Below are 55,864 nucleotides of genomic sequence, written 5' to 3' on the forward strand. Positions count from 1 at the left end.
CGCCGCACCTACGGCACCTACTGGAACCGCATGGCCGCCGTCCTAGGCCATCTGCGGCTGGACGAGGTGACCGCCAGCGACATCGAAGCCCTCATGCGGCAGGTCACCGCCACCGCCCGGTCCCGACGCACCGGCCGGCAGGGCCGTCATGCCGGGGAGCACGTCATCGCGGCCGCCCGCGCCGTATACCGCCGGGCCATCGCCGACGGCTACCTCACCCCTGGGGACAGCCCAGCCCACCGGGTCGCCAAACCACGCCGGCTGCCCAACCCCCGCCGCGCCCTCAGGCCCGAGGAACTGCAGGACATCAACGTGGTCGCACGTACCAGCGGCAACGACGTCATCCTCGACGCCCTTCTCCTGCGCCTACACACCGAAACCGCCTGCCGCCGCGGCGGCGCCCTCGCCCTCCGACTGGTCGACCTCGACACCGCCCACGCCCTGGTCCGCCTCACCGAGAAGGGCGGCACCCTGCGCTGGCAACCCATCACCCCCACCCTCGCCGAACGCCTCCTCGAGCACGCCCAGGCAAGGGGCGGGGTCCTGCCCACCGACCGGCTGCTGCGCTACCGCAACGGCCAGCCGATCAGCAGCCGCCGCTACGACCACCTCTGGAGACGCATCGGCGAACGCCTACCCTGGGTCGCCGCCCAAGGCATCTCCACTCACTGGCTGCGGCACACCACCCTCACCTGGGTCGAGCGCCACTTCGGCTACGGAGTAGCCCGCGCCTACGCCGGCCACACCGACCGCCGCGGACCCGCCACCACCACCTACATCAAAGCCGACCTCCACGCCGTCGCCACCGCCCTCGCCGCCATGACCGGCCAGCCCCACGCCCTCGCCGATGCGCAACCGCAGCCGAAGCCGCCCACCCGATGTCTTGAACCGGCCCCCGACAAGCGTGTCGACGGGCCGCCAGGTGATGACACCTGATGTGTCTCGTCCATGCGCAGGGCGGCGTAGCGGCCGGAGGCGGCGTTAAGGCGGCGACGACTCGATGGCGGCGCGGATACCGGCGAGGTTGGCGACGGCTCCGAAGACTGGAGACCGGCGGCGAAGCCGCTATCCCGTTACATGCGGTAGACGCCGAGCGCGCGCGGGCGCGTCAGGCCGGATGAACGCCGTCGCCGACGGCGGTCAGCAGGGTGGGTATACCGCGGCGATGCCCAGCCCGAGGAACACGGCGGCGGCCAGGCGAGCGACCAGCATGGTGGCGACGGGTCCGCGAAGGAGCCGACAAGCCTGCAAGATGTCGGAGGTCGGCAGCGCCGCGACAAGGGTCGCCACTGGACGTGGCTTCGTTGGGTCTGTCAGAAGGTGAGGACCTGGTCGGCCTCGACGGTCCAGGCGGCGAGTTCATCCATCGAGGAGCGGGGTGCCTCGGGGATGAGGTGCTCCTTGGTCAGGCCGCGGGCGTCGAGGCAGGTTCCGCAGCAGGCGATGCGTCCGCCGTGGCGGGTGAAGGATTTCAGCATACGGTCCAGGGCGTAGTAGCCGTCCGGGGTTTTCTGTCAGCGATGGCACAGGTGACCGCGTCACCCATGAGGAAGATGCGGGGCTCGGTGTCTTGGCGCTTTGCCAGGGCTTTGGCGAGCCTTATCGCGTTGAATGTCTCGTCGGAGCCGTAGGCCGAGCCGTTGATGATGAGCAGTACCTTCATGGCCGTAAGTAGACATCGCTGGTGTTGGACGGAATAGGGCAAAGGGCCCCTAATGCAGGTCTTTCACCGGCCCGTTGGGAGCGGGTGGAGTTCCGCGGTCGCGGCTGTGTCGGTCGGCATGTCGGCGCCCGTCGTGGCGAGCGTGCCGAACAGGTGGTCGGGTTCAGGCGGCCCTGGCCTGGACGGGCAGGCCGGCCGCGCGCCAATCCAGGACGCCGTCGGTGGCGCGTCGTGCCCGGCGGCCGTGGGCGGTGAGCAGCCGGACGGCGTCGTGGGCCAGGGCGCTCATCGCGGTCGCTCCGCTGCCTGACGGACGCGTGCTGGTCGCCCCCAGAGGAGCACACCGCTGTCGAGGAACGCGCGGCCGTACCCGTCGGCAGGGCCTGTCGGCTTACCTGTCCCTGGGGCGGTCGAACGCGGTCAGCGCGGCGAGCCCGATCCGGCCCCGGCCTGTTTCGCGGCAGGCCGAGGTGACGCCCGGCCGCTGCCGGGAGAGCCCCGCGACCAGCGCCGTCGTCACCACGCCGACCGGAACGTTGACCAGCAGCACCGACCGCCGAGACAGAAACTCAGTCAGCAGGCCGCCGAGCAGGTTGCGCGTCAGCTCTCGACGTCGTGAATACGCACGTCAGGCGGCTCGGTCCGCGATTTGGTTGATCACCTGATGGAGCTCTGACAGCCGTACGGTGACGGTCTTGTCTTGTTCGGCGGTGCGCTTGGCGTCGGCGACAAGCTCGCGCAGGGCTGCTGACGGGTTGATGCCGCGGGGGGTGCTTCGTCCTCAAGCCAGGTGGCGAGGTCGTCAGGCAGGCGGGTGGAGTACACCATCGTGGCCTTCCTGGCGGTGGTGTCGACGGTTGCGTCGGTCCAGTCGATTGGCTGCTTTGCGGCTTCGATTGCGTCGTCGCGGTTCATGGTCTGCCCCTGTTCAGTATCGCCTCGGCGTGCGTGACTTCTTCGCCGATTAGGTGCGGTGCGGTCACTACCAGGTAGTGATCGTCGGCCGCTGCCAGCTCCGCAGGACCTCGCTCTGTCGGCTGAAGCGCCAGCGTCGACGCGATGAGACCGCGACCCATCACAGGCGGCGGCAGCGCTTCCTGCTGGCCGTCGCCTCGTGGCCTGACTGGCTTTGGCGGGAGGTGTCGTGGTCCGGGCGCTTGCGAGGGGCGCGGCGCGGTTGCACGGTCATGACACCTTCTCGATCGAACGGCGAACAGCTCGTCCGTCCGCTCGTTCCCAGAACCCTGCCGGCTTGCCCACGCCCCTGTCCGGCACCGATGCCAGTACTGCCCGCCCGGCCCTCACTTCCGGCGTCCCTCAACGCTCCTGATCTGCTGTTGGGAATGGCTCTCCCGTCCCCGTGCGGCCGCATTACAGACCAGCAGATTCTGCACGCATTGGGTTGGCAGCCGGGACACGGTCTCGACATCCAACCGCATCAGCGGATGCTCGTCATCGGCATGGCTGAGAACGGCCGGTACAGGGTGGGTAGTCGAGGCGCGCTGCCCCTACCGTCGTCGGCGCGGCGAATGTGCGGCATCGAGCCCGGTGAGCCGGTGCTGCTCGCCGCGCTCATTGCCCAGGGCCTGCTCGTCGTTCATCCCGTCAGCACGGTCGCCCGGCTCGTCGCCGATCTACACACCCAGTTGGCGGGAGGCGGCCGTGTCCGCTGACCCGACCGCGATCGCCGCCGCCCGGCAGGTACTGGCTCACCTCGGCGTCACCCTGACCGACCTCCAATCCCACACCAGCGGCCCAGCCACACTGCCGACCGTCGCCGAGTACCTGCCCCGCGTCATCGCCGCAGCCGGCCCCGGCGCCCGACGCACCTACGGCACCTACTGGCAGCGCATGGCCGCAGCCTGGGGCGACCGGCCGTTGAACGCGGTCGCCGCCACCGACGTCGAGGCCATGAAGCAACAGATGACCGCCACGGCTCGGTCGCGGCGCAACAGCCGCAACGGCCGACACGCCGGCGAGCACGTGATCGCCGCGGCCCGCGCCTTCTACTCCCGGGCCATCGCCGACGGCCTGATCGACGTCTCGGCCAGTCCCGCTCACCGCGTCGCCAAACCCCGCCGCCTCCCCAGCACACGCCGCGCCCTGACCCCGCAGGGGTTGGAGGAGATCAACGCGGTGGCGCGCACGAGCGGCAACGACGTCTTTCTCGATGCCCTCCTGCTACGCCTGCACACCGAGACCGCCTGCCGGCGCGGCGGCGCTCTCGCCCTACGCCTCGTCGACCTGGATCGCACCAACGGGCTCGTGCGCCTGACCGAGAAGAACGGCACCGTACGGTGGCAGCCGATCACCCTCGACCTCGCCGAACACCTCTACGAACACGCCAACACGCGCGGCGCTGTGCAGCCCACCGACCGGCTGCTGCGCTACCGCAACGGGCAGCCCATCAGCAGCCGCCGCTACGACCACCTGTGGAAACGCATCGGCGAGCGCATGCCCTGGGTCGCCGCCCAGGGCATCTCCACCCACTGGCTGCGGCACACCACCCTCACCTGGGTGGAACGCCACTTCGGCTACGGCATCGCGCGTGCCTACGCCGGCCACACCGACAGCCCCGGATCCTCCACCACCACCTACATCAAAGCCGACCTCAACGATGTGGCCGCCGCGCTGTCGGCGATGACCGGACAGCCGCACCCACTCGCGGTGACCCGCGAGACCTCCGCCGCCCCGGCGACGCGTATACCTGCTTCGCCCTGATCTATCGACGCGGCCTGCTCCTGGCCCACCTCGGCCGACCTCGCCGCCCACCCCGACCCGTCGCGGCGCATACCGAAGCTCGCTGACTACCTCCAGCGCGTCGCGGCCGCGGCCAGTCCGGGCACCCGCCGCACCTACGGCACCTACGGCACCTACTGGAACCGCATGGCGGCCACGCTCGGCCATCTGCGGCTGGACGAGGTGACCGCCAGCGACATCGAAGCCCTCATGCGGCAGGTCACCGCCACCGCCCGCACCCGACGCACCGGTCGGCAGGGCGCCGCCACGCCGGCGAGCACGTCAGCCCGCCCGCCCGTCCTGGACGTGGTGGAACGCATGATCGAGGAGGGTGTGGCGGCCCGGGCCGTCCGCACCGACATCCCGCCGGCGCTGATCACCGCCACATCGCGCGGACCTTGGAGGCCGCCATGCGCGATTGGGCCGAGGGCCGGGCGGCGGAGGTCGGTCGCACCTGACGCTCCTGCTCGACTTGGCGTTCAGGGCGTCGAGGCGGCGCCGTAGCGAATGGCTGTTCCATTCCGGCGAGGCGGAATTCCTGCTCGGCGAGCAGGGGTGGGACGGTGCGTTCGAGCCGAGCAGTCCACCCCGAAAACATCAGGCCGCGAACCATGGGTTGTCTGGGTGATCCCTGAAGGCTCGCCTCACTGCGGGGCTTCGCTGCGGCGCAGGGTGATCCTCCACAGGCGGCGGGGCAGGCCACCCTCCTCGAACTCGGTCACATCGAGCAGGGTGCAGCCCGGAGTGAGACGGTCGACCAGGGCGCGATCGAAAAAGTGAACGATGAAGCCGCCGTTCTCGTGCATGTCGTCACCGTGGGCGGTCCCGGCACCATAGTGCGCGTCGCCGGTGTGCCGGACGGTGTACACGTGCAGCCCGCCGGGGCGCAGCACGCGCGCCACCTCGGCGGCGAGGTGATCGAGCTCTGACATGGTCAGCGCCATGTTGAACAGCATGTGACTGTAGACCCCGTCAACGCTGGCGTCCGGCAACGGCAACGGCTGGTGGACGTCGTGCGCGACGGCCGTCAGCTGCGCCCGGTGACCCGACGCCTTCGCGGCGCGCTCCAATCCGGCCAGGGCGTCGGAGGCGTAGTCCAGCGCGGTGACGTTGAGTCCAGCCCGCAGGAAGGCGAGGGTGTCTCGTCCCTGCCCCGCGCCGAGTTCGAGCACGTCGGTCATTCCTTCGCGCCTGAAGAGGTCCCTCGCGTAGGCACCAGGCTCGCTGGGATCCGGGCCGTACATCTCCGGGTTGGCGACGAAGGTGCGCTGCCAGTGCTCCAGTTGCCCGTCCAGCAGGTCCTTGTCGGTGGTCATGTGAGCTCCTCTCCTCGAGGCTTCCTTCGTCCAGCGGCGGCAGGTAGTAGGAGCGCTTCGGCGAGCGCCTTTGGGCTGCTGCCCCCGACGGCGAAGCCACCCCCTCGGTTGTCAGCAGTCCCGGCAGGGTCCGGAAGCGGAGGCCGGTCAGGCGCCGCGGGGCGGGTGACCGCCGGGCCCGAGCCCGTGGTCACCCGCCGCGGCGATTCCCGCCGCTTGTCTCAGGCGGCGGCGGGGTCGAGTATGGTCTGCCAGGCGCCGTACCCGCCGAGCAGGTCGGAGACGTCCGGCCGTCCGGCGTTGCGGAGCAGGCTGGCCGCGACGGAGGAGCGGTACCCGCCGGCGCAGTGCACGACGACCGGCCGGTCGGTCGGCACCTCGTCGAGGCGCCGGGTCAGCTCGGCGAGCGGGATGTGCAGCGAGCCGTCGACGGCGCCCTGCTCGCGCTCACCGGCGTTGCGGACGTCCAGCACCAGCGGCACCTCGGCCCCGTTCAGCGCCTCGCGCAGTTCGGTGGCGGTGACCCGGCTGGCCCGGGTCATGTCGGCGACCATCTCCAGGAAGGCCCCTTCCGGCTCGCGCAGGTACCCGACCACCTGGTCGAAGCCGATCCGGGCGAGGCGTACGACGATCTCCTCCTCCCGGTCCTGCGGGGCCACCACGAGCACCTTGCGGTCTGGGGCGACCACGCTGCCGGCGGTCTCGGCGAACCGGCCGTCGGCGGGGATGTTGATCGCACCCAGCAGGTGACCGGCGGCGAACTCCTGTGGGTCGCGGGCGTCGATCACGACCGCGCCCTCGGTACGGGCCTGGGCGAACTCGGCGACGTCCAGCGGGCGCGGCGCCTTGCTGTGGTCGAACAGCTCGCGGGCCTTGCGGTTGAGCACGGCGTCGAAGGCGAAGTAGCCGGGCGCCGACGGCTGGCCGCCGGTGACCAGGGCGACGAACTGCTCCTGGCTCATCGGGGCGCAGGCGTAGTTGGTGCGGCGCTGCTCACCGATGGTGGACTGCCGCTCGGTGGAGAGGTTCTTGCCGCAGGCCGAGCCGGCGCCGTGGGCGGGGAAGACCCGGACCTCGTCGGGCAGACCCATGAGCTTGCGCTGCACGCTGTCGTAGAGCATCTGGCCCAGATCGTCGGCCGTGACGCCGAGCGAGGCGAGCAGGTCGGGGCGGCCCACGTCACCGATGAAGAGGGCGTCGCCGGTCATCACCCCGTACGGCACCGCGTCGTCGGCGTGCTCGTAGACCAGGATGCTGATGGATTCCGGGGTGTGGCCCGGCGTCTCCATGATCTCCAGGGTCACGTCACCGAGGCTGATCCGCTCCCCGTCGTGGAGCTTGCGGCTCGGGTACTCGGTCTCGGCGCGGTGGCCGTAGCCGATCCACGCGCCGGTCGCCGCGGCCACCTCGAGGTGACCGGCGAGGAAGTCGGCGTGGAAGTGGGTGTTGATCACCCCTTCGATGGTCAGGCCGTGGGCCTGCGCGTCGGTAAGATACTCGTCGATGTCGCGGCGCGGGTCGACGAGCACCGCCCGTCCGGTGGCCTCGTCGGCGACGAGGTACGAGGCCTGGGACAGGCAGTCCAGGTAGTACTGGGTGAACAACATCGTGCTGAACTCCTTCGCAGTGATGACCAGCGATGTACCCACGATAGCGTATACCCCCGGGGGTATATTCCGGGCCGAAGGTCCCGTCCTCCGGTGACCCTCGGCAGGGGTCATGGCCGGGTCAGATCAACCGACCCGGCCGGCCGCCCTTCGCCTGCAGCGCCAACCCGGCGTCGACCCAGGCACGCATGCCGCCGGCCAGGTTGTGGACCTGGTCCCGCTCGCGGGCCAGCAGCGCGGCGGCCTGCCGCGAACGTGCTCCCGAGCGGCACACCGTGACCACCGGCCGGTCCGCCGGCAACTCACCGATCCGCTCCGCCAACTGGCCGAGCGGGATGTGCCGCGCCCGGGGCGCGTGACCGGCCCGCCATTCGGCCGGCTCCCGCACGTCCAGCAGCAACCCTCCGCCAGCCACCAGGGCGGCCGCCTGTTCGGGCCCGACGGAGGCATACGGTTTTCCGAAGATCTTCTTCAGCATCCCGCCGAGCGTCATGCGTCCGGCCCCGTCACGACGGGACGACCGCTGCGGGCCCACCCGCCGGTGCCGCCGCTGACCGAGCGGGCGTCGACGCCGGCGCGGGCCAGGAACTGCGCGGCGGCGAGGCTGCGGTTACCGCTGGCGCAGATGACGTACACCGGGCGGTTACGGGGAAGGTCCCCCAGCACCGTGGGCAGTTGAGCCAGCGGCACCAGACGCGCGCCGGGCACGTGGCCCTCGACGTACTCGAACGGCTCCCGGACATCGACCACCGCGGCACCATCGGCGTGCGCGGCGGCGAAGTCCGCCAAATTCACCTCTCGCATCTCTCCTCCTCAGGCTCCGTCATACCCCGGGGGGTATGGACGTCGACCCTCACCTGCCGCAGGCACGTCCGTATTCCCCAGGGCGGGCGGGGTGGGGGAACCACCGGGAACAGATACCCCCACGGGTATGTTGTTGCGGGGGTGGACCGTCAACACACGGAGGTGGAACATGGCGAGCGTGGCGCTGACCGCGACCAACTTCGAGCAGGCCGTCACCCGCGACGGCATCGTTCTGGTCGACTTCTGGGCCAGCTGGTGCGGCCCCTGCCGCAGTTTCGCGCCGATCTTCGAGAAGGGCAGCGAGACGCACCCGGACATCGTGTTCGGCAAGGTCGACACCGAAGCGGAGCAGGCGCTGGCCGCCGCGGCTCAGATCCGGTCCATCCCGACGCTGATGGCCTTCCGCGACGGCATCCTGGTCTTCTCCCAGCCCGGCGCGCTGCCGGCCGCCGCCCTGGAGCAGGTGATCCAGGGCGTCCGCGACCTCGACATGGACGAGGTACGGGCGAAGCTGGCCGGGAGCACGGCCGGCCGCTGACGCGACCGGCGCAGGGGTGCGGGCAGATCCCGCACCCCTGCCGGGCTGGCCGAGTTCATCCCGGCCGGGTTCCTGCTCACCGGGCTGGCCATCATGATGCTGGCCACCGCGATCGCGATGATCCGTGGCCGCCGGAACGCCGAGGGGAAGCCGGTGCCGCACGAGCTGCCAGTGTTCCGGGTGATCATCGACGGCATCGTCGTCGGGCTCGTCACCGGTCTGGTCGGCGCGGGCGGCGGCTTCCTGGTGGTGCCGGCGTTGGCGCTGCTCGGCGGCCTGCCGATGCCGGTACAGAGCGAGCCGGTCGGCCGGGAGCCGATCGGGTCCTCGTCTTGCCACTGAGCTCCTGGCACACGAGGGGCGCCCGGTAGATCCGGGCGCCCCTCGCCTGCTCTACTAGCAGACCTAGTACTAAGGTGGATAGTACTAAGGCAGATAGTAGATCCGATGACAGCTGGAGGAGACATGCAACGCCCGACGAAGCCGACGCGCAAGAGCGCCAGGCGTACGCCCCCGATCCGTCGGGCGGCTGGCTGGCTGGGCCCGGTTGTCGTTATCGCGATCGTCGCCGTCCTGGCGATCCTCGCCCGGCCCGCCGACAAGCCGGCGGAGCCGGCCGCCGGGACCGCCGCTGGAGGAGCGGCCGGTGGCCAGACAGAGAATCCCTTTGCCAGCCTGGCCCGGCGGGCGGCCAACGACCCGCTCGCGCTCGGGAAGCCCGAGGCGCCTGTCGTGATCATCGAGTACGCCGATTTCCAGTGTCCCTTCTGCGGGCGGCACGCCCGTGAGACCGAGCCGAAGCTGGTCCAGGAGTACGTCGACAAGGGGCTGGTTCGCATCGAATGGCGTGATCTGCCCTACCTCGGTGCCGAGTCGGACGACGCGGCGGCCGCGGGGCGGGCCGCCGCCGCTCAGGGGAAGTTTTGGGAGTTCCACAACGCCGTGTACGCGAAGGAGCGCCGGGTGAACAGCGGTTCCCTGGACGAGGGCGCGCTGCGCGACATCGCCAAGAGCATCGGGCTGGACCTCGCCAGGTTCGACACCGACCGCGCCTCCGCCGCTACTGAGGCGGCCGTCCTGCGCGATCAGCAGGAGGCGACCTCGATGGGCATCACCGGCACCCCGGCGTTCCTGGTGGGAGACACGCCGATCATCGGCGCGCAGCCGTACAAGGCGTTCAAGCAGGCCATCGACAAGCAGCTGGATGCGAAGTGAGTGAGATCGGCTACCTCGCCGCCCTGCTCGGGGGGGTTCTCGCCCTGCTCAGCCCGTGCAGCGCGATGTTGCTGCCCGCCTTCTTCGCGTATGCCTTCCAGAACCCGCGCCAGTTGCTTGCCCGCACTGCCGTCTTCTACCTCGGCCTCGCCGCCGTCCTGGTACCGCTCGGTGCCGGGTCCTCGGTCGTGGCCGGTGCATTCTTTCAGCACCGCGACACGCTGATCCTGGTCGCGGGCTGGTCGATCATCGCGCTGGGCGTCATGCAGCTGGCCGGCAAGGGGTTCGCCTTCGGGCCGGCGCAACGGTTGATGGGGCGGATCACCGGGGACTCCCCGCTATCGGTGTTCGCCCTCGGCGCGGTCTACGGGCTGGCCGGCTTCTGCTCCGGTCCGATCCTGGGCGGGATCCTGACGGTCGCCGCGACCTCCGAGCAGCCGGCGGCCGGTGGTGCCCTGCTGGCTGTCTACGCCCTGGGCATGACGGTGCCCCTGCTGCTGCTCGCCCTGGTCTGGGACCGGTGGCGCATCGGCGAGCGTCGGTGGCTGCGGGGCCGACAGTTCTCTGTGGGTCGGCTGCACCTGCACACCACGTCAACCGTCTCCGGCCTGCTCTTCGTCGCCCTAGGCGTGCTCTTCCTGGTCTTCGACGGCACGGCAGGCCTAGCCGGCGGCTTCGGCCTGACCGACGTCGAGGGCGCCGCGCAGGAGTGGGTGACGGGAACGCTTGGCGACGTACCGGACGAACTGGTCCTCCTCGTCGCGGGGTTGGCCGCGGTCACCGTCCTGGTGCTGCGCTGGCGTCGTTCCGCGACCCCGGAAACGGCTGGCGCCCCGCTGCCGTCCGCCACGGACGTGGCCGGAGTGAACCTCACGACCGGCCCCTCGGAGTGGCCGGCTCGGCGGTGGATGGCGGCGGTCGCCGGCGCCGTGGGAACCACGGTGGTGATCGCGGTTCCCACCGACCTGATCGACACCCCCTACTTCAGCCGCGACATGGCCGTCACCTGGTGGGCGTGGCCGGTGCTGGTGGTGACCGCGGCGCTGTCCGGACTGCTCCTGGCGACCTACGTCGCGCCCGTCGCCGGAACCGGCGACAAGGCGGCGGGCCGCAGCGAGTCGCGGACCGGCGTGACCGGGGCGACCCTGTCCCTGTTCGCCGTCGGTTGCCCCGTCTGCAACAAGATCGTCCTGATCGCGCTCGGCTACAGCGGCGCGATGAGCTGGTTCGCTCCGGCGCAGCCCGTACTCGCCGCGGGCTCGATCGTCCTGCTCGCCTGGGCACTGCGGCGTCGGCTCGCCGGCGAACGGGCCTGTCCGGCTCCGGCCGCGTCGGAACCGCTCACCGCCGACGGTACGGTCCACCGGTGAGCCGACTCCGAAGGAAGGACCCCGGCAACGACCGCCCGCTGGGTCCGCTGGAATCCGCGGTGATGAACGCGTTGTGGGAAGCGGCCGGGCCGCTCACGGTGCGGCAGATGGTCGACGCGATGGCGGACCGCGACCTCGCCTACACCACGGTGATGACGGTCCTGGACAACCTGCATCGCAAGGGCTGGGCGGAGCGCGACCTCGCCGGCCGGGCGTACCGGTACCGCCCGAAGGCCAGCCGGGAGGAGCACGTCGGACAGCTCATGGCCGAGGCGCTCTCCTCGGCCGCCGACCAGCATGCGGCACTGGCCCGGTTCGTCGACGCCATGGCTCCCGAGGAGGCGGCGGCGCTGCGCGAGCTACTGGACCAGCGCGGAAAGTCGAGCCCGTGACCAGCCTGGTACTGCTGGCCTGGGCGGCCGCGGTGGCGGTCCTCGCCCGTCCTGCCCTGACCGGACGATGGACGACCTCCCTGCCGCGGCTCACGGTTGGGCTGTGGCTCGGCGCGGAACTGTCCGTCACCGTCGCCGTCCTCACCGCCGGGCTGCTCGTCGCCGTACCGCCGGCTGCCCTCGCCGCTGGTCTGGAGGGCATCGTGGCGGCGTGCACCCGTGCGTTGGCGGGCCTGGGAGCCCCGAACGAGACTCTCGCCGTCATCGGACTGCTGGCCACTGCGGCCCTCGTCGCCCGCCTCCTGATCAGTCTGATCGTGACGTTCATCCGTGCGCGCCGCTGGCGTCGTCGCCACCTCGCCGCGCTGCTGCCGCTGGCCCGGCAGGACGCCGGCGACGAGTGGACCCTCGTGGACCATGCCACCGCCGCGGTCTACTGCCTGCCCGGCCGCCCGGGCAATGTCATCGTCACCAGCGCCGCGATCGACACCCTCACCGCCGACGAGCTCGCAGCCGTACTGGGGCACGAGCGGGCACACCTCCGAGGCCGGCACCACCTCCTCGTCGCCCTCGCCGTCGCGTTCCACCGCGCTCTGCCCGGACTGCCCATGGCCGCCGCGGCCGAGACGGAGATCAGACGGCTGGTGGAGCACCTGGCCGACGACCGGGCCAGCAAGCGCCACGGGCGGCAGGCTGTCGCCACCGCCATCGTCCGGCTCGCCGACCGCACTCCCCAGCACGCTCTCGGCGCCGCGGCAGGCGCCGTCGACCGGGTACGCCGGATGCTCGCACCACCGGCCCGACCCCGCATCCTGCATCGCCTCGTCGCCGTCAGCGCCATCGGACTGCTCATGACCGGACCACCCGCCGTCGCGGTGGCATCCGCGGGCCTGCTCGTCCAGGGTGCCAGCTGCTCCGCTGGTTCCCCACCTTCGGCAGCGGGTCCGGCCGCCGCCCGTCCGGCCGGCGGGTGACGAATCCGAGCCCAACCGACCCCCACCAGCCGGGAACCGGCGCGAGGATGAGGGCGCCGGGAACCATCGTTCGCATCCTGTGGAGAGGAGCACGACCGTGGACAGCAGAGCCTGGGACGAGCGGTACGCGAGCGCCCCGGAACTCGTGTGGACCGCCGAACCGAACCGCTTCGTCGTGGAGGAGGTCGCCGGTCTGTCCCCCGGCAGAGCCATCGACCTCGCCGCCGGCGAGGGACGCAACGCGGTGTGGCTGGCCCAGCAGGGTTGGGAGGTCACGGCGGTCGACTTTTCCCCGGTGGCCATCGAGCGGGGCCGGGAACTGGCCCGCCAGCGAAACGTCACCGTCGACTGGCACGTCGCCGACGTCACCACGTACACGCCGCCGGCCGACGGTTTCGATCTGGTGCTGATCGCATACCTGCACCTGCCCGCCGCCGAGATCGCAGTCGTGCTGTCCCATGCCCGGGACGCCGTGCGAGCCGGCGGCATTGTCCTCGTGGTCGGCCACGACCTCGCCAACCTCTCCGGCGGCACGGGCGGGCCGCAGGACCCCGACGTCCTGCTCACCCGTGAGTCGGTGGCGAAAGAGCTGCAAGGGCTGCGGATCCGCCGGGCCCAGACCGCTCACCGACCGGTGACTGTGCAGGGCCGGACCGTCGACGCGCTGGACACGGTGGTGGTCGCCGAACGCTCCTGACGACAGCTGCGGGGGAAGCGGCGAGGGCATATGTCGCATACCTGGGGGGGTATAGTAGTCCGTGAGGAAGTGACTGCTATGACTCTCCCGATCACCCATACCCAGCCGACACTCCCGTGGCAGGTCACCGGCGTGTTGGCTGTGGTCGCCCACCCCGACGACGAGTCCTTCGGCCTCGGTGCCGTATTGGCGGAGCTGATCTCCCAGGGCGCCCGGGCGAGCGTCCTCTGCTTCACCCACGGCGAGGCCTCCACCCTGCACGGCCGCCCAGGGGAGCTGGCAGTGGTCCGGTCCCAGGAGCTGACGGAAGCGGGGGCGGCACTCGGCCTGTCCCGGGTCGAGCTGCACGACTACCCCGACGGCAACCTGGCCGGCGTACCCGTCGATGAGCTGGCCGCGCACGTCCTGCGACTCATCGGCGAGGAGCGCCCCAGCCACCTGCTGGCATTCGACCTCGGCGGGGTTACCGGCCACCCTGACCACCACCACGCCACCCGGGCCGCCCTGCTCGCCGCTGGCACGGCCGGACTGCCGGTGCTGGCCTGGGCCCTGCCCCGATCGACCACGGAGCAGCTCAACGCCGAACTCGGTACGGCCTTTGTCGGACGCGACCCGGCCGAACTGGACGCGACGCTCTTCGTTAGCCGTGAGCTCCAGGCGGTCGCCATCGCCCGCCACCGCAGCCAGTCGGCCGACAATCCCGTGCTCCGCCGACGGTTGGAACTGCTCGGCGACCGTGAGTACCTGCGATCGATCCACCCGTCGGGACGGACGCCCACGACACGGGGCAGGGAATCCGGACACGTCCGACCGCCGGTCGTCACCCCATAGACCCGGTCAGCCTCGATACCGGTCGTGCGGGCCGGGCCTCGCCCGGACGGGTCAGAGGGCCCGTCGAATACCGGCGCGGACGGCGTCGAGCGCGCCTTCGGGGAAGTCCACCGCACCGCCGAGCTCGGTGGCCTCGAGTTCGGCGCGGGCCGCCTCTTCCAGCGCCTCGACGAGATGGGCGGCGTCCATCGGACGGACGCCGAAGGCGAGCAGGCCGTGGTTGGCGAGGATCACTGCCGAGGTAAGGGGGTGCGACTGCAGGGTCCGCACGATGCCTTCCACCGATTCGGCGGTGCCCCGGGGAGCCCAGGGGACGACCGGGACGTCCTCGGCCTGCCCGAATCTGAGCCGGGCTTCGTATCGGCACGGCAGGGGTCGGCTGGCCAGCGCGAAGCCGGTGACCGCCGGGGAGTGCGTATGGATGATCGCTCCGATGTCACCACGGGTCTGGTAGACCCGCGTGTGCATGGACACGATCTCCATGTTCTCGGGCGTGATGTCGCCCTCGACCACCTCGCCGTCAAGCCGGACGATGGCGAACTGGTCGGCCCCCAGCTGGCGGACGCGTCCCGTGTTGCTGATGACCATCGTGTCGACGTCGGCTCGCGCACTGACGTTGGCGTGGCCGGAGTGGGACATCACCCCGGCTGTGAACAGTTCGCGCACCGCATCGACCAGCTGCGTGCGCAGTTCGTCGGGCGAGGCAGTGGCCACGTCATCCCCCGTCCATCGGGCTGAGATCGGCCGGCGAGATACCCGTCCCGGCACTTTTCACACCCTGCAACCGCAGGTGCGCGGGCACTCAACCTCCGGCTTGCCTACCGCGGATGCGGACCAGGCAGGTCGCTCAAAAGGCCGGGAGCCGGCGCCAGCGTCGAGCTGGTACGCCCGTGCCGACGACGGTCCCGGCCTTCACAGGTCGGCGACGAACTGGGTTCACCAGCCGGCGGGCAGCATGGCGACCGGCATCAGGGCGACCTGGTAGAGGTAGCCGCCATCCTGGGTGCCGGTGGCCCACAGGGCCGTGACCATGTAGATCACCTTGACGGTGTTGTCCTGCGACACCTCGGTCACGTAGACGATGCGGTCGGCCATGATGCCGATCTGCTCTTCGGTCCAGAGAATTCGATCGGCCATGCTGCCGATCTGGTCCTCCGTGTAGAGGACGCCGTTGAGGGTCTGCTCGTACGTGCTCGCTCCGAGCTGGCCCACGTAGACGACCACATCTGTGCCGGCCGGGGCTGCCGATGCGACACTTGGGCGCGCCACACCCACCGCGAGCGCCACCAGGGTCGCAGCCAGCAGAACCATCATCTTCTTGATCATTCGGAAAACCTCCTGTCGGATACCCCCGGGGGTATGTTCCAACCGTAGCCGGGGCGGGCCGACATAGGGGATCTCGGTTAGGCAACTCACAGAGGTTGAGAGACATCGATCAGTTGCTCCGCCGCCAAGCACGTCGGACGGGACATCGCCTCGGTCCGCGAACCTGCAGATCGTCGCCGCGCGCGGCGTTCACAGGGTGCGGCGTGGTCGGCCGGGCCGGTCGTTACGGTCGGCCGCTGTTCGCCCGGACCCGGTCGACCGGCCCGAGACATGCCGGGGGCAGGTGGAACCAGCGCAGCGCCTCGAAGTCGTCCGGTAGGCCGGTCACTCCCTCATCAAGACTATCTTTGCGGGTGCGGAAGATGTCCCGTGCCTCGCGCAGGTAGCCGGTCAGGGCGTCCTCGCCGGCCCTCTCTATCCGGCCCGGGCGCGTCGGCCCGCCGCCGAACAGGTAGTTCAGGTCGGCTAGGCGCAGCGGCGGTCGAGGAGGACCTTCGTAGTGGCGCCACAGCCCGGTGCGGGGGTCGAAGCGGTAGTCGCTCAGCAGCCGGTGCCCGTACCGGGCGACGAGGTCGACTGCGTCGATGAGGTAGTCGGCAACCGTGTCCGAGATGAAGTAGTTGAAGTTGATCCGGGTCCAGCCGGGCTTGATCCCCTCGCAGCCGAGGCCGATCTCGTCACGGAAGGCGTGCGAGCGCTCAGTGTCGATTGCCAGGAGACGATGTCCGTACGGTCCCGCGCAGGAGCAGCCACCGCGGGTCTGGATACCGAACAGGTCGTTGAGCAGCGCGACGACGAAGTTGTGGTGCAGGTAGCGGGCTCCGTGGCGGAGCCGAAGTGACACGATGGACAGGCGACGGGCCTCGGGGTTCCCCAGCACCTCGATCGCCGGGTTGTCGGACCAGCGGTGCAGCGCCCTCGACCACAACCGCTCCTCGCGGGCCTGGATGACATCGGTGCTGACGGCCTGCTTGAGGGCGAACACCAGTCCGGCTCGGATCGATTCGACGATCGCCGGGGTGCCGCCCTCCTCTCGCGCGACCGGGTCGTCGAGATAGCGGTGACTGACGGGGTCGACGAAGGCCACCGTGCCGCCGCCGGGGGCCGTGGGTACCCGGTTCCGGATGAGATCCCGGCGCACCACCAGGACGCCGGGTGTCTGCGGGCCGCCGACGAACTTGTGCGGGGACAGGAACACGGCGTCCTTGCTGTCCCCGGCCCCCGGCTTCGACTCACCCATCCGGATCGGCACGTACGGGCCGGCCGCCGCGTAGTCCCAGAACGACAGCGCCCCGTGGGCGTGCAGCAGTGCGGCGAGCGCGTCGGCGTCGGACAGGATGCCGGTGACGTTGGAGGCCGCCGAGAAGCTGCCGATCCGCAACGGCCGGTCCGCGTAACGGGCCAGCTGCACGGCGAGCTCCGCCTGGTCGATGTGCCCGTCGGCGTCCGCGCCGATGACCACCACGTCGGCGTACGTCTCCCGCCACGGCAATTCGTTCGAGTGGTGTTCGTACGGACCGACGAACACCACCGGCCGCTGCTCAGCCGGAATGTGACGCTGAAGGTCGTAGCGACGCGACGGTGCGTCGGGCAGCCGTAGCTCCAGGATTCCGATCAGCTTGTTGACGGCGGCGGTGGCACCCGAACCGCAGAAGATCACCACGTGCTCGTCCGTCCCGCCCACGGCGTCGTGGATGATCTGCCGGGCATCCTCGCGTAGCCGTCCGGTCGCCAGGCCCGTGCCGGAACTCTCGGTGTGGGTGTTGGCGTAGCGCGGCAGCACCCACTCCCTGATGGCGTCCTCGATGAAATCGAGCGACCGGCCCGACGCGGTGTAGTCGGCGTAGGTGATCCGCCGGGGCCCGTAGGGGCAGTCCAGCACCTCGCCCTCACCGATGATGCCGTCGCGGATCCGCGCCAGCAGCTCATCATTACGGCTGGCCGCCGTCGCATCGCCGGTTACGCCCACGTCCTACCCTCCTGTCCCTGCGAGGCGCCTCGCTGTCAGAGCAGGTCGATGGTGACCGTCGGCGGCGAGGTCAGAGTGTTGTGCACGGTGCAGTGCGAGGCCACGGCCAGCAGGGCAGGCCTGCGCGCCTCCGGGAGATCCTCGGGCACCCGAAGGGAGAGCCGGACCTCGGCCACCCGGGCCGGGCGGTCAGCGGCCATCCGGTAGCTGACAGCGACGCCCAGACCGTCGCGGCTCAAGCCGTGCCGGGTCAGGTACCGGCCGGCGTAGAAGGCAACGCAGGTCGCCAGCGACGCGACGAACAACTCCGTGGGCGTCGGCGCCTCGTCCTCACCCCCCGCCTCGGGCGGCTGGTCCACCAGCATCCGGTGTCCCCGTACCGCGAACTCATAGGATTCCCCAGTCACGAAGCGGACATCCACCGTCCCGGCATCCCCGCCCACGGCCTGCACGTTCAGCTGGCCCATCGGACCGCTCCCCTCGATGTGGTGCTCGTTCAGCCAACACCGGCGCCGGGCCCGATTGGTAGATCCACCTGGATCCGACAACAGGACCTTGTGCCCTGCCGTTACGGCTCCGGTCACTCAAGGTGATCCTCGCGTAGTCGTCGGCTGCTGGCGGCATGTGGCAGGAATCATCAGCGGCCGAAGAGAAGTAGCCCTGACGCGAGCCGGGCGGGGGCAACCCCGTACATGCGGGTGAGCCAGCCGGGTTGGAGCGGATGGCCAGGCGAGCGCGGAGGTAGGCGGCGGGCACAGCCATCACGGTGTATGTTGCGACAACCCGCCGGTCGACGCGACCCAGTGCCCAGTGGGTGACAGTGCCGGGCAACGCCAGGGCGGCGGAGACCGCCAGCGAGGTCGCGAGCGCCCGTTTGATCGGCAAGCGGAGGATCAGCAGGTAGAGCGGGGCGAGGAGGAAATTACCGCCGCTGGCCAGAGTTGCCTACGCCGCACCTCGCCGACAGTGCACTGCAAAGGCCAGGACCGGCGGGCCGCTGTAGTGCAGGGTGGGGGCTTCGCCGTGGGTGGCCACTCTCGCCCGGTGCCATGGGTGATCAGCTCTTCCAACCCGGTGCCGAGGCCGAAGGGCTCGTCGTCGGCGCGGGGGAGCGTGCCGCCGTCCGTTGCGCCAAGTCAGTTTGACTTTGACGGCGCGCGCAGGCGCTGGCGGGCCGGGCGGGGGTCTGCTCGGCTCGTCCCGGGTCCAAGCCGGGTGGAATGCTTCGGCGCCAGGGCGTTTACCTGTCCGGCTTTGATCACGACTCCTCGGTTTTGCGAATGAAGAAGACCAGGATGCCCTCCTCGATGCCACTGGAGAGCAGCTCGTAGCCATTGTCCTCAGCCCAGGCCGGAATGTCGGACAACGCACCCTTGTCCGTGGCCAGCACCTTGATCACCTGGGTCGGGCCCAGCCGCCGCATGGCCTTAGTGGCGGCGAGCACGGGCATCGGACACATCAGGTCACGGGCGTCGACGACCTCGTCGACGTGGATGTCGATAGTCATGCGTCTCCTCCTAGATGAACATGGTCACGTGGGACTTGCGGGCCTCGGACATGAACGCGGCCGCGCCGGCGAATTCCACACCGTCCACGAAGTCGTCGTGGGTGTACCCGAACACGTCGATGGTCATCTGGCAGCCGATGAGCCGTACCCCGAGTTCGCGTGCCTCGTCGAGCAGGGTCCGGATGCTCGCCACGTTGTTCTTCGCGAACTTCGACTTCATCATCCTGGTCGAGAGCGCCTTCATGCCCGGCATCGCGGTCAGCACGTCAGGCATTGGCACCGGCATCGGCATGGCGGGGTTGCCCACCGGGTCGACCAGGAGCTTGCGCTCGGCGTCCTTGTGAATGATGTTCAGGCCGTAGAAGGTGAAGAACACCGACGTCTGCAGGCCGGCGGCGGCCGCCGCGGTGCTCAGGATGAGTGGCGGGTACGCCCAGTCAAGTGTCCCCTTGGAGGCGACCAGGGCCGCGCGGCGGGAAGCCGGGTTCTTTGCCCACGCCCGCTTGATCTCGTCGCGGACGATGCTGCGGACATCCTCCTCAGTCAGCCCGAACTTGGTTCCCGGCGGGGACCCATCCGGAGCGTCTGCCGGAACCTGTGTGTGAAGCTCGGAGGTCATCTCGTTCCTCCATCTCCTGCCGTTACAGGCGATCGTCGTGACTGAACTTCTCTGCGATCATGTGTGCCTCTCGCTGGGCGGCCGTCAGCACATCCGCCGTGATCGCCGCACGTTCTGCCCAGTGCCGGGCTGCCGGTCCGACGACCGGCTCGTCGGCACGGTGCCGCGCCCACCATTCGCGCGCCTGCTCGGCCAGGGCCGCCAGCGTCACAGCGGGATCCTGCTCGAGCAGCGCCCGCAGCACCCGTCGCCGGTCACCCAGCCGCAGGCCCAAGCCGGTACCGCGGGCCACCGTCGCCAGATGGGCGCGGGTGATGATGACGCCGCTGCGGGCCGGCGTGAGCAGACCCGTCAGCAGGCCGTCAAGGCCGCCGCCGTCGCCGAGCGGCGCCACGTCACGCAGGTGCGCCGGTGGGCGGTCGGGCAGACCGATCTCGGCGGCCTCCGCCAGCAGGGCGTCGTGCAGCAACCGCGCCCACTGCGCGTACGGTGCGGGGCCGCTGTCCGCCATCGCACGCGCGTACGCCGGGAGCCAGCTCGCGAGGTGTTCGTGGAACAGCGCGACCCGGGCCTGGCGGCGCATCGTCCGCCGCGGGCCGGCCGGCTCGTCGCACTCCGCGTCGGCCAGCGCCGCGTAGAGCCCGAGCAGGGCGGCGACGTGGTCGGCGTCGGACGGTACCGGCAGCCGCAGCGCCCGCCAGAAGCCCGCGACCCGGTCGGCGGCCTCACCGCCGAGCATGCCTTCCGCGCCGAGGTAGACGGAGGCGTGCGGCACCAACTGCACCACGAATGCCTCGGTCCACTGCTCGCCGCTGGGCCGGGGCAGCCTGAGCAGGTCGGCCAGGCGCAGCTGAGCTTCGCCGGGCGCCTCGGCCAGCGCCCCCAGCGCTCGGAACAGCTCCGCCCGGTTCCGGGTGCGTCCGGGCGCGAACCCGGCCAGCGGCAGCGTGGTCATCGGAGCGCTTCCCCCTCTCGGACCGGGGAGCCATCCTCTGCGGGGAGGTTGAAGATGGGCTTGGCCGGCTTCAGCGGCCGCATCAGCCAGTACGGCCGCCGGGTGCCGTCCGGCGAGTGCCGATGGGCCGGCCGGGCCAGCTCCAGCCACCGTCGGTAGACCTCGTGGGCCTTGGCAGTGTCCACGACGATGTCCCCGTACGCCTCGGCGGGCGTGGCCTTGCGCACCCGTACCGCCTGATGCCAGCAGTGCTGCCCGGAGATCGGGTCCGGGTGCACCGGGAAGGTGAGATTCTGGTGCACGCCGACGTCGCTCCACCAGATCCGGGCGGTGTCCGGATCACTGGACTGATACGGCGACACCCCGGCCAGCCGCGTCATCCGCCACCGGCCGTCGTCCCGGGCCAGGTCGACGGTCGCCATCATCTGCCGCTGGCTGTTCTCACCCTGCGCGGCGAGCTTCCACCGGCCCATGTGGTGGCTGCAGGCCACGACCCCGGGCCGGATGCCCTCGGTGACCCAGGCCTTCACCACGTAGCAGCCGATCTCCGTCTCCACGGTCACCAGGTCTCCGTTGCCGACGTCGATCCGGGTGGCATCGCGCGGGTGGATCCAGAGCGGGTTGGTGTGCGCGAGCTCGTCGAGCCACTTGGCGTTTCCGCCGCGGGTGTGGATCTGCGTCGGGAGGCGGAAGGTGGAGATCAGCACGAGCTGGTCGGGTGCCATCGCCTCGGGGTGCACGTGACTGCGCTCGTACCGGGGGACGGCCTGGTCCCGCCAACCCCAGTCGGCGAGGGTGCGGGAGTAGAACTCCAGCCTGCCGCTGGGGGTGGGGAAGCCGCGGCGGACCGCGCCGTCGATGCGGACGCCGACCGGCCGGCGGCCCTGGTCGTCGGGTTCCGGGGCGGCCATCGGCACGATGTTGGGGGAGGTCGGCGCCGGGGCGCGGGTGTAGACCCGGCCGAAGTTGTCCTCGCCGACGTCGACGAGCTGGTCGTCGGGGACGGGCTCCTCGTAGATCGGGCCGATTCCCTTGCGCACCTCGAACGCGCCGTACCGGCGCATGTACGCCAGCGGGGTCAGCCCTTCGGCGGCGGCCTTCTCCGGCAGGCCGGGTACCGAGTTCTCGAAGATCCAGCCGTAGTACTCGTCGACCGACAGCTTCGTACCCGGCTGCTCCTTCGACTCGTGGTACTGCCGGATGCCCAGGCTGCCGTCCGGATCGATGCGCCAGGAGAGTTCGATCCAGAACTCGTTCTCCTCCCACACCTGTCCTGGGTTGACCTCGCGGGTGTCGCCGACCTGCTCGCCCAGCCGCTCCCGCGCGGCGCGCAGCACCGGCTGGCGGAAGCCGATCCACTGCCCGTCGTACTGCTCGTAGGAGTGCAGGTCGTGCCGTTCGGGGCCGAGCCCCATCGGCAGGACGTAGTCGGCGAGGAAAGCCGTCTCGCTCCACGTCGGCGTGAGCGCGACGTGCAGTCCGACCATGGACTCGTCGGTGAGAACCTCCATCCAGCTCAGCCCGTCCGGGTTGGTCCAGACCGGGTTGTAGACGCGGGTGAAGTAGACGTCGAGCTTCCCTCGGCCTTCCTTCAGGAAGTGCGGGAGGAGGAAGGACAGCTCGTTGAGGGCGAGGGGGTACTCCAGCGGCCAGGTCAGGTCGTTCCAGGTGCCGGGGTGCGGCGGGGTGTGGATGGGCCGCGGCACGAACTTGTTCCACGCGTTCGGGTGGGTGCCGCCCGGCGTCGCGACTGCCCCCAGCATCGCGTTGAGCAGGAACAGGGTGCGGGAGACCTGCCATCCGTGCAGGTTGCCGGCGCTCGCCGAACGCCAGGTGTGGGTGGACAGCCGGGTACCGGCGCCGCCGACCAGCTCGGCCACTCGTTCGATGGTCGCGGCGTCGACGCCGGACTCGGCGGCGGCGAACTCGAACGTGTACGGCGCGTAGAGCTCGCGCAGCACCTCCTCGAACTCCTCGAACACGGGCGCCCGCTCGGGATGCTCGGCGGCCAGGTACTCGGCCCAGTTCCACCAGCGGCGCATGAACTCCCGGTCATGCAGCCCGTTGCGCAGCAGGTACGACGCGACGGCCAGCAGGATGGCCGGCTCCGAACCGGGGTACGGGGAGAGCCAGTGGTCCGCGTGGGTGGCGGTGTTGGACAACCGGGTGTCGAAGACGATCAGCTTGGCACCACGTTGCTTCGCCTCCATCACCCGCTGCGCGTGCGGGTTGAAGTAGTGTCCCGCCTCCAGGTGGGAGCTGACCAGCAGGATGACGTCGGCGTTGGCGTGGTCCGGGCTGGGCCGGTCGATGCCGGTCCAGAAGTGGTATCCGGCCCGCGCGCCACTGGAGCAGACGTTGGTGTGCGAGTTGTGCCCGTCCACGCCCCAGCTGGCCAGCACCCGCTCGGTGAAGCCGTCCTCGCCGGGCCGTCCGACGTGGTACATGATCTCGTTGCGCCGGTCCTCCACGACGGCGGTGCGGATCCGGGAGGCGATGTCGTCGAGCGCAACGTCCCAGCTGACCGGCGCCCACCGTCCCTCACCGCGCGCGCCGACCCGCTTGAGCGGTTGCAGGATCCGGTCGGGGTCGGTGACCTGGTTAATGGTGGCCGGGCCCTTGGCGCAGTTGCGCCCACGCGATCCGGGATGCTCGGGGTTGCCCTCGAACTTGCGGACCTGGGCGGTGTCCCGGTCCACGTAAGCCAGCAGGCCGCAGGCGGACTCGCAGTTGAAGCAGGTGGTCGGCACCAGCAGGTAGTGCCGCTCGGTCCGCTTCGGCCAGTCCCGGGACTCCAGCTCCACCCAGTCGTCCCAACGCTCCTTCGGAGGGAACGCGGCCAGGTGGACCCGGCTCGGCCCCGGGTAGAACGTCTCGCCTCGGGCGTCGGCCTCGGCCCGGGCCGCGCTGACCCGGCCGGCGATGTCGTCAACTCGTGTCATTGCGGTGTCTCCTAGGCGAGGGGGACCGATTGGCCGGCCTGGACGTAGGCGTGTTCGTGCAGGGCCAGGCCGGCGAGCGCGACCACCGCGGCCGCGGCGACCAGCCCACCGCCGAGGCCGACCGACACGACTCCGGCCGCGGCCAGCAGGGCGAGGGCCACCAGGGCCAGGCTCGCCCGGTAGGGCCAGCGGTACCGGCCGCCGGTCATCGCGTACGTGGCGAGCCTCGCGTGGGCGGTGACATGCGGCAGCGTGACCTCGCCGAGCACGAACAGCAGGTGTGCCAGGGTGGCGCCGCCGAGCACCCAGCCCAGGGCGTGGGTCACTCCATCGGTCCGCCATGCCTGGATCGGGAGCAGCACCGCCGCGCCGGCGAGGAACGCCTGCACCGCCAGGTGTGGTGGGAGCAGCGGGCTCTGCCACAGGTCGCGTGCCTTGGCCTGAGCGAACAGGTACGCGGTGTAGACCGCGGTGAGCAGGGCCAGCGGCAGTCCCGCGACGGCCGCGCCGGTCCGCAGGGCGGGGGCGTCGATGATCGCGGCGAGCAGGTGCAGCCCCAGTACGGCGGCGAAGCCGCCCAGGATGATCCCGCCGCGGGCCAGCCAGGAGCGCCACTGTGGCCGGGTCAGGATCAGATAGAACCGTTCCGGGTGTTCGAGGTCCCAGATCAGTAGGGCTGCGGTCAGGGCCAGAAACGTGGCGGCGACGACCGGAGCGATCCAGACCCAGAGCGAGCTGGCGGCGTCGAGCCTGCCCAGCAGCACCAGGAGCAGGGGGACCAGATACGCCCCGGCCGCGATGCTCTTCGTCCAGGTGTAGGCGCTGACCCGCCAGTCCCAGGGCGCGCGGTGCGCGATGTCGTACGAGATGATGGCGGCGGCGCTGCTGGACTGGGCCGTGGTCGGTCCCTGCACGATGTGCGGACCCGTCGGTTGCTCGGCCCAGGCGTAGGTGTCCCCCTCCGGTCGGCCGGCGGCGAGGGGATCCAGCGTGGCCTGCGTGGCTCCCTTGTAGAACAGCTTCGGCCTGGTGCCCTTTTCGGGCCGGCGGACCGACACCGGTTCGCGGTTGACGATCTGCGCCACGGCGGAGTCGGGGTCGTTCAGGTCGCCGACCATGATCGCTTGGGTGGGGCAGACGACCACGCAGGCCGGCTCCAGTCCCACTTCGAGGCGGTGTGCGCAGAAGTTGCACTTCTCCGCGCAGTGGTCCTCGGGGTTGATGAAGATCGCATCGTAGGGACAGGCCGCCATGCAGAACTTGCAGCCGATGCAGGCGTTCTTGTCGAAGTCGACGATGCCGTCGTCGCGGACGTACATCGCGCTGGTGGGGCAGGCGGCCACGCAGGGTGCGTCGGTGCATTGGTTGCAGCGGGTGACCTGGAACGCCCGCCGGGCCTGCGGGAATGCACCGACGTCGACGTTCTTGACGAACGTGCGGGTCACCGAGAGCGGCACGTCGTTCTCCGACTTGCATGCCGTGGTGCAGGCATGACAGCCCACGCATTTAGTCTGGTCGATGACTTTCGCCCACGCGGGGCTGGGTGGCCCCGTTCCGATCGAGCGGGCGATGATTGGCGGCGCGGGCTCGTGTGGCATTGCGCCCTCCCGGCTAGGAGTCGGTGGTCGTGGTTTCCAGTAGGCGTGCCCGGTGCTGCACGCTGGCGCAGACGATCTCGCAGAGCCGCTCGATCGTCTTCTCGACGACCCGGTAGAAGACCTGGTTGCCGACCTTGCGTCGGCCGAGGACCCCGCCGAGGGTCAGTTTCCGTAGGTGTTGGGACGCGTTGGCGACCGAGATCCCGGCGGCCTCCGCCAGCTCGCCGACGGATGTTTCCCCGCGCTCGCACAGCAGGCTCACCAGATGCAGCCGCGTCGGATCGCCGAGGAGGGCGAACCGTGCGGCGGTCTCGTCGAGCATCGGTCCGGGGCCAAGCGCCATGGACAGACGCTAGTTCTTGGGTCTTCAATTAGTCAATTGATTGCTGGCCAAAAACGTGAGGCGGTGTGTCATGGACTTCGAGGTCTTCACCACGCCCGGGCTCGGGGACAACAGCTATCTGCTGCGCTCGGGCGACGAGGCGGTCCTGGTCGATCCCCAGCGGGACGCGTGGCGGTTCCTCGCCGCGGCCGAGACGCTGGGGGTACGGGTGCGTGCGGTGCTGGAGACGCACGTGCACAACGACTACGTCTCCGGTGCGCACGAGGTGCGCGCCGCCACCGGCGCGGAGCTGGTGCTGCCCGCCCGAGGCGGTTACGAGTTCCCGCACCGGCCGGTCGACGAGGGCGACGAGGTCGCCGTGGGCGATCTGCGGCTGGTCGCCACGGCCACGCCGGGCCACACCCCGGAGCACCTCGCCTGGCTCGCCTACCAGGCAGGAACAACGGAGCCGCAGACCCTGTTCAGCGGGGGCAGCCTGCTACTCGGCAGCGCCGGGCGTACGGACCTGCTCGGCCCGGATTTCACCGACCGCCTGACCCAGGACCAGTACGCCAGCCTGTCCCGACTCGCCACGCTTCCCGACGACGTGCGGGTGCTGCCCACCCACGGCGCGGGGAGTTTCTGCGTGGCGGCTATGCCGTCCACCTCGCCGACCAGCCTCATCGGTACCGAGCGCCAGCGCAATCCGCTACTGCTCGCCGCAGATTTCGCCAGCTTCGCCGAGGAGCTGTCCGGGGAACTCATGGCCTACCCGAGCTACTACGCGCACATGGGGACGATCAACAGGGCGGGGGCTCCCGCGCTCGGCACGGTCCCGCAACCACCCGAGGTCACCCCGGCCGACGTGACCGAGGCCCTGTGGGCGGGCCTGTGGGTGGTCGACGCCCGCGATCGGGCCGCATTCGCCGCCGCGCACGTTCCCGGCTCGATCAACATCGAGCTGAACTCCGGGTTCGCGAGCTACGTCGGGTGGCTGCTGCCGTTCGACGCCCCCATGCTGCTGATCCTGCCCGAGCCGGCACCCGAGTCGTTGCGGGAGGTGATGACCCAGCTCATCCGGATCGGCTGGAGCAACGTGCAGGGGTACCTGCCGGGTGGGGTCGAGCGGTGGCGTTCGCACGGCGGTGACGTGTCGTCGTACCCCCTCGTCAGCGCCGACGATCTCTGCGACGCGTACGTCCGCGGCCACCAGCCGGCGGTGCTCGACGTCCGTCAGCCACTCGAGTGGCAGTGGGGCACCATCCCCGGCAGCCACACCGTCTTCGTCGCCGACCTCCCGGCGCGCCGGCAGGAACTCCCCCGTACCGAACCGGTGTGGGTGATCTGCTCGAACGGGCACCGGGCCGCGATCGCGGCGAGCCTGCTCGACCGCGCCGCCGTGCCGGTCCGACTGGTCGGAGACGGTGGCGTCGGGGAATGGCGGGTACGGTGCCGGTCCCTGCGGACCGCAAGCGTTTAGCCGGGAACGTCGCCGTTCACGGAGAGACGGGCGGGTCCGGCCGCCCGGGGCGGACCGGCACGTTCGCGCGGCGGTATGGGCGGGTTCAGGGTGTTCGTGGGCTTTGCGCAGTGTGGTGTGGCCCGTGGGCGACCGCGGACCAGATCGCACGGCTGGTCCGGGAGGCAAGCTTTCCCGCCGTGGTCGATTCGGTGATCAGCATGTCCCCGATCGGCACGGCGAACGCGGCGATGACCGGGCGAACCATATACCCTAGGGGGTATTGTGGTTGGTGGAGAGGTGATAGCCATGACGCTTCCGACTACCGGCACCTGGCCGAAGCTTCCTTGGCAGGTCACCGGGGTGCTCGCCGTGGTCGCCCACCCCGACGACGAATCCTCTGGCCTTGGTGCCGTGTTGGAGGAGCTGATCACCCACGGCGCCCGGGCGAGCGTGCTCTGTTTCACCCGCGGCGGAGCCTCCACCCTGCACGGCAGCCCTGGAGAGTTCGCGGTCACCCGGTCGCAGGAGATGCACGGTGCCAGTGCCGCACTCGGCGTGTCCCGGGTCGAGCTGCACGACTACCCGGACGGCAACCTCGGCGCGGTGCCCCTCGATGAGCTGGCCGGTCACATCCTGCGGCTGATCGGTGAGGAACGCCCCAGTCACCTGATGGTCTTCGACCTCGGCGGGGTTACCCGCCACCCTGACCACCACCGCGCCACCCAGGCCGCCCTAGCCGCTGCCGGCGTGGCCGGCCTGCCGGTGCTGGCCTGGGCGGTGCCCAGGTGGGTCGCGGAGCAGCTGAATGCCGAACTCGGCACGACCTTCATGGGACGCGACCCGGCCGAACTGGACGCGGCGCTTGTCGTGCGTCGCCGGCTCCAAGCAGCCGCCATCGCCTGCCACCGCAGTCAGTCCATCGAGAATCCGGTGCTGCGCCGCCGCTTGGAACTGCTCGGCGACCATGAGTACCTGCGATTCATTGACCCGGCGACGCTGGCGGGCACAACATCAGGTTGCGTGGCGGCGGGATACGTTCGCCCGCCCGTGTTCACCGGTTGAGGCGCCGTCGCACCGGTATGCGTCGCGCGAGAATGATCATCTGAGGAGTCTGCGGTAGCAGATGGCTGAATGAGGTCGACCAAGAGTTCAGCGCGCTTCAAAGATGCGGCTCCGGGCGTCGCTGGTCCCGCCCGCTCCGGTCGGGCCGTGTGGGCACAGATGTGGGGCGGCACCAGGAGTGCTGGTCATGAGCTGGCGTTGACAGTTTGGGGTTGAGGCGAGTTGCAGTGCAGATGCTGGACCGGCGGCGTGAGGGACGGTGCGAGGGGCGCCTCTGCTCACCTGCCCCGGCGGGCGGCTCTACCCCGTGAAGAAGACGGCAACAGTCCGCCGCCGCGGGTACCTGAGTGCTCTTCCGGGCCCCTACGCCTTTGCCAGCAGGTCGAGCGCGGGCTGCACCAGCTTGTGGTACTGGGCCTCGACCAGGGACGGCGGCAGGGATCGCATGAACGTATTGCGCACGGTGCGGGCCAACGGATTGGTCCAGTGCGAGAACTTCCCAATGCGCCGGGAGGTGAGCTGTATCGCGCGCACTCGCTCGTGCCGCAACGTCGTGTACCGCTGCAGGGCTCCGGCGATACCCGGCCGCAGCGCCTTCATCAGGCCATAAGCGTCCTCGATGGCCATGGCCGCGCCCTGCCCCTGGTTGGGGGTCATGGCATGTGCGGCATCGCCGAGCAGGAACACCCGATCGCTGCCCCACACCGGCGCGGCCAGTTCCTCCAGGTCGTGGTGTAGCGGCGGCCGATCGGTCAGCATGTCGAACAGCCTGGTCAGATCCGAGTGATGCGCGGCGAAGGCGGCCCGGAAGCCGTCCGGCCAGTCGAGTTCGGGCGCGCGGCGCGGCGCCGACCTGACCAGGTAGTAGTAGAGCTGACCGCCGCGCAGCGGGACGACGCCGATGCGGGTGCCCGGGCCCCAGGCCTCCACCGCCCGAAGGAAGCCGGGGTTGCGAGTGAGGCCGCGCCAAGAGGTGGCACCGCTGTAGAGCAGCGGCTGCTGTCCCAAGCTGAGCCTGCGGACGGTCGAGTGCAGGCCGTCCGCTCCGACGACCACGTCGAAGGTGTGTGGATCCGGTTCGTCGCCGAACCAGACAGATACCCCGCGGGAATCCTGCCGGATTCCGTTGGCGCTGCTACCAAGGATCAGCTGCACCCGTTCGGGTAACTGCTCCAGCAGGGCGGCGTGCAGGTCGGGCCGCGACAGTGCCCACATCGGACCGTATTGCCCGGCCAGGCGCTGGGTCTCCAGCCGTTGTAGCAGCTGCCCGCCGGCGCCGACCAGGTCGAGCGAGGGTAGAGCGTGGCCGTGCCGGGACAGGTCGACGCCGAGCTCGGCGAGGATCTTGGCGGCGTTGGGTGCCATGATGATGCCCGCGCCGACTGGCGAAAACTGCTCCATCTTCTCCGCCAGTGTGACCTGGTGGCCGGTCCTCGCCAGCGCGATGGCGGCGGTCAGTCCACCGATGCCACCGCCGACAACGAGTGTCTTCATGCTCCATCCTCCATGCGGAATAGGCGATGCAGCGATGCTGCGAGCAGGGCCAATTGCTGCGGTCGCTCCAACTCGCCTCGTAGGCCGGCCACGAGGAAGGCGAAATACAGCCCGAAGTACGCCGTGAAGGCCAGAGTTGGGTCGATGTCGGGGATGGCTTCGGCGCCGACGCCCTCGGTGATCCGTTCGGTGACCCAGTCCTGAAACTGTTGGATGCGCTGCTGTGCCGGGCCGTGTGGACCGGATCGGAACAGGGTCGCGGCCAAGTACTGCCGGGCCAGGTCAGGCTCGTCGTCATAGCCCTCATACAGGCAGCCGGCCACATGGACCAGCTGTCCGACCAGGTCCGCGCTGGCTGGCACGGTGTCCATGCCCAGTTGCAGCGCCTGCCCGATGCGCTCGTCGAGCAGCGTCTCGACGAGCAGGTTCATGTCCGCGAAATGGACAAAGAAGGTTCCGGCCGCCACCCCGGCCTCGGCGGCGATCTCGCGGGTGGTCGTCGCCGCGAGCCCGCGCCGTTCGATGACGCGCCGCGCGGCCGCCAGCAGCTCATGCCGGGTCTGCTCCTTGCGCTGCTGCCGCACCCCCGTAGGCGCGGACTTTGACTCCTCGCTCATTCACTGAGCATACTCAGTGAGTGCGCTCGGTCAACAGCTTCCTCCGAATATTCGGGCAGGCCGCTGTTGCGTCACACCAGGTCCTGACGCGGAAGCCGACGGCGCCGGATCCGCCTCGGCGACTTCGCCGACCAGTCGCGGACGACCACACCGCAGGGGCGGCGTGTCGGAGACGCACTGGATCCGGCGTGGTCGGCGCTGGCGACGAGCCAGCAGCGCCCGAATCTGCGGCTCGACCGCATCCACGATCGAACCGCGAGTGACCCGCTGATAGCGGGGCGGTTCATGGCTCCCAAGCGCCTTGCGCACCGTGTTCCGTGAGACCTCCAGCCGACGAGGGATGGCCGTGATCGCCAACCCTCGGCCCGGTACAACCAGCGGATCTCCGCCCGGTCCTCCACGGCCAGCACCTCCCGATGCTTCCGGAAGGGGTCAGAATTCAGCGGCCCGGAACCATGGGGTCAGTTATCAGGCGGAGCCGACAACCTTGTGGGGGACTCGCGCCTCGACGGGGTGCACCCCCATCAGATGGTGGTTACGCAAGAGACAGGAACAGCTTCTCCATCTGTTCGAGATTGGCCTTCTGGTCCTCGCCCGCGGCACCGCTGACGCACTGCTGCAGCCCGCTAGCGATGATCTTGAACCCGGCGCGGTCCAGTGCTCGCGACACCGCTGCGAGCTGGGTCACCACGTCGGCGCAGTCTCGACCGTCTTCAAGCATGCCGATGACGCCGCGAATCTGGCCCTCGGCGCGGCGAAGCCGTTTGATCACGTCACCGACTGCATTTTCGTCGACCTGCATGTTCAAGCCCCTCTCCATGTCCGGCGCCAAATGTACACCGGGGGGGTATGGAATTGCGGCATGCTACTATCGCCGCATATACCCAGGGGGGTATGTAGGAGACGGTTCTGCGATGATTGAAGTAGACCTTGCGACGTTTTCCCACGCGCGCTCCGACGCTGCGGTGGTTATCGACGTCCGCGAGCCGCACGAGTACATGATCGGGCACGCGGCTCATGCACGCGTGGTTCTGCTGGGACACGTGCCGGCGTGCGCCGCGGAGATTCGTCGCGGTGAGGCGGTCAACGTCATCTGCGCCAACGGTAACCGCAGTCGAATTGCGGCCGCCTACCTGGATTGGCTTGGGAGTACGGGTCTAGGTCCACCCGACAGCCGGACGGAGCGGCCAGCATTTACATGGGAGGAGCACACATGGCCACCACGATCAGTGACCGGCGCGGGAGGGGTGGGTCACCATGACGCTGTTCCGTCCGCGACCGGATCGTCCCCCGCTGCACGAGGTGGGGGAGACGCCGGACTACCGCTTCAGCTTGGCGAACGAGCGTACGTTCCTCGCCTGGATCCGCACGTCGCTGGCGCTGCTGGCCGGTGGTGTGGCGGTCGTTCAAATCGTGCCGGACTTCGCGTTCGCGGGGGCCCGGCCGATGCTCGGGGTCATACTCATCGTGATGTCCACCGTCATCGCCGCGACGAGCTACGCGCGGTGGGAGCGCCGCGAGCGGGCGATCCGGCTCGGCGGGCCGCTGCCCCGGTCGGTGCTTCCACGGGTGGTTGGCATCGGGCTGTCCGTGGTTATGGTGCTGGCGCTGGTCTTCGTGCTGATGGAAGTGGTGCGAGGACAAGAATGAGACGTCCCGAGCCCGCACATCCAACGGAAGTCATCGACGTGGGCCTGCAGAGCGAACGCACCTACCTCGCCTGGCAGCGCACCGCCCTGGCCTTCGCGGGAGTCGGCGCGCTGCTGCTCTACACCGGCCTGTCCCGCGGACCGGCGCTCGCCATCCCCGGGGGACTTGGGCTGCTCACTGGCGTTGTCCTGCTCGCTTGGGCGCGACCGCGCTATCGACTGATGGTGGCGGCAGCGGGTTCTGGTCGTGCCGTGGCGGACCGTCGGATGGTGGTCGGCGTCGCGACGGCGGCCACATTGTTGGCCCTGGCTGGTTTCGCCGTCCTACTCGCGGCGGCCCGCCACAGCACGGCGTGACACCTCGCGGCCAGCCCGAGCCGGCCAGCGGATGCGCCGATCCCATGGTCGCCTCGCCGCAGATGCAGCACGTTGCGTTCGGCGGGCGCCGGAGTGCGTTGGGGTGAACTGCGAACGTCCGGACCGGTCGATCATTCCCGCGAGACCCTGCGCCAGGTATCGCTCGGCCACCGCTTCGCGGTGCGGTCCAGGGCAAGTGGCTGCTCGAGTACCGTGGCCGCTCAAGGCACACGAACTCGTGTCAGCATCGGTGCTTAGCCGGTCCGCGACCGCCGGATTCCGGCGCGTTTGCCGGGTTGAGGATCTCGCTGCGCTGACGCAGGCCGCGCGCCCGCGCCTTGCTGGACACCGCGTACAGCGCACCGACCGGTTGCGAGCTTGCAGGCTGTCCGCAGCCGGTGCGCCGCGTTCGGAGTCGATGCTCTCGATCCGGTGGGCTGCCGGTCCGCGCGCTGAAGCGGGCGATTCGTTCCGGTGACCTGGACATGGTCGACGTGCGGGCCAAGACCGCCGGGCAGGCCGCCCGCCGCTGTCGGTGCGACCGCCCAGGGGTGCGGGCGCGAATTCCCCTGCCACCTCTCAGCCCGTGAGCGCGTCCAGTGCCGCGCGCAACCGCCGGGTCGCCTCGTCGGCGACCTCCCGCAGTTCGGCTGCGTCGCTGAGCTGCACCATCACCTGCGGATCGAGGGCCTGCACCAGGGTGGCGTCCGGACCGTCGGCGCGGACCACGACGTTGCACGGCAGGAGCAGGCCGATGTTTCGGTCGGCCTCCATGGCGCGGTGCGCGAGGGGCGGGTTGCAGGCGCCCAGGATGACGTACTCCTCCATGTCGACCCCGAGCTTCTCGCGCAGCGTTGACCGCATGTCGATCTCGGTCAGCACTCCGAAGCCCTGGTCCTTCAGCGCGGCCCGGACCCGCTCGAGGGTCGGGGTGAATCCGGCGGTCAGCCGGGTGGTCATCGCGTAGCTCATGCTCTGCTCTCCTTCAGGTGAGATGGTGCCGGTCGCGAACGATCGGCGTGGGTGATTCGGCAAACCGTTCGGGCCAGTCAGACCAGCCCCCGTAGCATGCCGTGCCAGTACAGGGCCGGAAGCCCGTAGCGCTTGAGCAACCACATGTCGTAGCGCGGCTTCATGGTGTCGATGACTGGGAAGCTGGGCTTCGGCTTGAGCTGGTAGTCGAACTCGGCGAGCAGCATCCGGTTGTGGGCGGTGACCAGCGGGCAGGAGGTGTAGCCGTCGTAGCGGGCCGGCAGCGGCTTGCGCCCGGGCGCGGCGAGCATGTTGGCCACCACGACCGGCGCCTGCTTGCGGATGGCGGCTCCGGTCTTGGACGTCGGCAGGTTCGCCACGTCCCCGAGGGCGAAGACCTCGGGCCAGCGGGTGCTCTGGAGGGTGTACTGGTCGACCGCCAGGTAGCCGAACGGGCTGGCGGGATCGGCGAGAGCGCTGTCCTTGAGCCAGTCCGGCGCGCTCTGCGGCGGTACGGCGTGCAGCAGGTTGTAGTCGATGGTCTCCTTGGTGCCGGAGGCGTTGTCGTGGATGACCGCCCGCCGGCTGTCCCCGTCGACCTCGACGAGCTGAGACTCATAGCGCACTTCGATGCCGTAGTCCGCGGCGACCGGGACGAGCACTTTCGCCCAGTCCGGCTGGCTGAAGATGGTCGCCGTGGGCAGCACCAGGATGATCCGGATGCCGTCCAGCAGGCCCTGCCGGCGCCACCAGTCGGCCGCCAGGTAGGCGATCTTCTGTGGCGCGCCGCCGCACTTGATTGGTCCGGCCGGCATGGTGAAGATCGCCGTGCCGCCTCGCACCTTCTGGATGAACTCCCAGGTGCGTGGTGCGAGGTCGTACCGGTAGTTGCTCGACACCCCGTTGCGCCCGACCGATTCGGCCAGGCCGGGTACGGCGTCGAAGTCGAGCTGCAGCCCGGGAGCCATGACGAGCTGGTCGTAGGCCAGCGTGTCGCCGCTGCCGAGCGTGACGGTGCGGTTGTCCGGGTCGGCGCTGGTTGCCCGGTCCCGGATCCAGGTCACGCCCTTGGGGATGAGCTTTCCTTGCGGCCGTACGGTTTCGCCCGCCTTGGTGAGGCCGCTTCCCACCAGGGTCCATAGGGGCTGGTAGTAGTGGTGCTCGGAGGGCTCGACCAGGGCGATGTCGGTGACGCCCTGGCGATGTAGCCGCGCGGCCACGCTGATGCCGGCGGTGCCGCCGCCGACGATGACCACATGATGGTGCCGGACGGTAGTCATGGGACCTCTCAGGTAGGAGAAGGGCGACCGCCGGGGGCACCGCGGAGGGGCGGGAATCCTCCGGCGACCTTCGAGGTTAACCATACCCGGGGGGGTATCCCCTTCGCCAACCGTTACCCCCGGGGGTATAGTGGAACGCGAGAGGTGGCGCGATGAATCTCCGACCTGAAATGACCAGTGAGGCGTTGACCCGGCTCAAGCGGGCGCGGGGACAGCTGAACGCGGTCATCGAGATGATGGAAAACGATCAGGACTGCCGCGAGGCGCTGACGCAACTCGCGGCGGTGTCCAAGGCAATCGACCGGGCCGGGTACAAGATCATCGCCTCGGGCGTGCGGTACTGCGAGGCCGCGCGCGAGCGCGGCGAGGTGCCGGAGATGTCCGAGGAGGAGCTGGAGAAGCTCTTCCTGGCCCTCGCCTGATCGGGCCACCTGTCCCGTGCCGCCACCGGCGGCGCGGGCGGTAACCGCTTCACATGAGCCGGGCAGGACCCTGCCCCCTATATACCCCCCCGGGTATGTAGTCTTTGAAGGGAGTACGGCCAGTGACACTTGAGGTGTCCGTTATCGCGACATCGTCCCTCGGCGACCGGAGCTACCTGGCTTCGGACGGCACGGTGGCGATCGTGGTCGACCCGCAGCGTGACATCGACCGGGTCCTGTACCTCGCCGGTGAGAAGGGCGTACGGATCACGCATGTGGTCGAGACGCACATCCACAACGACTACGTGTCCGGCGGGCTCGAGCTTGCCCGGGTGACCGGTGCGCACTACCTGGTGGCCGCGGCCGACGAGGTCGGGTTCGACCGAATGCCGGTATCCGACGGTGACCAGGTTCCGGTCTCGGACTCTCTGCGGCTGCGAGTGATCGCGACGCCGGGTCACACCTTCCACCACCTGTCGTACGTCCTCGACGAGTCGACCGAGGGCGGTTGGTGGCCGGTAGGCGTCTTCACCGGCGGCTCGCTGCTCTTCGGCACCACCGGGCGTACAGACCTGCTCGGCAAGGAGCACGCGCACGAACTCGCCCACCACCAGCATGCCTCCGCCAAGCGGCTGGCCGACCTGCTGCCCGACGGCGCCGAGGTGTGGCCGACCCACGGGTTCGGCAGCTTCTGCTCGGCCAGCCAGTCCGACGCACCCGAATCGACGATCGGCCGGGAGAAGACGGCCAACCCTGCCCTCAAGCTGGCCGCAGACGAGTTCGTGACCGAGACCCTCGCCGGCCTTGACGCATACCCCGCGTACTACGCCCACATGGGCGTGGCCAACTTCGCCGGCCCCGCGCCGGTCGACCTGACGCCGGTCACCCGGGCCGATGCCACCGAACTGCGCGAGCGGATCGCCGACGGGCAGTGGGTCGTCGACCTGCGGCACCGCAAGGCGTACGCCTCATCGCACGTCGCCGGCACGGTCAGCCTCGGGCTGGACGGACCGATGTCGACCTGGCTGGGTTGGCTGATCGACTGGGGTGTCCCGATCACCCTGCTGGCCGAGACGCCAGAGCAGGTCGCCGACGCCCAGCGCGAGCTGGTTCGCATCGGCATTGACCGGCCCACCGCGCAGGCCACCGGTCAGCCGGAGAAGTGGGTGACCAAGCCGGAGGAGCTGCGGAAGATGCGGCTCTCGGACTTCCCGGCGCTGGCCGCCGGGCGCGCGGGCAACACGCCCGCCGGGCTGCCCGCCCCGGATGTGGTCCTCGACGTGCGGATGACCAACGAGTGGCGCACCAGCCACATCAAGGGCGCGGTGCACATCCCGCTGCCGGACCTGCCCAAGCGGCTGGCCGACGTACCGGCCGGCGCCGTCTGGGTGCACTGCGGCTCCGGCTACCGCGCCACCGCCGCGGCGTCGCTGCTGGCCAACGCCGGCCGCGAGGTCGTCGTCATCGACGACAAGGTCGACCAGGCCGGTGATGCCGGTCTGGAGATGGTCAGCGGCGCCTGACCGATCAGCGCCCCACCGGCCGGCGCCACCGGGCGCCGGCCGGCCCCCGACATCCTGTGAACGAGGAGACATGACTGCTTCCGAGACCACCACGCTCGATGGCGCCACCCTGCGCGAACTGATCGACGCCGGCCGGGCGCCCCGTCTGCTCGACGTGCGTACCCCGGCTGAGTTCGAGACCTCCCACATCCCGGGCGCCTACAACGTGCCGCTGGACCTGCTCAAGGAGCACCGCGAGGAGTTGCGCAACCACCTGGACGAGGACGTGGTGCTGATCTGCCGCTCCGGTGCCCGCGCCGCCCAGGCGGAGCAGTCCCTGGCCGGGGTCGGACTGCCGAACCTCAAGGTGCTCAATGGCGGCATGCTCGCCTGGCAGGCGGCCAACGCGCCGATCCGGCAGGGCAAGCAGCGCTGGGACCTGGAGCGCCAGGTCCGCCTGGTCGCGGGCTCCATCGTCCTGCTCAGCATCCTCGGTTCGGTGTTCGTGCCGGGTCTGAAGTGGGTCGCCGGGTTCATCGGCGCCGGCCTGACCTTCGCTGCCGTGACCAACACCTGCGCGATGGGCATGATGCTCGGCAAGCTGCCGTACAACCGGGGTGCCAGCTGCGACCTGGACACCATCGTCGGCCAGCTCCGCGAGAGCACCGGGGGGCGGGCATGACCGCGACCCTGGCCCTGACCATCGGACTGGCCGTCCTCATCGGCGTCAGCCTCGGCCTGCTCGGCGGCGGCGGCTCGATCCTCGCCGTACCGCTGCTGGTCTACGTGGCCGACCTGCCGGCCAAGGAGGCCATCGCCACCTCCCTGCTCGTCGTCGGCGCCACCAGCGCCGTCGGCGTCCTCCCGCACGCCCGGGCGGGACGGGTCCGCTGGCGTACCGGACTGATCTTCGGCTTCGCCGGCATGACCGGCGCCTACGCCGGCGGTCGGCTGGCCGAGTTCATCCCGGCTGGCTTCCTGCTCACTGGGTTCGCGCTGATGATGCTGGCCACCGCCGTCGCCATGATCCGCGGCCGTCGCTCCGCCGAGGGCAAGCCCGTGCCGCACGAACTGCCCGTGCTCCATGTGATCCTCGACGGCATCGTCGTCGGGCTCGTCACCGGCCTGGTCGGCGCCGGCGGCGGCTTCCTGGTGGTGCCCGCCCTGGCTCTGCTCGGCGGCCTGCCGATGCCGGTCGCGGTCGGCACCTCGCTGGTGGTCATCGCGATGAAGTCCTTCGCCGGCCTGGCCGGCTACCTCTCCAGCGTGCACATCAACTGGGGCCTGGCCGCCGCGGTCACCGTCGCCGCCATCATCGGCAGCTTCGTCGGCGGCCGGCTCGCCGGGAAGATCCCGGAGGCCGCCCTGCGCAAGGCCTTCGGCTGGTTCGTCGTGGTGATGGGCGTCTTCGTCCTCGCCCAGCAGCTGCCCGACCAGCTGCGCACCAACCCGCTGCTCTGGATCGGCGTCGGCGTTGCCGCCGCGATCGCCGTGGTGGTGACCGTGCTGCGTGGCCGGAGGAAGCCCGAGCCGCAGCGTGAACGGATCGCTACGGCGGCGGTCGGATCCTCGCCCCGCCACTGAGCGCGACCACGAGGGGCGTCCGGCAGGTCCGGACGCCCCTCGCCCGTCTACCGTCGGGCAGTCCGGCCGCTGCTCGCACGGCAGGCGGGTGACGGACTCGGCCCGGAACCGGCCGCTTAGCAGCCACGGAACTGGTGAGGATGAGGGCCACGCCGTGAACGTTCTTCGGTCGTGCGTCGACAGAAGCGCGGCCATGGACAGCAGGAACTGGGGCGAGCGGTACGCGAGCGCCTCGCTGGTGTGGACCGTCCAACCGAACCGCTTCGTGGTGGAGAAGGTGGGCCGGCCTGCGTCCGGCCAGGGCGTTCGACGTGGCCGCCGGCGAGGGAGGCACCGCGGTGTGGTTGGCCCAGTCGTACTGGCGCACGGCCGAGACGCGGTGCGCCCAGGCGGGACAGTCCTCGTGGTCGGCCACGACCTCGCCAACCTCTGCGGAACGGGTAGACTCCAGGAGCATCCCGTCCTGCCGACACCCCAGCCGGTAGTTGACGGCTCAAAGGGCCGCGGGTCCGCCGGGCCGGAACCGCCCCCGGCCGGTAACCGTCGATGCCGCACCGTTGAGGCGCGACGGACATCCAGAACATGAAGGCGAAGTACGGCGATCCCACGGGATTCGCCTGTACCCGACGCCGGGCTCCGGGCTCAAGAGGTGGACCGGGGCCGTCTTCAACGAAGTCCCCGTACCGCAACCCTGCTGTACAGCTTCTAGGACTGGCCGGTCGATGTGGCCACCTCTGCTCCAGCTCGCGGCCGGCGGCCTGGACCACGCCGTTCTATCTGGGCTGGACCACGAGCCTGAGCAGGGCACCTGGGCCGCCCGGACCCCGCCACCTACCGGTCGAGTGGCAGGCGCTGATCAACCCGCTCGCCGGCCACCCACGCCGCAGCGAGGTCCGGCTGACGCCGATCTTTACCGACTACTACGCCAAGTGCCATTGCGCGGCCTTCTGGGACGACGTCGGAATTGTGGCCAGCTACGCCGGGGTGGAGACCATCGGATTCGAACTCTATGACACGGGCGACAGCACCTAACGCACCCGACCGAGCGCAAAGCGGTGCCGCTGCAGTACGCACGCCGGACCGAGGTCAAGAGGCTGCTGATCCTCGGTGAGTGGGGGTCGACCGCTAACCTACGACACCGACGGCAGCGAGGCGGCGCAGGCCATGCGCGACAACCTGGCGTACATGCGCCAGCAGCCCGACGTTCCGTATGTCGCTGCTGGTACCAGGACAAGTGGAACCTGGACAGGCGTTCCGCGACCCGATGGCGCTTAACCTCTAGCGGCCAATCGTTTCCTTGCACAGCTCGACGCGCTCCGGGTGGATGCTGTCGTGCAGGATGTGTCCGGGAATGGTGATGCATCTCTGCCCCACCATCGCATTACACACCGGACACGGGACGAACAGGCCGGTACCCGGTGCACGCACCCCTCGGGCCACCACCGCGTCAACGATCTGGCGAATGAGGGGGTACAGCTCCCGCTGCTGGTGCCGGGACCTGGCTGCGATCTCGGAAAGTTTCATCAGCGCGTCCCACACCTGGTCGGCCGCCTGCTGCTCGGTCATGCGTTCTTCCACCCGGTCCATCTCGGTGCCTTCCCGGCCTGGTCCAGGCATAAACCACCCTCTAGCCGTCGAAGCGGGCGAAGCCTACCTGCGCGAGAACGGAAGGAGGTAAAATGCACGGTGCCCATTGTCCACGCGAGCACGCCCCCTACGGGAGCGTAGTTCAACAAAGGCCGCCCTCAAGGCTATCAAGTTCATCAAAAGGCCACTGCGCATTTAGCTCACCCGGTTCGAATGGAAGAAGTAGCCATTCCTGGTGGAACCGTGGCAGCGAGGTAGCGCCTGGAAGGACGAGGAAACCGGCTCCGGCCCACGGAAAGAATCGGCGCCTCCATCTTCGGTGCGGTGAATGGGTGCGGCGGACAAGATGGTCGGCGGCTGCTGCGCCTCGGCTCGACTGACAGTGCCTTGCCTGGTACGGGCGGCGAGGCACTGTCACTGGCCGCCGCGATCGGCGCCTCCATTCTGGTCGTCTGGGTCGGTCGCGGGGGAGCGGCCGCTGCCTGGACGGAAATCGTCGGGAAGACCGGTGGCCCATGACCCGGGCGGCGAACCTACATGTAGATCTCCTACGGGATCCGACATGGGCTCAATGAGTCGCTGACCGGCCGCTCGGCATACCGAGGCAGATTAAGCAAAGAATCCATTTCGCCCAAGGTGGTGACCGTCGGTACTCTGCGTTGGTCGCTCGCCATCGCCATCGGCAATGAATCGGCCGTGCTGGTACTGGCCAGTACCCGGGCTGCCGTGACACGCGTCGACGGTCTGGCCGGACGCCCCCGAGCACCTCGCCGACCGCTAGCGTGAATTGTTGCTGATCGCCCACGGCTAGACGATCCTCGTCAACGTAGCGCCTCGACCACTCCCATCATCCCGAGGTCCTCGTGGTCGAGGATGTGGCAGTGGTAGACGGTCCGTCCCGGAAAGTCGGTGAAGCGCACCCGCACCGTCACGCTCGACCGGGCCGGCAGGATGACCACGTCGTACCACTGGGGGTTACCCTCCACCGGACTGCCGTCGCGGGCCACCAGCTGCACCGGCCAGACGTGCAGGTGGAACGGGTGGTTCATCGGGCTGGTGTTGCGGACCGTCCACTCCTCGACGGTGTCGAGGCGGACGGCGGCGTCGACCCGGTCGGGGTCGAACTCCTTGCCGTCGATGGTGAAACTCATGCCGCCGCCCATGCCTCGGCCCATTTCCATGGCGAAGGTCAGCGTGCGCCGGCCGTTCACGGCGACTGCCCGGAGGTCCTCGGGTTCGACCAGTCGGCCGGGTAGCTGGGGTGTGGCCGCCGCCTCGCCCGCCGCCTCCACCTGCAGCAGCGTGGCGGGCGTGTCGCCGCCCGCGTTGCCGCGCCCCAGGCCCATGCCCATGCCGCCCCGGTCCACCGGCTCGGCGACCAGCTGGTGCCGGCCAGGGCCTGGTATCCGTACCAGCAGCTCCGCCCGGTTGCCGGTGGCGAGCAGGATGTTGTCGACCTGGGTCGGCGTGGCAAGGCGACCGGTGTCTCCGGCGACCTGCAGCAGCTCAGCCCCCTCTAGCCGGAGTCGCATGAAGCGCGACGTGCAGGCGTTGATGATGTGCCAGTGTTCGTAGCCGCCGGGGGAGACGGTCATGGTCGGCTTCAGTCGGCCGTTGACGAGCACTAGCTCGCCCTCCCGGCCGAGCATCCGGCCGCGTTGGTTGGCCTGCGCGATGCGGTCGCCGTTGAGGGTGGTGTCGGTGATGACCAGGACCCGCTCGCGCTGCGCCGGCAGCGGCACCGAGTCATCCCGTTGTACGACAATCGCCCCCATCAGGCCCGCGAAGAGTTGGTCAGCGACCGTCCCGTGAAGGTGCGGGTGGTACCAGAACGTTCCGGCCGGGTGGTCGCGCGGGATCTCGTACTCGTAGCGGAACGTTTCGCCGTCCCTGATGTGCAGGAACGGATTGTCGCCATTCCGCTCAGCCGACACGTGCAGCCCGTGCGTGTGTAGGTTCGTCGAGGCGCCCAGGCGGTTCACCAAGTCCAGCGTCACCCGGTCGCCCGGCCTGAGGCGAAGGGTCGGACCGGGCACCGAGCCGTTGTACGACATGGCCTGCACTGAGCGACCGGCGATCGTCACCCGACCGGCGGCGGCGCTCAGCGTGACGTGCAGCCGACCGCCCTCGCTGGCGATCACTGTCGGCTCGACGAACCGGTCGCCGGTCGGAACGGCGCCGGGGGAGCCACTCACGGTCGACGTCGGGGAACCCCAGCCGCGCAGCAGCCCCGCCGCCCCGACTCCGGCGCTGACAGCGCCCGCGCCAGCCAGCAGCAGCGCCTTCCGGCGTGTCATTCCGCGGCGGCGTCCGTCGCGACGTTCAGTGCTCATCGGGCTCCCGCCGTCGCTGCCGGTACTCCTCCTCGCCGATCTCACCGCGGGCGAACCGCACGTCGAGGATCTCCCGTGCCGTCGCGCCCCGGCCAGTCGCTTCCCCGGAAGGCGACCGCGCGGCCAAGGCAAGGCCGGCGACCATGGCCGCCACCCCGACGAGCAGCAGCAGCCACCACAGCCACGTCCAACCTATTCCGACACCCCACGGGCCCATGGCGCCTCCTCGCTCGATCACCGGCGTGCCGGCCCGGGAGTGGCCCGAGCGGCACGCCCATCGCGCAGGCGAGTGATGTTGGTTAACCGGCAGGGTGCCGATCTGACGTTAACCGGTCTCCGCCGACCGGAGCAGCCGGACGGCGAAAGGCCCGGGGGCAGACACCCGATGGGAGGACCGCGTGGGCGACGGCGAGATCCCAGCCCTGACGCAGGATTCGGCGCCATGGTCGACGGTTACCCGAGCCGGGCCCCCACGCCTTCGGCGAGATTGCGCACCCAGTCGGCGGCCGATGCTACGCCGGACCCCGTTACGGTGTTCCCGACCTGCACGACGGTGATGTAGCTGAACCCCGGGTCGCTGGTTTGCCTTCTGGGAATCGCACCGGTTCCTCGGCCAGATTTTGCGGCTGCCGAACTCATTGGGGGACACCCGCGAGAAACATATGTTGCCTTCCATGGGACCAGGGGAGGTACCAGCTCGGCCGGGCGACGACGGGCCGCCGCTGGTTCGTCGCCGCGCCATTCGCTTTGGCGGTGCTCTCGCTTGTAGTTGTGTTGCTTGCCGGTTTGCGGTCCCGGTTCGGTAGCCGAGGTTTGGCACACACGAGGTCGGGGAGACGGACCGTATGCCGCTCATCAAGATGACCGGGGAGCAGGCTGCCGTACAGTTCATGGAAGGAATGCGGGAGGTGGCCGCCGCCGCGACGCGGTACCGGGACGAGGAGCTGTTCGGGGCGCTCCTCAAGATGGCCAGGGCAGCCGCGTCCCAAGGCGTCGCGGTAGAGCCGCAGGGCGGGCAGTTCGCCCCGTGCCCGGTGTGCGATGCCGCGCCCGGCCGGAGCTGCATTAACGTTCCTGGCCATCCCGTGCGCGGCGATTTCCACCCTGAGCGGGTCGAGCTGGCCGCGAAGGTGCTCGCTGGAGAAGTGCCACCCCCATGACGCGCCGCGTCTTCCGCAGCTCTGCTGGTCGCGATGCTGGCTTACGCCGGCGACAGTGCGCTGGTCGCGGAGCTGCGGGCGACCGGCCGCCCGGTCTATGTGCCGCGCCCGGGGCGCGTGGCCGGCCTCCAATTCCGGCAGGGCCGCGTACGTCGATCAGCAACCCGTCCGAGGCGATCAGTGCCGCTCGGCTGTGGCCACGGGGATCTGCTCGTCGAGCAGCGTCCGGAAGAAGCCACCCTGTTGCACTCGGCCTCCTGGCCTCTTGGTTGATGTCTTGGCCTAGTGGTTCAGGCCCGGCTGCCCTGGGTCAGGGAGCGACCCGCGCGGGCCCACGCCGCCGTGCCCCCGGCGACCGACCGGGCGTCGATCCCGGCCCGTTCGAGCAACTCGGCGCCCACCTGGCTGCGGTTGCCGCTAGCGCAGATGACATACACCGTGCCGCGGCGGGGCAGGTCCCTGATGCTGGTGGGCAGGTGGCCCAGGGGGATGCACCGGGCGCCGGGGACGTGGCCGCCGACGTACTCGACGGGTTCCCGTACGTCGATCACCGTCGCCCCGTCGGCGTGGGCGGCGGAAAAGGTTGCCATGTCGACCTCGCGCATAGCTCTACTCCTTTGAGTGGATACCCCAGGGGGTATGACGCTCCGACAGTAGCGCGCCGATCTGCCCGCCGCCAAGCGCTCGGCGGGCGGCGCCTGAAGGGGAAGCCCTCGCGGCCGCCGCGCGGACCGGCTACAAGATCATCGCGTCGAGATGCGGCACCGCCCGGTCGCGCGTGGCCGTGTCGAGTAGCCGGAGATGACTAAGAGCTCCTAACTCTTTGAGTGTTGGAGTCGGCGCCAGCAGATGATGGCGCAGGCGAGGGTGAGGAACGCTTCGTGGATGTCGTCGCGGATCTCCCAGCGGATGCGCAGGCGGCGGAACCAGTGCAGTAGGGCGATGGTCTGCTCGACGACCCACCGTCGGGTGCCGAGCCCGGAGCCGTGGCCGGTGCCGCGTCGGGCGATGACCGGGGTGATGCCTTTGGCCCTGAGGTCGCGTCGGTAGCAGTCGTAGTCGTAGCCGCGATCGGCGTAGATGCGGTCGGGTCGCTGCCGGGGCCGGCCGCGGACGCCCTTGATGCGGGGGACCTTGTCGACCAGGGGCATGAGCTGGGTGACGTCGTGGCGGTTGCCGCCGGTCAGTGCCGTGGCGAGGGGGATGCCGCCCGCGTCGGTGATGACGTGGTGTTTCGAGCCTGGCTTGCGGCGGTCGACCGGGCTCGGACCGGTTTTGGGCCACCCTTGAGCGCCCGGACGTGGGAGCCGTCGATCACCGCCCGGGACATGTCCAACTGCCCGGCGGCCCGGAGTCTGCCGAGCAGCACCTCATGCAGGCGTTGCCACACGCCGGCGTCATTCCAGTCCCGCAACCTGCGCCAGCAGGTCATGCCCGACCCGAACCCAAGCTCTTGGGGCAGGTACTCCCACGGGATCGCGGTGTAGAGCACGAACAAGATCCCGCACAACACCTTGCGATCATCGAGAGGCTTGCGGCCCGGGAACCGTCGCCGTCGGGGCGGACGGGGCGGCAGCAGCGGTGCGACCTCGGCCCAGAGTTCGTCCGAGACGATCCACGGCGGCTGCTCACCCCTCCTCACGTTCAGACAGAACGATCCTCACGTCCCGAGGACACGCCCAACATCATTTCGTTAGGAGCTCTAAAGAGGAACTGAGAAACTGTTCCTGGCCCTGTCCTGACCTGCTAGCGTCGCCTCGAGTGACTCCGGTGGGTGTTCGCGTACTCGGCCCGGCGGTGCAGCAGTACCAGGGCCATGGCGGGCAGCATCAGGATGTGACCCGCGATCATCACCGCCGATTCAGGGAGCGCGCCGCCCCAGAACGGCACGAGTAGTACCGCGAACGGTAGGAGCATCGCGGCGTTCATCTCCACGATGCCGGCCCACTGGTGGCGGCGGTAGTACATCCAGAGCGTCATGCCAGTACCCATGCTGAGCATCATGACAACGACCCGCACCTCAACCCGATCCAGCAGGTCAGCCTGGCCGAGCAGGGCGAGGGCGAGTCGTGCGGCCATGCCCAGCACCGCCATCCCGATGAACATGGCCACCACCATTTCCAGGAAGTGCCATGACAGCCGACGCCATGGGATACCTGGAGTGCTCGCTCTGGTGGTTGTCTCCTCTGCGGCGGTCACCGTCGCTGCTCCTTAGCACCCAAAGTCATCTTTGCCTCCTCAGCTCGGGGTGGTGCTTCCCGCGGTCGTCGTCGCCACGTCAGACCACGCGGCCTCCGCGCCACTGTGGCCGATGCGGACAACCGATGCGAGAACGCCTGCGGCGGTGATCACGGCCAAGATGGCCACCACGACGGCTGCCAGCCGCGGTGCGGGTGCGGGAACGCCCGAACTGTGCGACCCGCCGTCCGGCCCGGCCGGGCCGGCCCGAGCCGTCTCCCAGCGGTGCAGCCAGCCGGTCGCCGCGGCTGCGAACACAAGCGCAATCACCCAGGGCAGCAGGCCAGTGCCGAAATCGCGGTGGCGGTCGATCAGTTCGTTCGCGGGGAGACGCCCGCGCAGGGCGTCGCCCGACTGTACGGTCACCGGTACCAGGACCAACGCCAGCGCGCTCAACGCGAGTGCGAGCGGAGCGGTTCGGGCGCGGAACGTGGGCCACACCCCGGCAAGTCCGACGACCAGCGCGGCGGCCGGCACGACGATCACCGTGGCGTGCACGACCAACGGGTGTATCGGCAGGTCGGCAATGGTGTCGAACATGAGGCTCCAACCCTTCCGGCCAACGAGCAGGGAGCAGCCATGTCGCCGCGACGTTATTGCGGCGAAGCGGTACCCGTCGTCGGCGACGAAGACGTTGCCGCGAGCGGCGGACCGGTGGGGCCGCCGGCCCGACTCTAGACGAACTGCGACATGACTGTCTAGCTTCTGGGGGTGGTCAAGGGGGCGTCGCGCGCGCTGCTGTGCAATCACACGGGCCCGGGGGCACGTTCTGACAGCACGAGACCGGCCTGTGGGCACGCGAGGCCGGTGAACGGTGGGAGGACCGATGGCACGAACCGGCAGGCGCCCGGCTGGGTCGGGCGCGCGCGAGAAAATTCTCGCCGCCGCGCGGGATGCCTTCGCGGCGCGGGGCTTCGGTGGGGTCACGATGCGGCAGATTGCTTCGATCGCCGCCGTGGACCCTGCGCTGGTGCACCACTACTTCGGCACCAAGGACCAGCTTTTCCTCACCGTCCTGCGCAGCGCGGTCGATCCGGACCGGATCCTCGCACAATTGCTTGCTGGTGGCGTCGACACGCTGGGGGAGCGGATCGTTGCCGAATTCCTCCGACTGTGGGAGGGCGACGCGGGCGCCAACGCCAGCGCGTTGTTGCGTACGGCGGCGACGGCCGACCACATCGCACGGCTGGTCCGGGAGGTCATCTTTCCCGACGTGGTCGACGCGGTGATGAGCAAATGCGATCTCGATCCGGGCGAGGCGCCCCTACGGGCGGCGTTCGTCGCCTCGCAGTTGGCCGGCCTTGCGTTCACTCGCTACCTGGTCGAGCTGGAGCCGCTGGCTGCGGCAGCGGCCGACATCGTGATCCGCACCGTCGGAGCGACCGTGCAGCGGTACCTGACCGGTGAGCTGCCGTCCCCGAACCCGTAGCCGCAGGGATGAGCGGCATCGGCGGCGGGGGTTGTCCCTGGCGGGAGCAGGACCTGCGCATTAGGGACACGTGCCCCCCAACCCCCCCGCCGGAAGTCCTGCAGCGACGCGGAGCCTAAGCGGCCCGGTGCCGCGGCGTGAGGAGGAGGCGGGGCTGATCCGGTCCGACCTGCCGCCGGAGTGGGTGGTGACCATGTCGGCGTCGCCGCTCGTCGCCGGAGCCCGCACTCGGCGGGTAGGCGCGGCGCCGGGGTCGGACCTTGTCGTCGGCGTTCTCCCAGCGGTATCGCAGCACGCCCCGGACCGCTGCGGTTCCGTCCCAGCCCGGCCCATGGCGGTCGATCGGTGGGGCGGTGGTGAGGTCCCATTTCAGTCCGTGCGCCTGAGTCCCAGGGAAAGTCTCCGAGCCCTGCGTTTTGCCTCCCTGGCCCTGGGAAATGCGCTTGCGCCAACAAGATCTCAGCTGCCAAACCCGGACGCTGATTTCTCGCTACGTCTGCGTTTGGCCAGGGTACGACCCTTGACGACGGACGTCGGGCTGGGTCCACCACGCCGTGGCACCTGTTGTTGACACCTGGGAGGGTCGCGTTGTCGTTCGCACCGGAACACCGGACGCCCGTGGCTGTCAACCCCGATGGCGAGCCGTCCGGGGCGGAGGAGAGGGTAGGTGCCGTTGACGTCGACGTGCTGGTGGTCGGCGCCGGCCCCACCGGTCTGACAGCGGCCTGCGAGGCCATTCGGCACGGGCTGAGCGTCCGGATCGTCGACCGTAAGGCGTACCGCTCGACCTTCTCCAAGGCGCTCGTCGTCCATGCCCGCACGCTCGAGGTGTTCGAGACCATGGGGGTTGCCGAGGCCACCGTGGCCGAAGGGCAACCATTCGCCGCGTTGAACATCCATGCCGGTCGTCGTCCTCGCACGGTGCGCGTCGATCTGATGGAGCTGCCCTGGGGTGACACCGCCTATCCGTACTGGCTGTCCATCCCGCAGTACGCCACAGAGCGGATTCTCGAAGAGCACCTCAACCGGCTGGGCGGGGAGGTGGAGTGGCAGGTCTCGCTCGATGAACTCCATGAGGAAGGGGATCACGTCGAAGCGCGACTGAAGCGGGCCGACGACGGCGAGGACGTGGTGCGCTCGCGGTGGGTGGTTGGCTGTGACGGCGGCCGCAGCCGGGTGCGCGAGCAGGTCGGCCTCCACCTCGACCGGGCAGATGCAAAAGCCACATTCGTCCTGGCCGACGTCAAGACCACCGCAGACGTGATCGAAGACGAAGGTCATGTTTTTCTTGGTCCGGAGGGCCTGCTGCTCATCGTTCCGATGCCCGAGCCGCGCCGGTGGCGCATCATCGCGCACGTACCGACACCGCCGTCGGATACGCCGATCACCATTGACGCCGCCTTCCTCGACGCGCTGATCAGACGGCGATCGGGGATCGAGTTCGGCAGCCACGACGTCGTCTGGCAGTCGCAGTTCAACCTGCGTCACGGCATCGCCGACCACTATCGGCGGGGACGGGTGCTCCTCGCCGGCGATGCCGCGCACGTGCACAGTCCGGTTGGAGGCCAGGGCCTGAACACCGGCGTCCAGGACGCCCACAACCTTCTTTGGAAACTCGGAGTCGCGCGGCGCCGGGAAGTCCTCCGGACGGAGGAACTCCTCGACAGCTATGAGGCAGAACGGCGTCCGGTCGCCCGGGCCATGGTTCGGGGTACCGCGCGGGCGACCGGGGCACTGACCGCCCGCAGCGGCCTCCTCCGAGCGCTGCTCGGTCCCGTCGCCCCCCGGATCCTCTCCCATCCCGCCGTGCAGGCGCGGCTCGGACGGGCGGTCGGAATGCTCGAAATCGCCTATCCGGTTAGCCCGCTGGCCAATCCGGCCATCGCCTCGGCGCGCGCCGGTCGTCGCATGCCCAACCCTGAACTGCGCACCGGCGGACGGCTGTATCAAGAGCTGGACCCCGGCCACTACACGTGGGTCGTGCGGCAGAAGCACGGCGAGGCATTTCCCCATCCTTCCGCCCCGACGTGGGGCGGTCTCCCGGTGGTGTTTCTTGGCGACGGGTCGCTCGTTGACGGCTCGGGGCCGCTGCCGCCGGTGGTCCTGGTCCGGCCCGACCGGTACGTCGCCGGGTCCGGTGACTCAGTCGAGTCGGTCTGGTCGCAACTCGCCGTCCACCCGGAACAGGTGCCCGTGCCCAGATGACCTGTTGGGGCCCGGCCGCGACGCGGCCGGGCCCCAACAGGGGTTGCGGGAAGGATCAGGCAGCGGAACCCGACCCGTTGGCGGCCTCCCGCAGTGCCCGAGGATCGGCTTCACCCCGCGTTTCTGCCAGCTCCGCCGGCGACCCCGCCTGCGCGCCGGCGGATCGCCGACGCTTCCGGCCCGGCATCCACCAGGCGGCCCGGCCGAGGATGGCGAGCAGCGCCGGGGTCAGTACGAGCATGGCGACGAGCGCGTACATCGCGATCGCGGTCGCCAGCCCGAACCCGAACAGGTTGACGGTGCGCTGGTCGTTGAGGACGAAGCTGGCGAAGACCACCACCATCACCGACGCCGCCGCCATGATCACGCGCGAGGTGGCGCCCATGCCGGTGACGATGGAACGCCGTGCGTCACCGGTCCGCTTGTACTCCTCGTGCACTCGGCTGAGCAGGAACACCGCGTAGTCGGTGGAGAGGCCGAAGAGGACGGCGAAGAGCATCACCGGGGCAAACGACTCGACCGGGCCGGGTTGGGAGCCGATGAGTCCGGCGGGCCACCAGCCCCACTGGAAGACCGCCACCACCGGGCCGTACGCGGCGCCGACGGCGAGCAGGTTCATCACGACCGCGACGAGCGGGACCAGCAGGGAGCGGAACTCGACCAGGAGGACCAGGAAGGCCAGGCCGACCACGAGCAGCATGAACCAGAGCATCCGCTCGTCGAGTTTGTCGGCCAGGTCGATGCTGGTGGCCGTCGCGCCGCCCACGTGGGCTTCGGCGCCGTCGGCGGCCCCGGGCAGCACGTCGCTGCGTAGTTGGTGCACCAGGTGTTCGGTGGACTCGTCGTCGGGCGAGCCGGTCGGTACCACGGTCAGCACCGCGGTCCGGCCCTCCGGGTCGATGCGCGGCGGGGACACCTGCGTCACCCCGTCGGTCGCCATCAGGTCGGCGCGCAGTTCGGCGCTGGCCTGCTGGACCTGCTGCGGGGAGGTGCCGGAGGGGTAGTCGACGGTCACCAGCAGCGGGCCCGTCATACCGGGACCAAAGTCCTCGGCCACCAGCTCGTACGCCTTGCGCTGGGTGGACTCCGCCGGCTGGGAGCCACCGTCGCCGGTGCCGAGCCGCAGCGAGGCCAGCGGAAGGGCGAGTACGACGAGGAGCGCGGCGGCCAGCGGTACCGCGAGCCAGCGCCGGCGTTGCACTCCGCGGGCCCAGCGGTGCCAGCCGCTCTCCCGGTCGCTGCCGTGGTCGAAGCGGATGCGCCGGACCCGCAGCCGGTCCAGCTTGCGGCCGAAGATCCCGAGCAGGGCGGGCAGCAGGGTCACCGCGGCGAGCAGCGTGGCCGCGACGGTGACGGCGCTGGCCAGACCGAGCGCGGAGACGAACGGGATGCCGATCAGGTAGAGACTGAGGATCGCGACGATGACGGTGGCGCCGGCGACGAGGACTGCCCGCCCGGCCGTCTTCATCGCCCGCTCGATCGACTCGGCCGGGTCCTGACCCTGCGCAAGTCCTTCTCGGTGGCGGGTGACCACGAGCAGCGCGTAGTCGATGCCGACCCCGAGCCCGATCATGGCGGCGACCACCGGACCGGAGGTGCCGATCGTCACCCAGTTGGTGAGCAGTTCGATCACCGCCAGGCCGAGGCCCAGCGCCATCAGGGCCGTGACGATCGGCACCACCATGGCGAACAGCGACCCGAACGCGACCAGCAGGACGACGACCGCGGCAATCAGCCCGTACACCTCGCTACCCGAGGGGCCGGACTCCGTCTGGACGGCCGGGCCGCCGTACTCGACCTCCAGGCCCTGGTCGCGCAGCGGGTCGAACGATGCCTGCGCCTGCTCGACCGCGCCCTCCGGGATGTCCTTGGCGCGTTCGGTGAACTGCACCGTGGCGATGGCGGTCCGGCCGTCGTCGGAGACCAGGCGCTGGCCGGGCCCGTACGGGGACTGCGCGGCGGCGACGTCGGAGTCGGCGCGTACGTCCGCCAGCGCGCCGTCGACCGCGCGCTGGACCTCGGGCGAGGTCACCCCGCCGTCGCTGTGGATGACCACCTGCATGCCGTCGCCCGACATGTCGGGGAACCGCTCCCGCAGCGTGTCGTACGCCGCCTGCGAGTCGGTGTTCGAAAGCGTCAGGTCGTTCGTGAACGATCCGCCGTACTGGTGGCCGCCTGCTAGCGCGCCGGCCAGCACCACAGCCCAGGTGACCACCACCAGCCAGCGGTGTCGTACCGAAAACCTACCGAGAGCAGCAAGCAAGGCTGAACCTCCTGAACGGGACGGGGGTGCGGCAGACGCCGCACTCCCCGGGAAAGGGATGTCCGAAACAAGACACGTGTCTAAACAAACGATACGCGCGTGTTCGAGTAGTAGTCCCGCCAAGGGGCGACGGCGGAACAGGGACTTGGCTGGCGTAGATTCGTGGTCAGTTGACCGTCAAGGCGTGCTCCGGACCGCGCGACTGGCTTGGAGGATCAGATGGCCGTACGCCCGCCCGGCTTCGGCCCTGTCGGTGCCGACCTGCGCGAACGGGCCCGCGACCAGCTGCTGGACACCGCGCTGCGGCTGTTCGTCGAACGCGGCTACGTCGGCGTACGGGTGGAGGACATCGCCAAGGCGGCCGGCATCTCCCGCGCCACCTTCTACAAGCACTTCTCCGAGCGCGAAGAGATCCTCGCCGAACTGTTCGCCCGGCTGCTCGGCCGGGAGCCCGTGGCCGCGCCGCCGGGACCAGCCGCCGAAGCGCTGCCTCGGATCCGGGAGCTCCTGATCGGCGCCGCGGCCCGGATGGTGACCAACGAGCAGCTCGCCAGATTCGTCTACACCCTTCCCATCCGGCATGCCGCCCTGCTGGGCCAGGGAGCCCGCCCGCCCGTCCTCGAGGTGGTGGACCGAATGATCGAGGAGGGCGCGGCAGCCGGAGCCCTTCGCACCGACATCCCTGCGGCGCTGATCACCGCGCACATCGCGCGGACCTTCGAGGCCGCCATGCGTGACTGGGCCGAGGGTCGAGCGGCGGACGTCGCGCCGCACGTGGCACTCCTGCTCGATCTAGCGTTCGAGGGCGTCGAGGCGGCGCCGTAGCAGACGCGCGGGCACGCCGCTGTCAGAGTTCTGCCAGGGCCAAGCCAGTGGATGGGTGTGGACGAGAATGGTGCCGGTCAGTCGCTCGTGGCTGGCGTACCGGCCGCGACGTCCGGAGCGGGGATCAGCCGGCCGTCCACCTGGGACCAGACGCCCTCCGGGGTGTCCCCGGCTGCGGCGATGTAGCGGTCGGGGCGGACGAGCGCTACTTGCGCCACACCGTCCACGTGATGGAGCAGTGCGTCGTCCGTGACGTGAACCAGCGGCAGGCCGTTCCATCGGGGATGGTTCGGGTCCGGGGTCGTTTCGCCGGCGGCTCCTCGTACCACCCAGGTGTGGCCGGTGCGGTCCAGTCGCTCATAGAGCCGGCCGCAGGCCCGCAGTTCCGGGTTCGGCATGCGCCGGCCGGCGCCGGCTGGGACCGCCGCGGCGGGCACGATCGGGCTGTCGGGGTATGCGATGTCGAGCATGCCGACGTTGCGGCCGAGTCGGGCTTGGACGGCGGAGCGTCGGATGACCGCTGGCGCCATCGCACCCACCACCGTTCGGATCAGACTCCCTCGGGTCGTCAGGATTCGGGTGACCTGGGCGGTGCCCCGGACCATCGCGTGGCCGATCGGACGGCGCTCCGCCTCGTAGCTGTCGAGCAGCCGCTCAGCGGCCTCGGCGTCCATCCGTCGGGCGAGGCCTAGCTTCCAGAGCAGGTTGTGCGCGTCCTGCACCCCGGTGTTGAGGCCCTGCCCGCCGACGGGGCTGTGGACGTGCGCCGCGTCGCCGGCGAGGAACACCCGCCGACGGCGGTAGTGATCGGCAACGCCGTGGCTCAAGTTGAACTGCGACTCCCACACGACGTCGTGGCTGCCGAACTCGATCCCCGAGCGTTCCCGGATCAGCTCATCCAGGAAGGCGGCGTCGATGGTGAGCGGCGCGTCCGCCGGGGGAGTCGGTACGTGGGCGATGATCCGCCAGCGGCGGGGCTCCGGCATCGGCACGATCAGCAGCAGTCCCGCCGGGTGGAGAAAGACGTGTCCCTCGTCCTCGGTCAGGTTCGCGCTGGTCTTGACGTCCGCGAGGACGAACGTGGCACCCGCGTCCGAGCGGTCCAGCCGCAGGCCGACCTGCTCGCGTACCCGGCTGCGTCCGCCATCGGCACCGACCACCCAGCGAGCGCGTACCACCTCGTCTTCGCGGTCCGCGCGGGTCAGCGTCGCTTCGACGTGGTCGGCACGGTCCTGGAGGCGATCGAGGGTGGTCTGCCACTCGACTTCGCCGCCGAGCGCGTTGAGGTGGTCTTCAAGGATGCGTTCCGTCGCGTACTGGGGGATGGACAGCCAGAACGGATAGGCGGTGTCGCCCCAGGGCTGATCGAGCAAGCTGACGCGGACGGCGCGGCGCCGGCGCCCGGCGTGGGTGTTCAGGGCCGCGAACCTGGTGCCTTCGGCGAGGATCTCGTCGGCGATTCCCATCGTCTCGAACACCTCGAGCGTCCGGGCATGGGCCACAAGAGCCTTCGAGAAGGTGGAGCGGTAGGACTTGCTTTCGATGATCCGGACAGTCAGGCCGTGTCGGATCGCTTCGGACGCCGCGGTCAGACCGGTCGGACCGGCGCCGACGACCAGGACGTCAACCTGGGGTTCCACGTCCTGCGCCGGCTGCGGCTGATGCTGCAGAACGATTCGGGTACGGGCCTGCGGGACGTTTGGGATACCGCGTTCGAAAGTCACTTTTTCCTTCCTCCAGGCAGTGGTCGGGGAGGTGACTGCCGGCGGCAACCGTAGCCTAAGTGAGACACAGGAGTCTAGTTTTCTGGAGAGAAGATCATCTCCCCCGGTTTGGACCTCCGAACAGGCGGCTTCCGACCCGCCAAGCCCGATTCGCAAGATCTGAACGGCCGCACCGACCGCGCTCACCACCGCCACGACGGCGACGGCGGCAACGGCCACTCGGCCGGGGCGCCTACCTGCACGAAGGCGCGACACGCCGCTCCCCGCCCGCCGGGCCAAAGGTGGCGGCGACAACCCTGGCGTACCGGCACAGCGCGCGGGCGGGTGTCACTCGAGCGGATCACGGACCCGGAGTACGCCGCGATGGCGTCCTCCAGGCGCTCAAGCAGATCGACGGGTGGCAGGACATGACGCTTACCGGAGCCGCGCAGACGGTACAGGTGTTGGCCTACCCCGCCGGGATCCGGTGGCCGAGCACCGATCGACGGCCAGTGCGAGCAACTATCCTCTGGCCGGAGTTTGACCCGGTCCCACCAGCGGCCCTCTTCATATCTGGGCCGTCGCCCGCGTATCCGGTCGGCCGCACCCTACGGGAGGCAGCGCGCACCGGCCCGACGCTGTTGACAGTGGCCCCCTGCGCTACCGGAAGCGATAACGAAGGCCCTCCTTGCACCCCTCAGGGGTGGGTGCCGACGCCGTCGGTGAGGGTCTCGAAGATCAGATTGGCCACGGTGCGGTGATCGGTACCGCTGGCCAGCGTGCGGACGCCCGCGGCCAGCAGCGCGGCCATCGCCGTAACCACCCACTGGGCCGGCAGTTCGGGGCGGATCAACCCCGCCTTCTGTCCCCGCCGGACCACCTCGTGCAGGGGGGCGAGCACCTCGGCACGCCCCTGCAAAAAGGTGGGATCCAGCTCGGCGCCCTCGACGAGCAGGGCCCGGAAGCGTACGCCGTGCGACGCTAGGGCATCCACGGCGCGGCGGAGCGCGTCGAGGGGATCCCCTTCGTCGAGCCGCGACCCGGCGATCGCCTCGGCGGCGCTGACCAACGCTTCGGCGCGCATCGCCTCCAGCAGGTCCTGTCGGGTGCGGAAATGACGGTAGACCGTTGCGCGAGCGAGGCCGGCGGTCCGCGCGACCTGCGCTATCGAGGCTCCGGGATTCTCCGCGAGGGCCTCGGCGGCCGCGTTCAGCAGGATCCGGCGGTTCCGTTCGGCGTCGCTTCGCGTCATCCCTGGAGAGTCGAGTTCCGGCACGACTCCTTACTAGCAGAGTGTGTCGGTTGCGGCGCCACCCCGCCCCGGCTCGGGCGGGTGTACTCCGCTCTCCGTGCCTTACGACCGCCTTCGCCGGCTCACCAGCACAAACGCCCCTGCCGCCGGATGCATCACGACAGCTACGACAACGAAGACCAGCCAATCGCCGCGCGGACGGCCGGGGAAAGATCGGTCGCCGTACCTGATAACCCTGCCGCCGAGTTGGTGAGGTGCTGGTGCCGCTGCTCATCGCGGCGGCGCACGTGGCCCGACGAAACTCCGGGCGAACGTTGCGCGGCGGATCTGCTGTACGGCACGTAGCAGCGCCCGCCCAGGGCGCGGTGTTGCTGGCCCGGGGCCGCCGGTCCAAAAGCTGCCGCCCGTATCGGACCCCCGGCCGTGTCGAACGGGCCGGGCGGGCAGGCTCCGACCCGTACGCGTTCGCCGCCTGGTACCGGTCCAAGCCGTGGTCAGCGTTCTCGTGACCGTTGTGGGGTCGGACCGGCCATGGGTGCGGTCGCTGTTGTTGACCGCGCCCACGTTGTGGGGCGCGATGGTAATTCTCGTCGCCGCGACCGTGCCGCAGCGGGTGCTGCCCGCCGGGGCTCGACGGGTTCGAATGCATCCGACAGTTGCGTCGCGAGGAAACAGCGCTTTCACCGAGTGCTGGGCGTCCAGTCGACGTGCCCTCGGAAGTGGGTGGTGGAACCTGTTCCAAACCCCGGCAGCCGGCCGGGTGAGGTACCTATCGTGGCGCCCATTGGACACCAAGCGGGGGCGGGGCGGGACCTCTACCGGCGGTTGCGCGGGCTCAACGCGGTCGTCGGTCTGGTGCTCGCTGCCGAGGGCATCTGGATGTGGGCGGCCAGCAACGGCCTGTCTTTGCCGGTGCGATCAGTTTCCCCGCGTGGTGGGCGCGGATCTTGCGCCAACCGCGGCGCCCCGGCTCGTACCGGCTGTCCCGGTGCTTCACTACGGCGCCTTCGGGGCCGACGTCGGGCCAGCTTTGTAGCCACTCCCGCCGGGCGCTCGGAAGAGCGTCCCGCCGGTCCGCTCGCGG

General features: G+C 69.9%; 56 protein-coding genes and 2 pseudogenes (1 of these 58 only partly in view). 24 read left to right on the plus strand and 34 right to left on the minus strand.

Going from position 1 to position 55,864, the window contains the following annotated elements:
* Positions 1-936, plus strand: partial view of a tyrosine-type recombinase/integrase gene (locus FB455_RS03190; protein WP_145752042.1) — the 3' portion only. It extends 159 nt beyond the left edge of the window; 936 of the gene's 1,095 nt are visible here — the last part of the coding sequence; the start codon falls outside the window, past its left edge; it ends in the stop codon at positions 934-936.
* A gap of 377 nt (positions 937-1,313) precedes the next feature.
* Here FB455_RS03190 and FB455_RS34665 read toward each other — a convergent pair.
* The 4 genes and pseudogenes from FB455_RS34665 to FB455_RS03205 form a co-directional block, all read right to left on the minus strand.
* A pseudogene (locus FB455_RS34665) lies at positions 1,314-1,663 on the minus strand (DsrE/DsrF/TusD sulfur relay family protein).
* Between the two features lie 163 nt (positions 1,664-1,826).
* A complete protein-coding gene (locus FB455_RS34670; protein WP_263643355.1) occupies positions 1,827-1,952 on the minus strand; it encodes a hypothetical protein in 126 nt (41 codons plus the stop codon).
* Between the two features lie 102 nt (positions 1,953-2,054).
* Complete coding sequence (locus tag FB455_RS34165) at positions 2,055-2,213, minus strand: hypothetical protein (protein WP_184975721.1); 159 nt, start codon at positions 2,211-2,213, stop codon at positions 2,055-2,057.
* A 107-nt stretch (positions 2,214-2,320) separates the two neighbouring features.
* Positions 2,321-2,578: a hypothetical protein gene (locus tag FB455_RS03205; protein WP_145752043.1), complete on the minus strand. Its 258-nt coding sequence runs from the start codon at positions 2,576-2,578 to the stop codon at positions 2,321-2,323.
* A gap of 428 nt (positions 2,579-3,006) precedes the next feature.
* On the opposite strand from FB455_RS03205, the gene FB455_RS03210 reads away from it, so the two are divergent.
* The 3 genes from FB455_RS03210 to FB455_RS03220 all read left to right on the plus strand — a co-directional run bounded on the left by FB455_RS03210 (position 3,007) and on the right by FB455_RS03220 (position 4,906).
* Positions 3,007-3,336, plus strand: coding sequence for an AbrB/MazE/SpoVT family DNA-binding domain-containing protein (locus FB455_RS03210; protein ID WP_145752046.1), 330 nt, complete (start codon positions 3,007-3,009; stop codon positions 3,334-3,336).
* Entirely contained in the window at positions 3,326-4,384 is a 1,059-nt protein-coding gene (locus FB455_RS03215) for a tyrosine-type recombinase/integrase (RefSeq protein ID WP_145752048.1), read from the plus strand. Before FB455_RS03210 ends, FB455_RS03215 begins: the two co-directional genes overlap by 11 nt.
* 165 nt (positions 4,385-4,549) lie before the next feature.
* Positions 4,550-4,906 (plus strand): hypothetical protein, encoded by a 357-nt coding sequence (locus tag FB455_RS03220; RefSeq protein ID WP_145752050.1) that lies wholly within the window; start codon positions 4,550-4,552, stop codon positions 4,904-4,906.
* A gap of 140 nt (positions 4,907-5,046) precedes the next feature.
* Here the strand turns inward: FB455_RS03220 and FB455_RS03225 are convergent, their stop codons facing one another.
* From FB455_RS03225 to FB455_RS03240, 4 genes are all read right to left on the minus strand, one after another.
* Entirely contained in the window at positions 5,047-5,718 is a 672-nt protein-coding gene (locus FB455_RS03225) for a class I SAM-dependent methyltransferase (protein ID WP_145752052.1), read from the minus strand.
* A 221-nt stretch (positions 5,719-5,939) separates the two neighbouring features.
* Positions 5,940-7,325 carry an MBL fold metallo-hydrolase gene (locus FB455_RS03230; protein WP_145752054.1) on the minus strand — a complete coding sequence of 462 codons (1,386 nt, stop codon included), beginning with the start codon at positions 7,323-7,325 and terminating at the stop codon, positions 5,940-5,942.
* 121 nt (positions 7,326-7,446) lie between these two features.
* Positions 7,447-7,818: a rhodanese-like domain-containing protein gene (locus tag FB455_RS03235; RefSeq protein WP_184975727.1), complete on the minus strand. Its 372-nt coding sequence runs from the start codon at positions 7,816-7,818 to the stop codon at positions 7,447-7,449.
* Positions 7,815-8,129 carry a rhodanese-like domain-containing protein gene (locus FB455_RS03240; RefSeq protein WP_145752056.1) on the minus strand — a complete coding sequence of 105 codons (315 nt, stop codon included), beginning with the start codon at positions 8,127-8,129 and terminating at the stop codon, positions 7,815-7,817. Before FB455_RS03240 ends, FB455_RS03235 begins: the two co-directional genes overlap by 4 nt.
* Positions 8,130-8,298: 169 nt before the next feature.
* Between FB455_RS03240 and trxA the strand changes: the two genes are divergently transcribed.
* The 8 genes and pseudogenes from trxA (at position 8,299) to FB455_RS03280 (ending at position 14,146) form a co-directional block, all read left to right on the plus strand.
* Positions 8,299-8,667 carry a thioredoxin gene (gene trxA / locus FB455_RS03245; protein ID WP_145752058.1) on the plus strand — a complete coding sequence of 123 codons (369 nt, stop codon included), beginning with the start codon at positions 8,299-8,301 and terminating at the stop codon, positions 8,665-8,667.
* Between the two features lie 45 nt (positions 8,668-8,712).
* Positions 8,713-8,958 (plus strand): annotated as a pseudogene (locus FB455_RS03250) (TSUP family transporter); the annotation flags it as partial.
* A 174-nt stretch (positions 8,959-9,132) separates the two neighbouring features.
* A complete protein-coding gene (locus FB455_RS03255; protein ID WP_145752059.1) occupies positions 9,133-9,882 on the plus strand; it encodes a DsbA family protein in 750 nt (249 codons plus the stop codon).
* Positions 9,879-11,252, plus strand: a complete 1,374-nt coding sequence (locus tag FB455_RS34170; protein WP_184975730.1) for a cytochrome c biogenesis CcdA family protein — start codon at positions 9,879-9,881, stop codon at positions 11,250-11,252. The genes FB455_RS03255 and FB455_RS34170 overlap by 4 nt, the downstream gene beginning before the upstream one ends.
* The gene (locus FB455_RS03265; RefSeq protein WP_145752061.1) at positions 11,249-11,644 is read left to right on the plus strand and encodes a BlaI/MecI/CopY family transcriptional regulator; all 396 of its coding nucleotides are present in this window, start codon (positions 11,249-11,251) and stop codon (positions 11,642-11,644) included. Before FB455_RS34170 ends, FB455_RS03265 begins: the two co-directional genes overlap by 4 nt.
* Positions 11,641-12,618 carry a M56 family metallopeptidase gene (locus FB455_RS03270; RefSeq protein ID WP_145752063.1) on the plus strand — a complete coding sequence of 326 codons (978 nt, stop codon included), beginning with the start codon at positions 11,641-11,643 and terminating at the stop codon, positions 12,616-12,618. Before FB455_RS03265 ends, FB455_RS03270 begins: the two co-directional genes overlap by 4 nt.
* A 97-nt stretch (positions 12,619-12,715) precedes the next feature.
* The gene (locus tag FB455_RS03275; RefSeq protein WP_145752065.1) at positions 12,716-13,315 is read left to right on the plus strand and encodes a class I SAM-dependent methyltransferase; all 600 of its coding nucleotides are present in this window, start codon (positions 12,716-12,718) and stop codon (positions 13,313-13,315) included.
* A 78-nt stretch (positions 13,316-13,393) separates the two neighbouring features.
* On the plus strand, positions 13,394-14,146 hold the full coding sequence (locus tag FB455_RS03280; RefSeq protein WP_145752067.1) for a PIG-L deacetylase family protein: 753 nt from the start codon (positions 13,394-13,396) through the stop codon (positions 14,144-14,146).
* A 51-nt stretch (positions 14,147-14,197) separates the two neighbouring features.
* Here FB455_RS03280 and FB455_RS03285 read toward each other — a convergent pair whose 3' ends face one another.
* The 11 genes from FB455_RS03285 to FB455_RS03335 form a co-directional block, all read right to left on the minus strand.
* The gene (locus FB455_RS03285; RefSeq protein WP_222434124.1) at positions 14,198-14,860 is read right to left on the minus strand and encodes a class II aldolase/adducin family protein; all 663 of its coding nucleotides are present in this window, start codon (positions 14,858-14,860) and stop codon (positions 14,198-14,200) included.
* Between the two features lie 222 nt (positions 14,861-15,082).
* Positions 15,083-15,472 (minus strand): hypothetical protein, encoded by a 390-nt coding sequence (locus tag FB455_RS03290; RefSeq protein WP_145752069.1) that lies wholly within the window; start codon positions 15,470-15,472, stop codon positions 15,083-15,085.
* Between the two features lie 223 nt (positions 15,473-15,695).
* A complete protein-coding gene (locus FB455_RS03295) occupies positions 15,696-17,441 on the minus strand; it encodes an aminotransferase class V-fold PLP-dependent enzyme (protein ID WP_145752072.1) in 1,746 nt (581 codons plus the stop codon).
* Positions 17,442-17,476: 35 nt separating this feature from the next.
* A complete protein-coding gene (locus FB455_RS03300; protein ID WP_225319522.1) occupies positions 17,477-17,848 on the minus strand; it encodes an OsmC family protein in 372 nt (123 codons plus the stop codon).
* Entirely contained in the window at positions 17,829-18,380 is a 552-nt protein-coding gene (locus FB455_RS03305; protein ID WP_145752161.1) for a sulfite exporter TauE/SafE family protein, read from the minus strand. The genes FB455_RS03300 and FB455_RS03305 overlap by 20 nt, the downstream gene beginning before the upstream one ends.
* 319 nt (positions 18,381-18,699) lie before the next feature.
* Positions 18,700-18,948 (minus strand): sulfurtransferase TusA family protein, encoded by a 249-nt coding sequence (locus tag FB455_RS03310; RefSeq protein ID WP_221488044.1) that lies wholly within the window; start codon positions 18,946-18,948, stop codon positions 18,700-18,702.
* A gap of 10 nt (positions 18,949-18,958) precedes the next feature.
* Complete coding sequence (locus FB455_RS03315; RefSeq protein ID WP_145752076.1) at positions 18,959-19,567, minus strand: DsrE/DsrF/DrsH-like family protein; 609 nt, start codon at positions 19,565-19,567, stop codon at positions 18,959-18,961.
* A 22-nt stretch (positions 19,568-19,589) separates the two neighbouring features.
* Positions 19,590-20,522 (minus strand): molecular chaperone TorD family protein, encoded by a 933-nt coding sequence (locus FB455_RS03320; protein ID WP_145752078.1) that lies wholly within the window; start codon positions 20,520-20,522, stop codon positions 19,590-19,592.
* On the minus strand, positions 20,519-23,464 hold the full coding sequence (locus FB455_RS03325) for a molybdopterin dinucleotide binding domain-containing protein (protein WP_145752080.1): 2,946 nt from the start codon (positions 23,462-23,464) through the stop codon (positions 20,519-20,521). The genes FB455_RS03320 and FB455_RS03325 overlap by 4 nt, the downstream gene beginning before the upstream one ends.
* Before the next feature lie 11 nt (positions 23,465-23,475).
* A complete protein-coding gene (locus FB455_RS03330; RefSeq protein ID WP_145752083.1) occupies positions 23,476-25,062 on the minus strand; it encodes a 4Fe-4S dicluster domain-containing protein in 1,587 nt (528 codons plus the stop codon).
* 13 nt (positions 25,063-25,075) lie between these two features.
* The gene (locus FB455_RS03335; RefSeq protein ID WP_145752084.1) at positions 25,076-25,405 is read right to left on the minus strand and encodes an ArsR/SmtB family transcription factor; all 330 of its coding nucleotides are present in this window, start codon (positions 25,403-25,405) and stop codon (positions 25,076-25,078) included.
* Between the two features lie 70 nt (positions 25,406-25,475).
* Between FB455_RS03335 and FB455_RS03340 the strand changes: the two genes are divergently transcribed.
* Together FB455_RS03340 and FB455_RS03345 are read left to right on the plus strand one after the other, a co-directional pair.
* Positions 25,476-26,864 (plus strand): MBL fold metallo-hydrolase, encoded by a 1,389-nt coding sequence (locus FB455_RS03340; RefSeq protein ID WP_145752086.1) that lies wholly within the window; start codon positions 25,476-25,478, stop codon positions 26,862-26,864.
* Between the two features lie 288 nt (positions 26,865-27,152).
* Complete coding sequence (locus FB455_RS03345; RefSeq protein ID WP_145752088.1) at positions 27,153-27,908, plus strand: PIG-L deacetylase family protein; 756 nt, start codon at positions 27,153-27,155, stop codon at positions 27,906-27,908.
* A gap of 363 nt (positions 27,909-28,271) precedes the next feature.
* Here FB455_RS03345 and FB455_RS03350 read toward each other — a convergent pair whose 3' ends face one another.
* The 3 genes from FB455_RS03350 to FB455_RS03365 form a co-directional block, all read right to left on the minus strand.
* Positions 28,272-29,402 (minus strand): FAD-dependent monooxygenase, encoded by a 1,131-nt coding sequence (locus FB455_RS03350; RefSeq protein ID WP_145752090.1) that lies wholly within the window; start codon positions 29,400-29,402, stop codon positions 28,272-28,274.
* Positions 29,399-30,019 (minus strand): TetR/AcrR family transcriptional regulator, encoded by a 621-nt coding sequence (locus FB455_RS03355; protein WP_145752092.1) that lies wholly within the window; start codon positions 30,017-30,019, stop codon positions 29,399-29,401. The genes FB455_RS03350 and FB455_RS03355 overlap by 4 nt, the downstream gene beginning before the upstream one ends.
* Before the next feature lie 535 nt (positions 30,020-30,554).
* Positions 30,555-30,821: a metal-sensitive transcriptional regulator gene (locus FB455_RS03365; RefSeq protein WP_145752166.1), complete on the minus strand. Its 267-nt coding sequence runs from the start codon at positions 30,819-30,821 to the stop codon at positions 30,555-30,557.
* 455 nt (positions 30,822-31,276) lie between these two features.
* Here FB455_RS03365 and FB455_RS03370 point away from each other — a divergent pair, with 455 nt between their 5' ends.
* Together FB455_RS03370 and FB455_RS03375 are read left to right on the plus strand one after the other, a co-directional pair.
* Positions 31,277-31,669 carry a YidH family protein gene (locus tag FB455_RS03370; RefSeq protein WP_145752095.1) on the plus strand — a complete coding sequence of 131 codons (393 nt, stop codon included), beginning with the start codon at positions 31,277-31,279 and terminating at the stop codon, positions 31,667-31,669.
* Positions 31,666-32,025 carry a DUF202 domain-containing protein gene (locus tag FB455_RS03375; RefSeq protein ID WP_145752097.1) on the plus strand — a complete coding sequence of 120 codons (360 nt, stop codon included), beginning with the start codon at positions 31,666-31,668 and terminating at the stop codon, positions 32,023-32,025. The genes FB455_RS03370 and FB455_RS03375 overlap by 4 nt, the downstream gene beginning before the upstream one ends.
* A gap of 579 nt (positions 32,026-32,604) precedes the next feature.
* Here the strand turns inward: FB455_RS03375 and FB455_RS03380 are convergent.
* Both FB455_RS03380 and FB455_RS03385 read right to left on the minus strand, forming a co-directional pair.
* Complete coding sequence (locus tag FB455_RS03380) at positions 32,605-32,997, minus strand: DUF302 domain-containing protein (RefSeq protein WP_145752100.1); 393 nt, start codon at positions 32,995-32,997, stop codon at positions 32,605-32,607.
* Positions 32,998-33,074: 77 nt separating this feature from the next.
* Entirely contained in the window at positions 33,075-34,277 is a 1,203-nt protein-coding gene (locus FB455_RS03385) for an NAD(P)/FAD-dependent oxidoreductase (RefSeq protein ID WP_145752102.1), read from the minus strand.
* A 152-nt stretch (positions 34,278-34,429) separates the two neighbouring features.
* Here FB455_RS03385 and FB455_RS03390 point away from each other — a divergent pair, with 152 nt between their 5' ends.
* The 4 genes from FB455_RS03390 to FB455_RS03405 all read left to right on the plus strand — a co-directional run bounded on the left by FB455_RS03390 (position 34,430) and on the right by FB455_RS03405 (position 37,785).
* Positions 34,430-34,699, plus strand: a complete 270-nt coding sequence (locus FB455_RS03390) for a metal-sensitive transcriptional regulator (RefSeq protein WP_145752105.1) — start codon at positions 34,430-34,432, stop codon at positions 34,697-34,699.
* 122 nt (positions 34,700-34,821) lie between these two features.
* On the plus strand, positions 34,822-36,222 hold the full coding sequence (locus FB455_RS03395; protein WP_145752107.1) for an MBL fold metallo-hydrolase: 1,401 nt from the start codon (positions 34,822-34,824) through the stop codon (positions 36,220-36,222).
* A gap of 70 nt (positions 36,223-36,292) precedes the next feature.
* Positions 36,293-36,883 (plus strand): rhodanese-like domain-containing protein, encoded by a 591-nt coding sequence (locus FB455_RS03400; RefSeq protein WP_145752110.1) that lies wholly within the window; start codon positions 36,293-36,295, stop codon positions 36,881-36,883.
* Positions 36,880-37,785 (plus strand): sulfite exporter TauE/SafE family protein, encoded by a 906-nt coding sequence (locus FB455_RS03405; protein ID WP_145752112.1) that lies wholly within the window; start codon positions 36,880-36,882, stop codon positions 37,783-37,785. The genes FB455_RS03400 and FB455_RS03405 overlap by 4 nt, the downstream gene beginning before the upstream one ends.
* A 1,278-nt stretch (positions 37,786-39,063) precedes the next feature.
* Here FB455_RS03405 and FB455_RS03410 read toward each other — a convergent pair.
* The 3 genes from FB455_RS03410 to FB455_RS03420 form a co-directional block, all read right to left on the minus strand.
* The gene (locus FB455_RS03410) at positions 39,064-39,351 is read right to left on the minus strand and encodes a zinc finger domain-containing protein (RefSeq protein ID WP_145752114.1); all 288 of its coding nucleotides are present in this window, start codon (positions 39,349-39,351) and stop codon (positions 39,064-39,066) included.
* Positions 39,352-40,193: 842 nt separating this feature from the next.
* Positions 40,194-41,705 (minus strand): multicopper oxidase family protein, encoded by a 1,512-nt coding sequence (locus FB455_RS03415; RefSeq protein ID WP_221488047.1) that lies wholly within the window; start codon positions 41,703-41,705, stop codon positions 40,194-40,196.
* Complete coding sequence (locus FB455_RS03420) at positions 41,695-41,922, minus strand: SHOCT domain-containing protein (protein ID WP_145752118.1); 228 nt, start codon at positions 41,920-41,922, stop codon at positions 41,695-41,697. The genes FB455_RS03415 and FB455_RS03420 overlap by 11 nt, the downstream gene beginning before the upstream one ends.
* A 628-nt stretch (positions 41,923-42,550) precedes the next feature.
* Here FB455_RS03420 and FB455_RS03425 point away from each other — a divergent pair.
* Positions 42,551-42,865, plus strand: coding sequence for a zinc finger domain-containing protein (locus tag FB455_RS03425; protein ID WP_145752121.1), 315 nt, complete (start codon positions 42,551-42,553; stop codon positions 42,863-42,865).
* A gap of 290 nt (positions 42,866-43,155) precedes the next feature.
* Here FB455_RS03425 and FB455_RS03430 read toward each other — a convergent pair whose 3' ends face one another.
* From FB455_RS03430 to FB455_RS03445, 4 genes are all read right to left on the minus strand, one after another.
* Positions 43,156-43,470, minus strand: a complete 315-nt coding sequence (locus FB455_RS03430; protein ID WP_091331281.1) for a rhodanese-like domain-containing protein — start codon at positions 43,468-43,470, stop codon at positions 43,156-43,158.
* Positions 43,471-43,680: 210 nt separating this feature from the next.
* Positions 43,681-44,480, minus strand: a protein-coding gene (locus FB455_RS03435) for an IS5 family transposase (protein ID WP_167545755.1) whose coding sequence is annotated in 2 segments (ribosomal slippage) — positions 43,681-44,144 and positions 44,144-44,480 — 801 coding nt in all. Because the reading frame shifts where the segments join, the coding sequence is not laid out codon by codon here.
* 131 nt (positions 44,481-44,611) lie between these two features.
* A complete protein-coding gene (locus tag FB455_RS03440; RefSeq protein WP_141722616.1) occupies positions 44,612-45,064 on the minus strand; it encodes a hypothetical protein in 453 nt (150 codons plus the stop codon).
* Between the two features lie 39 nt (positions 45,065-45,103).
* The gene (locus tag FB455_RS03445) at positions 45,104-45,643 is read right to left on the minus strand and encodes a DUF2231 domain-containing protein (protein ID WP_091331283.1); all 540 of its coding nucleotides are present in this window, start codon (positions 45,641-45,643) and stop codon (positions 45,104-45,106) included.
* 286 nt (positions 45,644-45,929) lie between these two features.
* Here FB455_RS03445 and FB455_RS03450 point away from each other — a divergent pair, with 286 nt between their 5' ends.
* Together FB455_RS03450 and FB455_RS03455 are read left to right on the plus strand one after the other, a co-directional pair.
* Positions 45,930-46,532, plus strand: a complete 603-nt coding sequence (locus tag FB455_RS03450) for a TetR/AcrR family transcriptional regulator (protein ID WP_091331284.1) — start codon at positions 45,930-45,932, stop codon at positions 46,530-46,532.
* Between the two features lie 588 nt (positions 46,533-47,120).
* The gene (locus FB455_RS03455; protein WP_162881568.1) at positions 47,121-48,737 is read left to right on the plus strand and encodes an FAD-dependent monooxygenase; all 1,617 of its coding nucleotides are present in this window, start codon (positions 47,121-47,123) and stop codon (positions 48,735-48,737) included.
* Between the two features lie 55 nt (positions 48,738-48,792).
* Here the strand turns inward: FB455_RS03455 and FB455_RS03460 are convergent, their stop codons facing one another.
* On the minus strand, positions 48,793-51,000 hold the full coding sequence (locus FB455_RS03460) for an MMPL family transporter (RefSeq protein WP_145752124.1): 2,208 nt from the start codon (positions 50,998-51,000) through the stop codon (positions 48,793-48,795).
* Between the two features lie 219 nt (positions 51,001-51,219).
* On the opposite strand from FB455_RS03460, the gene FB455_RS03465 reads away from it, so the two are divergent.
* Positions 51,220-51,825: a TetR/AcrR family transcriptional regulator gene (locus FB455_RS03465; protein ID WP_091331287.1), complete on the plus strand. Its 606-nt coding sequence runs from the start codon at positions 51,220-51,222 to the stop codon at positions 51,823-51,825.
* 77 nt (positions 51,826-51,902) lie between these two features.
* Here FB455_RS03465 and FB455_RS03470 read toward each other — a convergent pair whose 3' ends face one another.
* Together FB455_RS03470 and FB455_RS03475 are read right to left on the minus strand one after the other, a co-directional pair.
* Positions 51,903-53,597, minus strand: a complete 1,695-nt coding sequence (locus tag FB455_RS03470) for an FAD-dependent monooxygenase (protein WP_176739797.1) — start codon at positions 53,595-53,597, stop codon at positions 51,903-51,905.
* A 628-nt stretch (positions 53,598-54,225) separates the two neighbouring features.
* Positions 54,226-54,804, minus strand: coding sequence for a TetR/AcrR family transcriptional regulator (locus FB455_RS03475; protein WP_141722618.1), 579 nt, complete (start codon positions 54,802-54,804; stop codon positions 54,226-54,228).
* Positions 54,805-55,864: the final 1,060 nt, after the last annotated feature.

Source organism: Micromonospora sp. CNZ296, assembly GCF_007827635.1.

Coding starts and splice junctions, on each gene's coding strand:
- FB455_RS03450 (WP_091331284.1), top strand. CDS start 45,930: ATGGCACGAACCGGCAGGCGCCCGGCTGGGTCGGGCGCGCGCGAGAAA.
- FB455_RS03290 (WP_145752069.1), bottom strand. CDS start 15,472: ATGATCAAGAAGATGATGGTTCTGCTGGCTGCGACCCTGGTGGCGCTC.
- FB455_RS03235 (WP_184975727.1), bottom strand. CDS start 7,818: ATGACGCTCGGCGGGATGCTGAAGAAGATCTTCGGAAAACCGTATGCC.
- FB455_RS03430 (WP_091331281.1), bottom strand. CDS start 43,470: ATGCGCGAGGTCGACATGGCAACCTTTTCCGCCGCCCACGCCGACGGG.
- FB455_RS03445 (WP_091331283.1), bottom strand. CDS start 45,643: ATGTTCGACACCATTGCCGACCTGCCGATACACCCGTTGGTCGTGCAC.
- FB455_RS03355 (WP_145752092.1), bottom strand. CDS start 30,019: ATGAGCGAGGAGTCAAAGTCCGCGCCTACGGGGGTGCGGCAGCAGCGC.
- FB455_RS03240 (WP_145752056.1), bottom strand. CDS start 8,129: ATGCGAGAGGTGAATTTGGCGGACTTCGCCGCCGCGCACGCCGATGGT.
- FB455_RS03390 (WP_145752105.1), top strand. CDS start 34,430: ATGAATCTCCGACCTGAAATGACCAGTGAGGCGTTGACCCGGCTCAAG.
- FB455_RS03420 (WP_145752118.1), bottom strand. CDS start 41,922: ATGGGCCCGTGGGGTGTCGGAATAGGTTGGACGTGGCTGTGGTGGCTG.
- FB455_RS03405 (WP_145752112.1), top strand. CDS start 36,880: ATGACCGCGACCCTGGCCCTGACCATCGGACTGGCCGTCCTCATCGGC.
- FB455_RS03370 (WP_145752095.1), top strand. CDS start 31,277: ATGACGCTGTTCCGTCCGCGACCGGATCGTCCCCCGCTGCACGAGGTG.
- FB455_RS03230 (WP_145752054.1), bottom strand. CDS start 7,325: ATGTTGTTCACCCAGTACTACCTGGACTGCCTGTCCCAGGCCTCGTAC.
- FB455_RS03335 (WP_145752084.1), bottom strand. CDS start 25,405: ATGGCGCTTGGCCCCGGACCGATGCTCGACGAGACCGCCGCACGGTTC.
- FB455_RS03340 (WP_145752086.1), top strand. CDS start 25,476: ATGGACTTCGAGGTCTTCACCACGCCCGGGCTCGGGGACAACAGCTAT.
- FB455_RS03400 (WP_145752110.1), top strand. CDS start 36,293: ATGACTGCTTCCGAGACCACCACGCTCGATGGCGCCACCCTGCGCGAA.
- FB455_RS03220 (WP_145752050.1), top strand. CDS start 4,550: ATGGCGGCCACGCTCGGCCATCTGCGGCTGGACGAGGTGACCGCCAGC.
- FB455_RS03280 (WP_145752067.1), top strand. CDS start 13,394: ATGACTCTCCCGATCACCCATACCCAGCCGACACTCCCGTGGCAGGTC.
- FB455_RS03385 (WP_145752102.1), bottom strand. CDS start 34,277: ATGACTACCGTCCGGCACCATCATGTGGTCATCGTCGGCGGCGGCACC.
- FB455_RS03330 (WP_145752083.1), bottom strand. CDS start 25,062: ATGCCACACGAGCCCGCGCCGCCAATCATCGCCCGCTCGATCGGAACG.
- FB455_RS03315 (WP_145752076.1), bottom strand. CDS start 19,567: ATGACCTCCGAGCTTCACACACAGGTTCCGGCAGACGCTCCGGATGGG.
- trxA (WP_145752058.1), top strand. CDS start 8,299: ATGGCGAGCGTGGCGCTGACCGCGACCAACTTCGAGCAGGCCGTCACC.
- FB455_RS03425 (WP_145752121.1), top strand. CDS start 42,551: ATGCCGCTCATCAAGATGACCGGGGAGCAGGCTGCCGTACAGTTCATG.
- FB455_RS03205 (WP_145752043.1), bottom strand. CDS start 2,578: ATGAACCGCGACGACGCAATCGAAGCCGCAAAGCAGCCAATCGACTGG.
- FB455_RS03410 (WP_145752114.1), bottom strand. CDS start 39,351: ATGACCGAGCAGCAGGCGGCCGACCAGGTGTGGGACGCGCTGATGAAA.
- FB455_RS03380 (WP_145752100.1), bottom strand. CDS start 32,997: ATGAGCTACGCGATGACCACCCGGCTGACCGCCGGATTCACCCCGACC.
- FB455_RS03320 (WP_145752078.1), bottom strand. CDS start 20,522: ATGACCACGCTGCCGCTGGCCGGGTTCGCGCCCGGACGCACCCGGAAC.
- FB455_RS03255 (WP_145752059.1), top strand. CDS start 9,133: ATGCAACGCCCGACGAAGCCGACGCGCAAGAGCGCCAGGCGTACGCCC.
- FB455_RS03345 (WP_145752088.1), top strand. CDS start 27,153: ATGACGCTTCCGACTACCGGCACCTGGCCGAAGCTTCCTTGGCAGGTC.
- FB455_RS03415 (WP_221488047.1), bottom strand. CDS start 41,705: ATGAGCACTGAACGTCGCGACGGACGCCGCCGCGGAATGACACGCCGG.
- FB455_RS03325 (WP_145752080.1), bottom strand. CDS start 23,464: ATGACACGAGTTGACGACATCGCCGGCCGGGTCAGCGCGGCCCGGGCC.
- FB455_RS03210 (WP_145752046.1), top strand. CDS start 3,007: ATGGCTCTCCCGTCCCCGTGCGGCCGCATTACAGACCAGCAGATTCTG.
- FB455_RS03375 (WP_145752097.1), top strand. CDS start 31,666: ATGAGACGTCCCGAGCCCGCACATCCAACGGAAGTCATCGACGTGGGC.
- FB455_RS03465 (WP_091331287.1), top strand. CDS start 51,220: ATGGCCGTACGCCCGCCCGGCTTCGGCCCTGTCGGTGCCGACCTGCGC.
- FB455_RS03350 (WP_145752090.1), bottom strand. CDS start 29,402: ATGAAGACACTCGTTGTCGGCGGTGGCATCGGTGGACTGACCGCCGCC.
- FB455_RS03225 (WP_145752052.1), bottom strand. CDS start 5,718: ATGACCACCGACAAGGACCTGCTGGACGGGCAACTGGAGCACTGGCAG.
- FB455_RS03310 (WP_221488044.1), bottom strand. CDS start 18,948: ATGACTATCGACATCCACGTCGACGAGGTCGTCGACGCCCGTGACCTG.
- FB455_RS34670 (WP_263643355.1), bottom strand. CDS start 1,952: ATGAGCGCCCTGGCCCACGACGCCGTCCGGCTGCTCACCGCCCACGGC.
- FB455_RS03365 (WP_145752166.1), bottom strand. CDS start 30,821: ATGCAGGTCGACGAAAATGCAGTCGGTGACGTGATCAAACGGCTTCGC.